We start from the raw sequence: 57671 nt of genomic DNA, 5'->3' as shown, positions 1-57671 counted from the left end.
CCACCGCTACCCACTGCAACGGCGCCCAGCCGTTCGGCGCATCCCACTGCTGCCCGCTGTTGATGGTGGTGGTAGAAATACCGCCCGGTTTCAGCAGGCGTGACGACGCGGCTGCGGCCACTTTATCGGCGCGATCCTGTGATGCGGCCTTCACATACAGCGGGAAGAGGGCTGCGGCCGTCAGCTGATTACGCACCTTCCCGGTTTTCAGATCGTAATCCGCATACCAGCCCTCTTTATCGTTCCACAGGTGGCTTTCCATGGCTTTCTGACGTGCGGAGGCCAGCGCGTCATATTTACTTGCACTGGCGTTATCGCCGTCTTCCTGACTGGCGCGGGCCAGCAGTTTTTCCATCTTAAACATCAGCGCATTCAGATCCACCGGCACGATGCTGGTGGTGCGGATGGTACCCAGCTTCTGTGGATCGTCCATCCAGCGGGAGCTGAAATCCCAGCCCGAGGCCGCGGCAGAGCGCAGATCGCGGTAAATCTCGGTGGCCGGACGGTTAGGGTTATTTTTGGCGGTGGTCACGTCATCCAGCCACGACTCAGGGCGCGGCGTGTCCCGATCGTCCCAGTAGCGGTTGAGGATCGAGCCGTCATCCAGTTTCACCACGCGTTTGTTCGCCTGACCAGCCTGGAGCCCATCAGCCCCCTCCATCCAGTAAGCGTACTCTTTCTCCATCTGCGGACGGTATTTCTTCAACGCGTCGCTGTCATGCGTGGCCAGCAATTCCACCATCAGCGAGAAGAACGGCGGCTGAGAGCGGCTCAGGTAGTAGCTGCGGTTACCGTTAGGGATATGGCCCCAGGTATCAAGCTCGTAAGCGAAGTTGTCCACCATGTCGCCGATCTTATCCCAGTGGCCGCTCTCGGCCAGGCCCAGCATGGTGAAATAGCTGTCCCAGTAATAGACTTCGCGGAAGCGTCCTCCCGGCACGACATAGGGCTTTGGCAGGGGCAGGAGGGAGTCCCATTTGTTCGCTTTGTCAGTGGTGCGGGTCAGTACAGGCCACAGATCGTCTATGTGTTCGCGCAGGCTCTGGCCCTCAGGGGGAACGTATTTCTCACCTTCCTTCGGCAGGATAAAGTTCATCTCCACGAAGTGGCGCAGGTCAAAACCGGACTGGGTATGCTGCATCCGGTAATCCGCCAGGATGGTTAGCGGGTCGCTTTTGGGAACGGCATCCGCGAAGGTTTTCTGATCCGGGAACAGTTTGGCACTCTGTACTTCATTAAAGAGGGGGCCAAGGAGAATATCAGGTGAGCTTTGCTGGCTCGTTGGCTGGTCTTCAGCATAACCAAATGCGGTAACACCGAGTAGGGCGCCTGCCAACGTAAGGTGTAACAAGCCAGGGCGTAGCATTCGAGTTTTTATCATCGGTTCATCTCCATTCGTCGCTGGGCAGCGTCACCGCTGTCGTCAATCACCTGAAAACCTTAGACGAATATTGCCCGCTTCGCGTGTTAGATATCCCATTTTGCGCATTACCAGACAATTTACCGCCGCGCCCGGACGTGAGAAGCGCGCCGAAAACTATTTACTCGGGGAATGTTTTTTGGGGAATGATTTTAATTAAATATCCTGTCAGGGCACGCCATGAATATTGACCAGGCTTATGGGTTGCAACCTTTTTTAATTCTGTGAGCGGGATTGTGTTTCTTTATTACATTCCGCGAATAACTTTCCGTGAAGGTCACACAAAGTAAAAAACATAACCGACATAACAAAAAACATAATAGCCTGCCGAAAAGCATTTAGACGAAATAGAGTGGCCCATCACTTTGGGTATTCACTTTTATTTCAGGATGGATTCTATGCAATTTAAAAAAATGGTTGTCCTCGTGGGGGCACTCTGTTCTGGCTCTCTTTTTGCGGCACAAAGCGCGACGAGCGTAGATGAAAAACTGGCGCAACTGGAGGCGCAAATCGAGGCGTTGAAACAACAGCAGGCGGCCAGTCAGCAGGCTGCTCCCGTGGTCGTCCAGTCAGAAGAGTCCGTCAATAAAGACGCACCACCGAAGCTGACGCTTTCGGGCTTTGGAGATATAAAATTTTATGGCGATGTGGAATTTAATATGGATGCTGCCAGCAAAACCGGCAGTCTGACTTCTGTTAAGCAAAGTGCTAATAGCGACTGGGCACCGGGAGATAAAGAACGGTGGGATATTAATGGTCGTATTTTGCTGGGGTTTGATGGTTATCGAAAAATGGATAACGGCCATTTTTCCGGATTTTCTGTACAACCACTGGGCGATTTGGCAGGGCAAATGTACCTTGATGATGCGGTATTTTTCTTTGGCGCAGAAAACGACTGGGAAATTAAAGTTGGACGTTTTGAAGCCTACGATATGTTCCCGCTCAACCAGGATACCTTTGTTGAATACTCGGGCAATACAGCGGACGATCTTTATAGCGACGGCTATGGTTACATTTATATGCTGAAAGAGGGGCGTGGCCGTACCGACAGCGGCGGTAACTTCCTGATGAGTAAAACGCTGGATAACTGGTATTTCGAGCTGAATACGCTGTTCAAAGACGGCAGCGATCTGTACGTCGACCAGCGCTACCATGGCGCGGAACTGGAAAATGATAAGAACGTCGCCTATGTCCGGCCAGTTATTTCGTGGCAGGACGGCCCGTTCTCAACGGCCGTCGCCATGGAAACCAATCTGGTCAACAATGCTGATGGCTATCGGGATGACGCGGGTCGTTGGGTCGATCAGTCTGACCGCACCGGTTACGGATTCACCATGACCTGGGATGGTCTGAAAGCCGATCCTGAGGATGGCATAGTCGTGAATCTCAACACAGCGTATCTTGACGCCGCAGACGAAACGGACTTCACCTCCGGCGTCAATGCCCTGTGGCGTAACGCTGAGCTGGGCTATATTTATGCGCATAACGAAATCGACGAATTTAACACTTCAACCTTTGACGCAGAGTGTGAGAATGATTGCTGGATCACCGAACCGGGTGAGTATGATATTCACACTGTCCATGCGTCGTACCTTATTCCCAACGTAATGAAGATGAAGAACTTTAACATTTACCTGGGCGCCTACGCTTCGTGGGTGAACGCGTCGCCGAAAAAGGGAAGCGATAAGAACGACGATCGTTATGGCGGTCGTGTGCGGTTTAAATATTATTTCTGAAGAGTGTCATGATGCCCCTCTGTTAGCAGGCAGAGGGGCCATTTTGCAGGCCGGGTATGCGCAAGCGTCACCCGGCAATACGATCGGCTACAACCCTTTCTTATCCATCAGCACCGCCAGATCCACCAGACGGTTCGAGAAGCCCCACTCGTTGTCATACCACGACAGGATCTTCACCATATTCCCGCCAATCACCAGCGTTGAAAGCCCGTCGATGATGGATGAGCGCGGGTCGCCCTGATAATCACGGGAGACCAGCGGTTCATCGCTGTAGCCCAGGATGCCTTTCAGCGGCCCGCTGGCGGCAGCCTGACGGAACGCGTCATTCACCTCTTCGGCGGTCACGTTGCGGCTCAGCGTCACCGTCAGATCGACAATCGACACCACCGGAACCGGCACGCGCAGAGAATACCCGGTGAGTTTACCGTCAAGCTCGGGGATCACTTTCCCGAGCGCTTTTGCCGCGCCGCTGGAGTAAGGCACAATGGATAATGCTGCCGCGCGCGCGCCGCGCAGATCTTTTTCCGGCTGGTCATGCAGCGCCTGGCTGTTGGTGTAGGCATGCGTGGTGTTCATCAGCCCGTGCTCAATGCCAAACTGCTGGTGCAGCACCTGCGCCGCTGGCGCCAGACCATTAGTGGTGCAACTCCCGTTGCTGACCACAAAATGCTGGGCCGGATCGTACAGCGTGTGGTTCACACCCATTACCACCGTCAGATCATCATTTTTAGCCGGGGCGGAAATAATGACGCGTTTTGCGCCGCCGCTCGTGATATGCACCGCCGCTTTTTCACGTTCGGTGAAGAAGCCGGTTGCTTCAATTACCACCTCAACGCCTGCGTCTTTCCACGCAATGTTTGCCGGGTCGCGTTCACTGAATACGGTGATGCGTTGCCCGTCAACCTGTAGCGCGCCGTCCGCCGCTTCCACAGGCACCGGCAGCGTGCCGAGCAGAGAGTCATATTTCAGCAGATGGGCGAGGGTTTTACTGTCCGTCAGATCGTTAATGGCCACAATCTGGAGATCCGGGTTGCCCAGCGCTGCGCGCAGGACATTACGTCCGATACGGCCGAAACCGTTAATACCGACCTTAACCATGATGCACTCCTTATCTGTGTTGTCTGGAGTTACTGTAGGCGTCAGGTCAGATGGCGTAAATGACAAAAAAGGATCATATTACGCCATTCTGCGGCAGTGGAAGCGCTGGCGGTATTCGCCCGGCGTGAGATGAAGCTGCTTTTCAAAAACGCGGCGCAGGTTGATGCTGGTACCAAACCCGCTTTTTTCGGCAATGACCTCAAGCGGATCCTGGGTCTGCTCCAGAAGCTGTCGGGCGGCGGCCAGACGCGCTTCGGTGACATAACGGGCCGGAGGCACGCCCACATCACGCGTGAACACGCGGGTGAAATTGCGCGGGCTCATGGCGACCCGTTCGGCCAGCCTTTCGACGCACAAATCTGCGGTGAGGTTTTGCAGGATCCAGCTTTGCAGTTCGCTGACTGGTCCGGTCGCGCCGGACTGCTCCAGATTATAGCGGCTGAACTGTAGCTGGCCGCCAGGCCGACGCAGGTACATCACCATATCCTGCGCCACATTGCGGGCGAGGGTGAAGCCGTAATCATCCTCCACCAGCGCCAGCGTCAGGTCAAACCCGGAGCTGACGCCGCCGGACGTCCAGACGGGGCCATCCTGAACATAGAGCGGGCCGCCCTCAACGTTGACCGCAGGATAGCGGGTTTTCAGGGTTTCCAGAAGCCGCCAGTGGGTCGTTGCCCGGCGCCCATCGAGCAGTCCGGCCTGTGCCAGCAGCAGGGCCCCGCCGCAGACAGAGGCGACGCGTCGCGCATGCGGCGCGGCCAGGTGCAGCCAGTCCACCACGGCGGTGCTCTCCAGCTCATTCATGCCGCGGCCGGTAATGATGATCGTGTCCAGCGGCTCGCGCGGATCAAGCTCCGGCAGGCGATAGTCCGCCAGCAGGTTCAAGCCGGACTGGCCGTGGATCACCAGATGAGGCTGGGTGGTGGCGATAATGGTGCGGTAGCGGGGCTGCGCAAGGCCGTCCGGGTGCAGCCGGTTGGCCTGCATCAGAATGTCGGCGATACCGGCGGCCTCAAACAACATGCCACCATCGGGAACGATAATCAGGATCTTCTTCATGTCCTGAAAAGTACCTTTATCACAAAATAAGTCAAGCGGCAGGCGAACATTGTAGAAGAGACAAATGAGGCGTGCCGGGTGAAAGAGTAGAACGGCAGATGTTGGGAAGAAGTAAAATAAATATGTAGTAACGGTAAAACTTCTTGCGTGAGGTTCACTGTCAGCGCCGCTGAACCCCCCCAGTTTATGGGCTGCAAGGGAGCGCGCTGAACGATGAGAGAGCAAAAAGATGTAGCCGGGCTTAATTGTTTAGGTGCAAAAAATAACCCCAAAGGGGAATTTTGCTCAGGTTATTTCGGATCGCGAAATTAAATTTCTGCCATTTTCTTAGCCGCCATTTGTTTATGCGGGACGCTCGTGCACAATAAAAGTTATCTTCTGAATGCAACAATGAAAATATCCCAGATATATCCCGCAGCGCACAGAAAAAATGAAATTCTACTAATTATGGTAGTGGAGATAATAAGGGGTTACGTTAATGATAGTGGTTCTCTTTTTCCTGTTTAGCCATTAATTTTCATAGAGTTATGCTCGAAATCTGTCTAAGAAAAAGACGATTTTACCTAAGTGCGCATTTTTTATGAGATTAATCCTATAATGCATTGGGCGTATCATTAAACGCCATTAAGCAGGTGGGAAATATTGAATTGATGACAAGCTCATGTAAACTTGTCTACCGTTTGTCAAAATATGTCAGGAGCATGCTGGGCCAGGGAAAAATCATGAACATGCCCGTGTTTAAAGGGTTTGTGGCATAGTGAGTTCACCGTTTTCTTGCTCTAATGGATAAGAACATCACACAACAAACAATAAATTGATGATCGATTTGACGATCATTTTCAGTGTTTTCTAATACCTCCATAGACAAATTGGAGGTCCAACGATGAGTAACCAGCACCCATTTATGCATTTCGATGCCATCCCAGATTATCGCCAACAAGGTAAAGTCGAGCACAAGTTAACTGATATCATTTTGTTAACAATTTGCGCGGTGCTTTCCGGTCAAGATGACTGGAAAGCTATCCATCTTTACGGCACTAGATGGTTAGATTTTCTCAAACGCTTTGGTGATTTTAGTCATGGTGTTCCCTCTGCCATTACCATTGCAAGAGTGATGGGAATGATTAGCGCGACACGCTTACAAAAGTGTTTTATCGAATGGATGAAATCCTGCTGTGAACTGACGGACGGTGAAGTGATCGCCATAGACGGTAAAACCGTGCGTGGCTCTTATGATGATTCCCGTGGGCTTGGTGCTATCCATATGGTTAATGCGTTTGCGACAGAGAATGGCGTGTGCCTTGGACAACATAAAGTTTACGAGAAGTCCAATGAGATAACCGCTATCCCTGAGTTGCTTCAACTGCTTGATATATCGGGTTGTTTAGTCACAATTGATGCGATGGGATGCCAAAAGAAAATCGCGCAAAAGATCCTTGAAAAAAACGCTGATTACTTGCTGGCCGTGAAAGGAAATCAAGGCCGACTTGAGCAAGCTTTTGATAACTATTTTGATATGAGCATGCTGCAAAAACATGATGGTGATTCTTACAGTACCCAAGAAAAATCGCGAGGCAGGCAGGAAACACGACTGGCTTTAGTGAATGAAGATTTAAGTGTTTTGGGCGATCTTGAGTTTGATTGGCCAGGGCTAAAAACGATGGGAATTGTGGTATCGATTAGACAAGAATCAGCAGTGGCCCAAGAGTCAGAAGTAACGGTGCGATATTATATTAGTTCGAAAGCGCTCAGTGCTAAAGAATTGTTAAATGCTTCACGCTCGCACTGGTTAGTCGAGTCGATGCATTGGATGTTGGATACTGCATTTGGTGAAGATGCTTGCCGTAAACGAGCGGAAGAACGAGCAGAGAATTTCGCAAGGATCAGACAGATGTGTTTAAACATGCTAAAAAGTGAAACGACACTAAAAGCGAGTATTAAACACAAAAGAGCGATGTGCGCGATGGATCCGGAGTACCTTTTGAAGGTTCTGGGAAGCCTTTATTTACGGGAATGTTCATGATTTTTCCGTGCATGCTGGGCCCATTTCTGTCGGGTTCGTGCGGTAGCTATGCCTTAAAATAGTTACCTGCTGAAAACATTCCGACTATTTTAACAATAGCACCTAAGTCAAATTTTATCCCCTCTCTTCATCCTCTAAATATCGCTACGGAAAAGCATATGAAACTGCGCGTATTGTTATCACTTTTGTTTGTTATGGCGGTGGCGGGCTGTAAGGCGCCGCAGAAACCAGCGATCACCGATGATACGATTGTGACCAGCCAGGTGAATGGCATCACGCTGACGCACCGTCACGCTGTTACCCCTCCGGCGGAGTTCACTCAGGTGAATGAACCGTACCGTGCCATGTACCCGGCATCCCTGATGAGCCGTCCTGACTACGGCGGAAAAGTGATCCGTACGCTTGAGACCGGCAAAACTTACGTTGTGCTGGGGCAGGTTGAACATTTCTGGATGGCGCTGGCCGATGAAGGGAGTGAACAGCTGATTGGTTACGTGCCGATGCGTGCCGTGATCAAGGCTGACCAGTACGAAGCCACCGTGCGTAAACAGGCACTGCGCCCGAAAGCGCGTAAGAAAACCACCTGTGTTGATGTCGATGGCAACAGCAAAGCCTGCAAAGACAGCGCGAACGGTACCTGGATCCTGAACTAAACGGGTTTCACGAGCATATTTTTATGAATAATAAAAATTTTCATCGGATGTGGTTCCCTTTTTTTGCGTTGATTCTCGCGCTGATCGGTGGTTGTACGTCGTCTTCACACAGCGACCCCTCCCGCTACAATCTTCAGTTTCAGGCTCATCCTCAAATCAATGATTCTGCACCGCTTAAGGTCAGAGTGTTGCTGCTGAAATCCGATGCGGATTTCATGTCCAGTGACTTCTACTCCTTACAGAACAACGCGTCAGCCACGCTTGGCGCGAATCTGCTGAACAGCGATGTGTTCTTCCTGATGCCGGGCCAGCTTTCGAAAACCCTGAGCGGACAAAGCTCACCGGAAGCGCGCTATATCGGCGTGATGGCGGAATACCAGGCGCTGGACGGCAAAAAATGGCGCGTCTCACTTCCTTTGCCTGTTCCCGGCGAAAACGCGATTTACCAGTTCTGGAAATGGTCCGCAGATGAACTCCAGGCCAGCGTCTTTCTTGACGTAAATGGTATCCGGGTCATCAGCCAGTAACGCCCTTCATAACAGGAAAGAGATCATCATGACGAAAGCAGAAAAGGTCGTCTGGACCGAGGGCATGTTCCTGCGTCCCCACCATTTTCAGCGGACAGAAAGTTACCTCCTCAACCACGTTCGTGAGTGGGGGGCCTTGCAGCGATCGTATCTTTGGGGCTTTCTCGACCTTGAGCTGGATGAAGCGATGCTTCGCCAGGGCTGTATTGCCCTGAGCTACTGTAGCGGTTTGCTGCCTGACGGCACCTTTTTCCAGGTTCGCAGCGACCGCAACGGTCCGGCTCCGCTAAAAATTCCCGATAATCTCACCAATGAAAAGGTGGTGCTTGCGCTGCCGGTTCGTCGCGGTGGCCGTGAAGAGGTGATTTTCAGCGAGGAGCAGTCTTCTCTGGCGCGTTTTATTACCTTTGAACAAGAGGTGGAAGACGACAACGCCATGTCGGTTGGGGAGGCGACGGTCCAGTTTGGCCGCCTGCGTCTGACCCTGATGCTGGAGAAAGATCTGACGGCAGAATGGACCGCCATCGGCGTGGCGTACGTCACCGAAAAGCGCAACGACAACCACGTGCGGCTGGATAACAGCTACATTCCGCCAATGCTGAACGCCAATAACAGCCCGCAGCTGTACGGTATGATCAATGACCTGCACGGCTTGCTGGTGCAGCGTAGCCAGCAGATCGGCGGTCGACTGCGCCAGCCGGGGCGTTTCAATACGTCCGAGATGGTTGAGTTCACGCTTCTCTCGCTGATCAACCGCCACCTTGGCGACGTCTCACATTTAAAAACGCTGCCGTTGCTTCACCCTGAAGCGCTCTGGCGCAGCTGGCTGCCGTTTGCCACGGAGCTCGCCACCTGGACGCCGCAGCGTACCGCAGAGAGCATACTGCCGGTATACGACCATGACGATCTCGCCGTTTGCTTCAGCAAACTGATGCTGATGCTGCGTCAGGGGCTGTCGCTGGTCATGGAAGATCATGCCATCCAGCTGCCGTTGCACGAACGCTCCCACGGGCTGAACATCGCCACCGTGCCGGAGACCAGCATGGTCCGCGAATTTGGCTTCGTGCTGGCGGTAAAAGCCAATGTCCCCGGCGAACACCTGCAAACCCATTTCCCTGCCCAGATGAAGGTTGCGCCAGTGTCGAAAATTCGCGATCTGGTCCAGCTCCAGCTGCCGGGCATCATGCTTCGGGCAATGCCCGTCGCGCCGCCGCAGATCCCGTGGCATGCAGGCTACAGCTATTTCGAGCTCGAGAGGGGCAGCGAACTGTGGCACGAGATGGACAAGTCCGGGGCATTCGCGCTGCATCTCGCAGGGGAATTCCCGGGTCTCGATATGGAGTTCTGGGCCATCCGTAGCCCGACAGAATAATAAAGCGAGCGCTTAATATGCAGGAACGACAGGATACCGGCAGTGATGCCGTGTTTACCGGAGCCAGTGGGAACAATCAGCTGGTGGCGGCCGCCAATCCGCTGCTCAATGCGATTCCGCAAATCCGTCATTCGGTTTCCCACGACGATCAGGTCGGGCTGCGCCAGCGCCTGATTGACGAAATTCGCCGTTTCGAAGTGCGATGCCAGCAGGCGGGCTTACCGTATGAAGTGATTGTCGGCGCGCGCTACTGCCTCTGCACGGCGCTGGACGAAGCCGCCGCGCTGACCCCGTGGGGAAGCAGCGGCGTCTGGTCAAGCAATGGTCTGTTGGTGACGTTTCATAACGAAACCTGGGGCGGTGAGAAGTTTTTCCAGCTGCTGGCGCGTCTGTCGCAGAATCCGCGCGAACACATTCTGCTGCTGGAGATGATCAACTACTGTCTGCTGCTCGGCTTTGAAGGCCGCTACCGCGTGCTGGACAATGGCCGGACCCAGCTTGAAACCATTAACCAGCGCCTGTGGCAGATGATCCGTGGCGTGCGCGGCAGCTACCCGCCGCCGCTCTCGCCGCACCCGGAAGATCGCCCCGTTCTGCGCAAGCTCTGGCGGCCGATGATCCCTCTTTGGGCGTGCGTGGCGCTGGTCGGCTTTATCGCCTGCCTGTTCTATATCGTGCTGAACTGGCGTCTGGGTGATAACACCAGCCCGGTGCTGGCGAAAATTTACCAGTCCCAACTGCCGGAAACCACGATCCAGCAGCCTGCGCGTCAGCTGCCGGCGGTGCTGAACCTGCGCGGCTTCCTGAAACCAGAAATTGATGCCGGTCTGGTGGCCGTTAAGGATGAGGTGGATCGCAGCGTGGTGATCCTGAAAGGGGACGGACTCTTTGCCTCGGCCTCAACGGTGGTGCGCGATCGCTATGAGCCGGTCATCGACCGCATCGCCCAGGCGATGAATAACGTCAGCGGCAAAATTCTGGTGGTGGGGTACAGCGACAACGTGCCGATCCGCAGCGCACGCTTCGCTTCTAACTATGAACTCTCGCTTGAGCGCGCCCGTTCGGTGCAAAAACAGCTCCAGGGTAGCCTCTCACAGCCTGAGCGCGTCAAAGCCGAAGGGCGGGGTGAGATCAACCCGGTAGCGCCTAACACCACGCCTGAAAATCGCGCCCGTAACCGCCGCGTAGAGATTACGCTGCTGGTATCGCCTGACAATACCCAGGCCGAGCTGAACGGATTGCCGCAAGGAAACTAAGGATGCTGACAACTCTACTTTCTATACTGACCAATCGCATTCTGTGGAGCTTCCTGGGCGTAACGGCGCTCGCGGCGGTCATCTGGATGATTGGCCCGCTGTTGTCCATCGTGGATACCCGGCCCCTTGAATCAGAGCAGAACCGCGTCATCAGCATTGCGGTGGTCTACCTGATATGGGCCCAGAGCCACATTCTGCCGCGGCTGTATAACGCCTGGCTGAACCGTAAGCTGATGGACAAGCTCAACGAAAATACCACCAGCCCGGAGGCGGCCGATCCGCAGAAACGGCTGAACAGCGAGGAGCAGATCCTTGCCGGGCGTTTCGATGAAGCCGCCCAGATGCTGAAAAAAGCCCACTTCAGCAAAGCAGGACATGGCGCGCAGTGGACGCAGCGCTTCAGCACGCAGTACCTCTATCAGCTGCCGTGGTACGTCATTATTGGCGCGCCGGGTTCCGGTAAAACCACCGCGCTGGCCAACTCCGGGCTGCAATTCCCGCTGGCGGACCGCTTCGGTAAAACCGCGCTGCGCGGCATTGGCGGCACGCGCAACTGTGACTGGTGGTTCACCAACGAGGCGGTTCTGCTGGATACCGCGGGGCGCTACACCACTCAGGAGAGCGAGCAGGTTCAGGACGCCGGGGAGTGGCTGGAATTTATCAACCTGCTGCGTAAATACCGCCGTCGCCAGCCCATCAACGGCGTGATTATCACCATCAGCATTTCCGACCTGCTTTCGCAGTCCGCTGAGGCCTCGCGCCAGCAGGCGGTCAACCTGCGCCAGCGTCTCTCCGAGCTGCATGAACAGCTGGGTATTCGCTTCCCGGTGTATGTGATGGTGACCAAAGCGGACCTGCTTAAAGGCTTCCGCGCCTGGTTTGCGGATTACGACAAAGCCCAGCGCGACCAGATCTGGGGCTTTACGCTGCCGTGGGAGCAGACCAAACACGCCGATTACGACCTGATGGGCAACTTCCAGCAGGAATTTTCCCTGCTGCAACAGCGTCTGGATGCTGGCCTTCCGGAAACCATGCTCAAAGAGCATGACGCCAAAACCCGTGCGGAAGCCTATCTCTTCCCGCAGGAGTTCGCCGCGCTGCGTCCGCTGCTGGCTGACTACCTGAGCACGGTCTTTGCCCGCTCAAACTTCGAAACCGAATTTTCGCCGCGTGGCATCTACTTTGCCAGCGGCACTCAGGAAGGGATGCCGTTTGACCGCGTGATGGGCGAGCTGAACCGCGCGCTCTCCTTACCTGAAGGGGGGGAAAGCACGCGCTGGGATTCGGTGAGCAAAGAGGCGCCGATCCCGGGCGCGAAGGGCCAAAGCTTCTTCATTAAAAACCTGCTGCAAAACGTGATTTTCCAGGAAGCGGGCATCGCCGGGGAAAACCGCTGGTGGGAACTGCGCAACCGCGCCGTGATGTGGTCCGGCTACGCGGCGCTGCTGGCCCTGCTGGTGATCCTGGGTGGCCTGTGGCTGACCAGCTACGCCAAAAATAAAGCCTATCTGGAAGAAGTGGACGCAAAAGTGCCGATGCTGGAGCAGCAGAGCAAGGCGCTGCAAAACCAGCCCCAGCGCGATCTGTTTGCGCTTCTGCCGCTGCTTAACAGCCTGGTGGATCTGCCGAAAAGCAATGCCTTCGACGTTAACGACCCGCCGGTTTCCCGCCGCATGGGGCTTTATCGCGGGGATGACGTCAGCGATGCCTCGCAGTCTCTGTATCAGAAGGCGCTGGATCAGATGCTGCTGCCCGCCGTGGCGATGCACATTACCACCTGGCTGCGCAACGACAACGGCAGCGACGTGGAGTACAGCTATGAGGCGCTGAAAGCCTATCAGATGCTCTACCAGCCGAAGCACTATGACGGCAAATTCCTGCACTCGTGGGTGATGCTCAACCTGCAACGCAACCTGCCACAGAACGTGACGCAGGCGCAGCTTCAGGAGCTGGAATGGCACCTGACCCAGCTGCTGGAGCCAAAAATTCAGGCTTCACCGTATGCGCAGGATGAGGATCTGGTGGCACGTGAAAGAGCGCTTATCAACCAGCAGCCGCTCTCAACACGCGTATATGGCCGCCTGAAACGTCTGCTGGAGCATGATGAAAACCTGAAGCCGGTTTCGCTTTCAGATCTCGGCGGCCCGCAGAGCGAGCTGGTGTTTTCCCGTAAAAGCGGCAAGCCGGTGAGTGAGGGCGTACCGGGCCTCTATACGCCGGACGGCTACTGGAAGAGCTTCAACGACCAGATCGACAGCGTGACCACCGCCCTGCACAAGGACGATGCCTGGGTACTGGGAGCGACCACCGCCCAGGAAGATAAACAGCAGATCGACAACGCCGTGCGCCAGCTCTACATGCGCGACTTTATCGTCAACTGGGATCGCTTTCTCGCTGACATTCAGCTCAACAACAGCGCCGATCTTTCCCAGCGTATTAACACCGCGCGCCTGCTTTCAGGCACCAACTCGCCGCTGCGCCGTCTGGTGCTTAACCTGAGCAAGGTGCTGACCCTGTCGCGCACTGCGCCTGCGCCGGAAGATGCGCAGAAAGCGGAAGACCAAAGCAACCGCGCCACCCGCACGCTGGAAGCGCTGTTCAGCAACGGTGACAATGCCCCGACGCAGGGCGCGGTTGTGACGCAGGCGCCTGAGCAACTGGTGACTGACCACTATGCGCCGATGATTGAGCTGGCGCAGCCGCTGGAGAAGGGTGGCAAGACCATCGTCTTTGACGATTTTCTTAAGCAGGTTGACGAGCTTTATCGCTACCTGACCGCCGTTCAGGATGCGGCAAACAGCGGTATGCCTGCGCCGGGCGGGGATGCAATCAGCCGCCTGCAAGCCAGCGCGGGCCGTCTGCCGGGCGGGCTGCAAACCATGTTCAGCAATATGGCCGTCGGCGCCAGCAGCGACACCCAGCGTCGCGATCTGGAGAACGTGCGTAAGCGCATCAACGTGGAAGTGGGTGGGTTCTGCCGTCAGGCGATTGCCGGGCGTTATCCGCTGGTGCGCAGCGCCAGCACCGAGGTGACGCCGGACGATCTCGCCCGCATGTTCGCGCCGGGCACCGGTCTGATGGACACCTTTTTCCGCGACAACCTGACCAACAAGGTGGACACCACCCAGGCGAACTGGCGCTTTATGCCGGGCATCGACGGTAAAACGCTGCCGGGCAGCGAAGGGCTGTTGCGTCCGTTCCAGCAGGCGCAGTCTGTCCGCGATGCCTTCTTTGCCAACGGCGCGACCACGCCATCCTTTAAGGTCACGGTGCGCACCGTGCGGATGGACAACACCATTCTGAACCTGACGCTGGACGTGGACGGTCAGCTGCTGCGCTACAGCCACGGTCCGCAGGCGGTGCAGATCATGACCTGGCCGGGGCCGGGCGGGACGAACCAGGTGCGTATGCAGCTCGGTCTGGCCAATGGCAGCACCGCAACGCTGGTGACCAACGGTTCCTGGGCGCTCAACCGCTTTTTCGACAAGGCGCGCACCAGCCCTGGCGCGGGTAGCCTGAGCCGTCAGGCGACCTTCAACGTCGACGGACATCAGGTCACGCTGGAGTTTGCCCCGAACAGCATCCGCAACCCGTTCCAGCTTCCCCGTTTCTCATGCCCATAACCGCAAGGACAGCCGTATGACGAATACCCCTGCGATGAACCGTTATAGCTGGTATGGCAAATTACCCAGCGCCGGAGATTTTTTGCAGCGTCGCTTTCCGGATACCCTGCAACGCCAGTGGTCGCACTGGTTCCAGGTCGGCCTGCTGGCCTGGCAACAGGAAGAGCAGCGCAGCGGCGAGCGCCCGTTTTCAAAAGCCCCGGTGTGGAACTTTGTCGTCCCGCCGATGCTCGGTAGCCAGATGATTCAGATGGGCTGCCTGTTGCCGGGCCGTGACAGCGTAGGCCGCCACTATCCGGTATGCCTGCAACTGAGCTTCACCCCCGCCGAGTGGTCATCCCGCCTGCTCGGGCAGGCTGAAAGCTGGTACCAGCAGCTTGGCCGTCTGGGGCTGCACGCGGTGCGTAACAGCTATTCTGCCTCCCAGCTGGATGAAATGCTGATGACCATCCCGGCGCCCCAGCCGGTTGAGCCGCAAAAGCGTTCCGACATTCTCGACGTGATTGGTTATGACGACGATGGTCAGAGCACGCTGGGCTGGCCGCAGGCGGCGGAGTGTTTTGATCCGCTGCGCCAGACCAGCTACTGGTGGACAAACCGCTGCGACGGCTATCCGCTGTACACCCACGTCCACAGCGGTAACTTCACCGGGCAGCTCTTTACGCTGCTGTTCGATCCGGCAGGCGGCGCCCGTCCGGGCCGCCACGGTCTTTACCCGCCTATGTTTGAATAAGCAGGGATCTTATGAATATCGATGAATTTCTCGCGCCGATAAGCCCCGATACCCCCTGCGGTGAAAACCTGGAGTACGACGCTGATTTCCAGGCCATGGGGCAGGCCAGTCAGGGCAAAGCCGAGCAGCAGTTTGGCGACACCATCATTCCGGCAGAGCCTGCCGACTGGAATACGGTGGAAAAACTCGCCACCAGCCTGCTGGGACGCACCAAAGATCTTCGCGTCATGCTGGCGTTAACCCATGCCTGGACACGTCGTCGCGGGCTGGCAGGTTACGCCGACGGGCTACTGCTGGTGCAGGAAGCCCTGTCCCGTTACTGGGAGCAACTTTACCCGCTGCTGGAAGAGTATGGCGAAACCGATCCGTTCTACCGCATCAACGCCCTCGCCGGGCTGAGCGATAAATCTGACCTGACGGTCGCGGTGCGTAACGCCTCACTGCTCCGCTCAAACGGCGATGAGATTTCGCTCCGTGACGCCCAGGCGCTGCTTGACGGCAGTAAAACCGAGTGTCCGGATTATCCGGGCGGTCGTCCACGACTGATCGATGAGCTGGCCCGGGGCGATCAGCCTGGCACCGAAGCGGTAATCGTGATCAACGAACGCCTGCTGGCCATCCGCGAACTGCTTACCGGCTATCTCGGGGAAAGTGGCGTACCGGAGATGGAACAGCTGCTGAAAACCGTCGGGCTGGTTTCCAGCGCCTGTCAGGTGACCGATATCAGCAAGCTGCTGCCGACCCGTGACGCGCAGGCTGAACAGCATGCCGAGCCGCAGCCGGTGGCCGCGTCGCCCGTTCAGCAGGTGACGGACTGGCGCAGCGTGCAGGTGACCAGCCGCGCCGACGCCCAGCTGATGCTGGAAAAAGCGAAACAGTATTTTGCGCAGTACGAACCGAGTCACCCCGCGCCGCTGATGATTGAACGGGTGCAGCGGCTGTCTGAACTCAACTTTATGGACATTATTCGCGACCTGGCGCCAGACGGCGTTAACCAACTGGAAAACATCTTTGGACGCCGCGAATGACGCGTCCTGGCATTATGACGACAGGCATGGAGTCTGCCGTTTCACCTTCACCGCGCATCTTTGATGGAGAACATCATGGCAATGAGTAACAGTGGACAGAAATTCATCGCACGCAACCGTGCTCCCCGCGTGCAGATCGAGTACGACGTAGAGATCTACGGCGCAGAACGCAAAATTCAGCTGCCGTTTGTGATGGGCGTTATGGCCGATCTGGTTGGCAAGCCGGTGGAAAACCTGCCAGCCGTCGACGAGCGTAAGTTCCTGGAAATCGACATCGACAACTTCGACGAACGCATGAAGGCGCTGAAGCCGCGCGTGGCGTTCCAGGTGGATAACACCCTGACCGGCGAAGGTAAGCTCAACGTCGATCTGACCTTCGACAGCATGGACGACTTCCTGCCGGACGCGGTGGCCCGCAAAGTAGAGCCGCTGAACAAGCTGCTGGAAGCCCGTACCCAGCTCTCCAACCTGCTGACCTACATGGACGGTAAAAACGGTGCGGAAGAGCTGATCGCGAAAATTCTCCAGGATCCGACGCTGCTCAAATCCCTGAGCCAGTTGCCAAAAAATGACGAAAGTGCGAAAGGTAGCGAGGAATAATCGATGAGCAACCAGACTCAACAACACGATCAGCAGGCGGGCCAGGCGTTCAGCCAGGACGAGTTCAGCGCGCTGCTGAATAAAGAGTTCCGCCCGAAAACCGATCAGGCGCGCTCTGCCGTAGAAAGCGCGGTTAAAACCCTGGCGCAGCAGGCGCTGGAAAACACCGTGACCTTCTCAAACGATACCTACCGCACCCATTCAGAACCTGATTGCCGGTATTGACGAGCAGCTTTCGCAGCAGGTGAACCATATCATTCACCACGAGGAGTTCCAGAAACTGGAGAGCGCCTGGCGCGGCCTGAGCTACCTGGTGAACAACACCGAAACCGACGAGATGCTGAAGATCCGCTTTATGAGCATCTCCAAGCAGGAGCTGGGCCGCACCCTGAAACGCTACAAGGGCGTGGGCTGGGACCAGAGCCCGATCTTCAAAAAAATCTACGAGCAGGAGTACGGCCAGTTCGGTGGCGAGCCGTTTGGCTGCATCGTGGGCGACTACTACTTCGACCACAGCCCGCAGGACGTTGAGCTGCTGGGCGAGATGGCGCGCATCGGCTCTGCGGCCCACTGTCCGTTCATCACCGGCACCGCGCCGGGCGTGATGCAGATGGAGTCCTGGCAGGAGCTGGCTAACCCGCGCGACCTGACCAAAATCTTCCAGAACACCGAATACGCTGCCTGGCGTTCACTGCGTGAATCAGAAGATGCCCGCTATCTGGGCCTGGTGATGCCGCGCTTCCTGTCGCGTCTGCCGTACGGCATTCGCACCAACCCGGTCGACAGCTTTGATTTTGAAGAGCAGACCGACGGCGCGAACCACAACAGCTACTCGTGGGCAAACGCTGCCTATGCGATGGCGGCCAACATCAACCGCTCCTTTAAAGAGTACGGCTGGTGCACCTCGATTCGCGGCGTGGAATCCGGCGGGGCGGTGGAAAACCTGCCGTGTCACACCTTCCCGAGCGATGACGGCGGCGTGGACATGAAGTGCCCGACCGAGATCGCCATCAGCGACCGTCGTGAAGCGGAACTGGCGAAAAACGGCTTTATGCCGTTGGTGCACCGCAAAAACTCCGACTTCGCCGCCTTCATCGGCGCGCAGTCCCTGCAAAAACCGGCCGAGTATCATGACCCGGACGCCACCGCGAACGCGCGTCTGGCCTCCCGTCTGCCGTACCTGTTCGCCTGCTGCCGTTTTGCTCACTACCTGAAGTGCATCGTGCGCGACAAAATCGGCTCCTTCCGCGAGCGCGAAGAGATGGAACGCTGGCTGAACGACTGGGTGATGAACTACGTGGACGGCGACCCGGCTAACTCCTCCCAGGAAACCAAGTCCCGCAAACCGCTGGCGGCGGCGGAAGTGCAGGTGCAGGAAATCGAAGACAACCCGGGCTACTACGCCGCGAAGTTCTTCCTGCGTCCGCACTACCAGCTGGAAGGTCTGACCGTTTCCCTGCGTCTGGTATCTAAACTGCCGTCGCTGAAGACGAAGGACGCGTAATGATAATTGCCGCCGGGGGGCCATGCCCGGCGTTAGCTTTATAGTATGGAAATTTGAGAGGAAATATGACCGCGAGACCTTCGTTTGTTGCTGCCTGGGCGGCGGCAACACGTATTTACGATGCAAATGATTCTATCGGCAAAGTTAAGCAAGTTATCGGCGGCAAAGTTAAGCACAATTTCGAAATAGCGCCAGATGAGGGCGGGTGGTCAAATAGTTGTGCCGTACGGATGAGTTATGTTCTTAACTATACCGGGCATCCCGTTCCGCGTATTGCAAATCTCACGGTATCCGGTGCTGATAATAAATGGTACTTCTACCGCGTAAAGGATGTCATTGCCTGGTTGACGCGTCAGTGGGGTAAACCTGACATGATCGTGAGTTATCCTTCCTTACCCGTTGAGCAATTAGCCAACAAAAAGGGCGTAATTCTGTTTGAGGTACAGGGCTGGAGTGACGCCGCAGGTCATGCAACATTCTGGAATGGTTTAACCTGTTCGGATCACTGTTATTTCAATGCGCCGGAGACGAATTACACGACGACCAAAGCTAATTTTTGGGAGTTGCCATGAAAAAAATGATTGCTAGTCTACTGTTGCTCACCAGTTCCGCCTCTGTGTATGCAACTGACGATCCGGTGTCGTTTGTCAAAAAAATGCCTTATAAGCAAGTTGTTAAAGACGTTGTTTTTTCTCGCTGCCTGGCACAAGTTGCAGATGATAAAAGCCACTTTTCTCTGGATGCAGCCCGTAGCAGTAGCGCATTACTGGAATGGGTGCCTTTCGATATTGAAAATGGCAATGACAAAATTAATGCCCTTATTAATAAATATAAAGGCGCAACCAATGCCTTTCATTCTGAGAGCAAACCCGATGTAAAAGGCGTAACCTTAAACTGCCTGCGTCTTTATCATAGTGACGAACTTAATCAACTTGCTCCTCAATTAATCATCGGAAATCCTGACCGCACCTGGATTCAGGATAATCCACAATAGTATAAGACTTCACATTCTTTCCTTTCGTTCAGGGGGAATGTAAGACTGTCAAATGACACGGGTCGTTTGATATGAGGCAGAGGTAAAATATGGACGGTTTTATTCAGCCCCATGCTTTCCTGTTTGCCATATAAGGGCTTTTTCGAAAGCAATATTGTTCATCCACGAAGAGTAGATATTATGGCTATTGATATGTTTCTGAAGGTCGAGGGTGTTACGGGCGAATCTAAAGATTCTAACCACACCGGCTGGACTGATATTACCTCCTTCTCCTGGGGCGCGTCCCAGCCAGGTAATATGAGCGTTGGCGGTGGCGGCGGTGCCGGTAAAGTGAACTTTAACGATCTGCACGTTAACGCTCTGATCGACAAATCCACTACAGCAATCCTGAAACACTGCGCAAGCGGTAAACACCTGACCAAAGTTGAACTGTCCGTCTGCAAAGCGGGTGGTCAGCAGGTTGAATACACCCGCATCACCCTGGAAGACGTTCTCGTGACTTCCGTTCAGTACACGGGTGCAGACAACGGCGATACCGTTGGCGTGACCTATGCATTCCAGGCTGCGAAAGTGAAACAGCAGTACTGGGAGCAGACCACTGCCGGTGGTAAAGGTGCTGAAAGCAGCGCTGGCTGGAACATCAAAGAAAATAAAGAAGCGTAATTGCGCGCGTGACCGGGGAGTTTTCCCCGGTCATTATTTACAGAGACTTAATTTCGTTTGCAAAGGGATGTCAATATGAGCGTAAAATCAACGGTTGCTCCTGGTTATTGTGTTGTTCAGCAGGCTGGTACGTTAGATTTCCAGGCAAGACTACTGTTCAATAAACCAGACAGTGAAGCGGCACGTTATTTTATGCAAGTGAACAGGGACACACGGTGGTTAAAACCCGGGCAAATATTGATCCTTAATGCTCCGGGTGCTGAAAATGCGGTTCAGCTAAAACAATTACAAAATGCAAAGCAAAAGGTTAATGGAGCATTGGCAGAACTGAATACAGATGAAGCTAATTTCTTTAACAAGCATTTTAGTACCATCGCAGCATTAACTAATTTTATGGATAAATCTCTCGGGGTGGTTGCTGATGCAGGTGAAAGGTACTTTAGCGAAATAGAAAAGAAATTAAAAGCTATCGAACTGGCTTATCAAAATCAATACAGAACGCAAGGCACATTGATCGGGCAGCAGTTTTTTGTTGAAAGGCAAAAACTTTTTTCTGAGCTGGACGTTTTATTAAATAAGCTGTCCAGACTAACGCTGAAACTGAAACCTTATGAAGAAATCAAGCACGCTTTAGGTTTATCAAGCAGGTCAATTGTCCACGAATGGAGTACTGCGGGTGTTGCCTCGATACGAGGGTATTCAACATATGTAGACAATGCTTCAAAAGCTGCCCGTTTTCTGAAAATGGGAGGATGGCTTGCTATCGGCTTCGCTGGTGCAAACACAACCAATGAAGTTTACGATGCCTGTACAGTAGGTAGAGAGCAGAGTTGTTCCAAAGTCGCCGTTAAGAAGTACAGTCAATTTGGCGCCAGTCTTGCGGGCGGGATTTATGGCGGAAAATATGGCGCCATGGCTGGGGCTGGCGTATGTGTTGCATTGGGCGTGGCAACAGGTGGTGTAGGGTTGCTCGCGTGTTCTGTGGTAGGAGCCGCTGCGGGTGGATACATTGGTGGCGAAGTTGCCGGTGGAGCAACTGAATATGTCATGGATAAGCTATGGTGAATTTAGAAAATATTCTTTTATTTCTGATTGTTGTTTTATTTTTACTTGTCGTAATTATGGACTTCATCAGTTCCCGTTATTTTAAAAAACACGAGGCCGAATATAATCAGCTTCTTTCAGAATATAGGCAAAAAGGCTACGATCTCGATCTGGTGACAAATTACGCATCATTTTTTGGTTCGCTGGCGAACTATCAAAAAATAATCTGGTTTGTTCGTCTTCGCAAAGGCGTGAAGATGAAATTTACCAAAGACAGAAATGTTCAGGACGATGCCTATAAATTCGTTCAGGCTTTACCGGAAGAGAGAATCGGCTGGATATTAAAACTGCATCGACGCTATAAAGCTCAGGCCTTACTTTTTACGCTATGGCTGCTTATCGGCATTATTTTCCTGAATGTAGTCAAATAGCTTTAATCAGCCCTTAACCCCCAAACCCCGCCGTTCTCACCCCCGAGAGCGGCAGCGTTTGAGCGCTAATCATACCAGCAGGAATACGCCATGCGATTCACGATTATTTCTACGAAACCCGGTCATCAGCCGCCGCAAAGCAGCTGTGATTTTTATGCCCCGGGCGGCACCATTGGGCGCGGTACGGATAACAATCTGGTGCTGCCGGACAATGACCGCACCATCTCGCGTTTGCAGGCCATCGTTCACGTCGACGCCAGTGGCGAATGCCGCGTCACGAACCGCGGCAGCGTTACCCGCGTGGTACTGAATGATATCCCGCTGGAGCGTGGGCGTCAGGTTGAGCTTCAGGATGGGGATATTCTCGGTATTGATGATTATCGCATTGAAGTCAGCGAACTCATTCATGACACCCAGCCCGTAAGCCGCATGGCGGCCAGCATGCAGCAGGCGCGCCCAGTGGCGACACCTGCACCAGCGCCGCAACCGAAACCGGCCAGCGCCGCGCCTCGTGGAAAAGCTGAACCTACGGCCGTGCCGTCGGAAATCTGGGACAGCCTGATGCAGGAGTTTTCCATCTCCGACAGCATCTCCAGCAACCGGGCAAAACCACAGCCCGCCGCATCCCACGATCCGTTCTCTCAGCCTGCGGCCCCGGAGCGGAATGCCGAAGATCCGCTGGCAATGTTTAACGACGCCGAACCGTCGCTTGAACGTAAAAACGTTGACCCGGACACGCTGTTTAGCGATGAAGCGTTGTTTAAAAAAGAGAGCATCTTTGACGATGTCACCCCTTCAACGCTGGTACAGCCGGACGAAAGCAAACCTGCCCAGCCAAAGGAAGAGGCGTCGGACGAACTCGATCCGTTAGCCCTGTTTGGCGGGTCGGCGAGCGCACCTGCCGCGCGTCACGATGACCCTCTCGGCCTGATGGGCGGCGCGCCGTTAACCCATCCGGATGAAATCGTGGCCGATAAGCCGGAGCCAAAGCCTGAACCGCAAGCCGCACAGGAAGAGGATGCGCTGGCCAGCTCACCGCTGTTCGATCCGGAACCGACTGAACCACAGGATGCGCCGCGCGCGGAAGAGGAGCCCGCGCGCCCTGATTACGCTGGCTTCACCATGCCAACACCGCAGGCCGTGGCGCGCAGCAACGCGCAGGCGCCTAAAGGCCGCCTGCGTATCGACCCGGTTAAAAACGCTGCATCGCCTGCTGCCTCCGCGCAGACCGGCGAGCGGGGCGAGGTGCTTCAGGGCGAACTGCTGGAGGCGCTGCTGGAGGGCATGGGCCTGAGCGAAATGCAGCCGGTACCGCAATTCGACCGGGAAAATATGCGTCAGCTGGGGCAGATCCTGGGCATGTTCTCGCAGGGGACCGTGGCGCTGCTCTCCTCGCGCTCCATCCTCAAGCGTGGGGTGAAAGCCGATATGACCATGGTGCTCGACGATGCGAACAACCCGTTCAAACTGTTGCCGACCGGGAAAACGGTGCTTATCCAGATGTTCGGCACGCCGATGCCGGGCTTTATGCCGCCGACCAAATCGGTGCGTGATGCGCTGATCGATCTCCAGGCACACCAGCTAGGGATGATCTCTGGTATCCGCGCCATTATCGCCGCCATGCTGCAATCCTTTAACCCGGAACAGCTGGAGGAGCAGGCTAAGCAGAACGGGATGACGTCACGCCTGGCGCTGCCGGGCAGCCGTAAAGCCGCGCTGTGGGATTATTTCGTTCGCAGCTATGGCGAGACGGCGGGCGAGATCGAGGACGACTTCCATACCCTGTTTGGCGAAGCCTTCCTCCATGCCTATGACATGGAGGTCAATCAGTACAAAGACTCACAAAGCGGATCGGAAGAAAAATGAATATCGCAACGGCTTCTCTCTCCCGCCAGGGGACGCGCGCCAGCAACCAGGATCAGACGGGAGAAACCATCGGGGAACGTTCAGCCTGCTTTGTCGTCTGTGACGGCATCGCGGGCCTGCCGGGCGGCGAGGTGGCCGCTGAGCTGGCCCGCAACAGCATTATTTCCCGCTTTGACGGCGACAAGCACCTGAATGCGCAGCATATTCGTGACTACGTCCAAACGGCGAACCGCACCATTCTCAGCGAACAACAGGCCGTGCAGGACTATCGCCGGATGGGCACCACGCTGGTCAGCCTGTTTATCGACAGGGATTACCGTCTGGCTTACTGGGCGCACGCCGGAGACAGCCGCCTGTACCTGTTTCGCCGCGGCTGGCTGTGGCATGTCACCACCGATCACAGCCTCGTCCAGCAGATGAAAGATGCCGGGCATCAGACCGACGATCTCAACAGCAACCTGCTGTATCTGGCGCTGGGTATTGAGAATGGCGGACCGGAAGCGAGCTACAGCGATGTCGTGCAGGTTGAGGACGGTGATGCCTTCCTGCTCTGCACCGACGGTTTCTGGCACGGCGTCAGCGAAGAGCAGATGAAGCAGTCGCTGCACATGGTCAATACGCCACAGGAGTGGCTGACCTTAATGAACCAAATCATTCAAAAGAATGCCGAACAGGAGGGCAATGCTCAGGATAACTATACCGCCGTGGCGGTGTGGATGGGCAACCCTCAGGACACCACTTTGCTGCATACGCTCTCTGACGCAGCACAATTTCTTCCCTGCGGAACTGATTAGACACACAAGGATTGATATGAAACTTTGGCTATCGGGTTTGGCTCTTCTGACGGTGGCGACCACCGCACAGGCTGAAAACTTCCGCATCGTGCAGTCTCCTGCGCAGAAGCTGGATATCTGGATCGACAACATTAAAGACAATACGCCGCAAAGCTGGTGTAAGGCGGACGTGGCGCTGCGTATCGTGGCGAACGGCAAGAAAGAGGTTTCGGTGCTGGAAAACTTCGTGCCGCGCCTTGGCTCGCTGCTGGAGCACCAGTGCAGCAAGCTGAATACCCTGAACTGGACGCTTAACGATCCGGAAGGCACGACGCTTGCCCGGGGCACAGCGGCTAAAGTGCAGGACTGGGCGCTGGTGGTGAAGCAGCAGGAAACGGCGGCGGCAACGACCCCCACCTCAGGCGCGCTGCTGCCACCTGACCAGAATCCGGAGACGCACACCGTGGCGGCAGATCGTACGCCATGGCAGGAGTTCACCCTTCAGGACGGTTGCCATCTGCGCACCTTCTGGGAGGGCGGTTCCTCCGCGCCAGCGCTGTTTATTCCGGATTCCGACACCACCCGCTGCGGCAACGGCAGCTGGCTCAGCGGCCACACCGTGGTGACGCAGAACCGTAACGGGACGCAGAAAGCGATTCCGGTCACCTACATTCACGGCTTCCCGGTGATGGGGCTGAACAACGCGGTCGATCCTGAAAAGGCGCTGATCACCTCCGTCAACAAAGAGCGCATGGTCTTCAGCACCCAGAACAGCGACCAGAGCTGGATGATCCTGCCGTACGACAGCACCCTGAACGGCTGGAAGAGCAACGGCACGGTGGCGGTGGAAATCACCCGTGAGATCGCCAGCGACGACGCCAGACTCCAGGCGCGTATCGCAGAGGTGAAGAAGATCTGGAGCGCATGGGTTGCACCGGGCGCGGAGCTGAACGTTGTTCTGATTGACACGCTGCGTCCGCAGCTGCGCGATCCGGCAGTGGGCGCCTGGCGCGCGGCGAATTAAGGAGGGGCTATGAATACGCTTTATCAACGTCTGGCGGGGGAGTCGATTAGCGACGCGCTGCTTCGCCTGGAAGCCGATATCAAAGCCCGTCCGGCGGATGCCGATCTGCGCGCCGCGTTTGTGCAGTTTCTGATCCTCAGCGGCAACTGCGCGCGCGCCCTGACCCAGCTGAAAAGCTGGCTGGCGCTGAAGCCGCAGGCAAAACCGACCGTAACGCTGCTGGAGCAGGCCATTCAGGGTGAACAGCAGCGTGCGCGCGTGTTCGCGGGAGAGATACGACCGGCAATGCCCGAGGCGCAGTGGCCGTGGCTGACGACGTTAGCCCAGGCGCTGACCGAAAGCGCAGGGCAAGCGCAAACGCTGCGCCTGGCGGCACTCGAACAGGCCCCGGCAAGCCGCGGGCAGGTCACGCTGGAGAATGAAGAGAGCCACACCTTTGAATGGCTGATGGACGGCGATGCCCGTCTGGGGCCGGTGTGTGAAACCCTGGTCAATGGCCGCTATTTCTGGGTGCCGTTCTGCGCCATCGATGCGATCCGTTTTCAGGCTCCGGCCAGCGTGACCGATCTGGTGTGGCGTCATGCGCTGGTCCGCCTCACGGACGGCACCGAGCAGGTGTGTCAGATCCCGGCGCGTTATCCGTTTGCTGACGGGGCGCCAGACAGCGTTAAGCTGGGGCGCACCACCGAGTGGCTCCCGCTGGACGATGACGGCGCCCTGTATGAAGGCATGGGGCAGAAAGCCTGGCTGAGCGAGCAAAGCGAAAGCCCGCTGCTTACCCTGAGCCTGGTGACATTTACCTCGGATGGTGCGGATGAGTAATCCCGCAGGCGAAGGCGATCTGCTGCGCAGCGGCTGGCAGGCCCGCAGCAGGCAGGAGAAAGTGGGGGCGCGCGACAAAATGCAGCCTTCACTGCTGGATCGTCTGACGGATAACGATCCGGAAAAAAAACGCGAGTCCGCCAACAGCAATCTGATTACCCACGCCGCGCTGCGTCGTAACGTCCTGCGGGATTTACAGTGGTTGTTTAATACCATCAACCACGATGCCTCCAGCGATCTGAGCGGGCTGACGCAGGTGAGCCGTTCCGTCGTTAACTTTGGCGTCGCGCCGCTGGCGGGGAAAAGAATGTCCGATATCGAATGGCACGACATTCAGCGCAAGCTCACCGAAGCGATTATTAACTTTGAACCGCGGATCCTGCCGCAGGGGCTTCAGGTTCGCTGCGTGTCCGATACCTCCTCGTTAGATCTGCACAACGTTCTGTCTATCGAAATCAAAGGTCGCCTGTGGTGCGTGCCGTATCCGCTGGAATTTCTCTTTCGCACTGACGTCGATCTTGAGAACGGCCATTTTGAACTGAAGGATGCGGGGTAATTATGGAAAGCAAACTGCTCGAATATTACAACCGTGAACTGGCCTATCTGCGCGAGATGGGCGCAGAGTTCGCCGAGCGCTACCCAAAAGTGGCGGGGCGGCTCGGCATGCGCGGCATCGAAGTGGCGGACCCCTACATTGAGCGCCTGATGGAAGGTTTCGCCTTCCTGACCTCCCGCGTGCAGATGAAAATGGACGCCGAGTTTCCGCGCTTTTCACAGCGTATGCTGGAGATGATTGCGCCAAATTATCTGGCGCCTACGCCGTCGATGGCGATCGCTGAAATTCAGCCCGACAGCAGCCGGGGCGACCTGAGCAAAGGCTTTACTGTGCCGCGCGGCACCATGATGGACAGCCTGGCGCTGAAAAAGACCGGGGTTACGTGCAGCTATACCACGGCGCATGAGGTCAACCTGCTGCCGTTAAAAATTGAGCGGATCGAACTGGGAGGCGTTCCCGCCGATCTGCCGCTGGCCCAGCTCGGCCTGAGCCAGCGGGGGATCAGCAGCGCCTTGCGGGTCCGCATTGCCTGCGATGGCCCGCAGCATCTCGGGCATCTGGATTTTGACCGCCTGGAGTTCTTCTTAAGCGGCCCGGACATCGAGGCGCTGAAGCTGCTGGAGCTGGTGATGGAGCACCACGCGGGTATTGTCTGCCAGACGGTCAGCAAGCAGCCCCAGCGCCAGCTGCTGTCTTCTGACGCCCTGCGTCAGGAAGGCTTTGATGCGGACCAGGCGCTGCTCCCGGACGATCTGCGCAACTTCGACGGCTATCGCCTGTTGCAGGAGTACTTTGCGTTCCCGGCGCGTTTTCGTTTCATCAGCCTGAGCGGGCTGGGCAAGCTGATCCAGCGCTGCGAAGACGAAAAAGCGTTTGATATCTTCATTCTGCTCGACAAGAGCGACGATCAGCTGGAGCGCGTAGTGGATGCCAGCCACCTGGCGCTGCACTGCACGCCGGTGATCAACCTGTTCCCGAAAGTGGCGGCCCGGCAGAAGCTGAGCGAAAGCCAGCATGAATACCACCTGGTGGTGGATAACATCCGCCCGCTGGATTATGAAATTTATGCCGTGAAAAAAATCTATGCCAGCGCCGATGGTCAGCGGGACGACCAGACGTTTCGTCCGTTCTGGAGTACCTGGAGTGGCGACGCGGGCAACTACGGCGCCTATTTTTCCCTGCGCCGTGAGCAGCGGGTTCTCTCGGAACACGCGCTGCGCTATGGCACCCGCACGGGCTATATCGGCTCGGAGGTCTTCGTCTCGCTGGTGGATGCGCAGCACGCGCCGTGGCAGGAGAATTTGCGCTACATTTCCGCCGAGGTGCTGTGCACCAGCCGCGACCTGCCGCTGATGCTCCAGCAGGAGCTTGGGCAGTTTATTATGGCCGACTCCATGCCGGTGAAGGCGTTAACCCTGCGTAAAGGCCCGACGCGGCCGCGTCCGGCGCTGGCCGAAGGGTTCAGCACCTGGCGGCTCATTAGCCAGCTGCAAATGAACTACCTCAGCCTGATGGACAGCGAAAACGAAGAGGGCGCTGCCGCGCTGCGTCAGCTGTTAGGGCTGTACGCCAACCTGGCCGAGACGCCGGTTGCTCGTCAGGTGGATGGCGTTCGTCACTGCGTGCTGGAGCCGGTGCACCGTCGCGTGCCTGAACCCGGCCCGGTGGTGTTCGCCCGCGGGATCGGCATCACCCTGACGGTGGACGAACGCGCCTTTTCCGGCGCCAGCCCATGGCTTTTCGGCAGCGTGCTGGAACGCCTTTTTGCCCGCCTGGTCTCCATCAACAGTTTTACGGAGTTCACGCTCAAGAGCCAGCAGCGTGGTGAAATCGGCTACTGGGCGCCGCGCATGGGTAAAAGGGCGCTGGTATGAGTGAAGTTGCCCCTGCAACGCTGCGCGTGCATCGCCTGACGCCGCTGCCCGATGCGTTCTGGCGCGGGGTACGCGAGACGCCGTGGCGCTATGATCTGTTCCAGCTGTTAAGACGCATTGATGCCCAGGGCGGTGAACGTTACCCGCTGGGGCGCGCGCCGCTGCCTAAATTTGAGCCGCTGCGTATTGGTCAGCAGCCTTCAATGGGCTTTGCGCCGTCAACGGTTGCTGAGGTCCGGCAGCGGGAAGAGAACGGACTGCATGACGTTTCCATACTGAGCTTCGGCCTGTTTGGTCCTAACGGCCCGCTGCCGGTGCACATGACTGAGTATGCCCGCGAGCGTATTCATCATCATCAGGATCACAGCCTCAGCGCGTTTGCCGACCTCTTTCACCACCGCCTGACGCTGCTGTTCTACCGCGCATGGGCGGACGCGCAGCCTGCCGTTTCACAGGATCGCGACGACAACAGGCGCTTCGAAGGGTATCTGGCATCGCTGATTGGCATGGGGCAGCCTGCCCAGATGTCGAAAGGCAGCCTAAGCGCGCACGCCCGCTTTACTCACGCCGGGCACCTGACCCGACACGGGCGGGACCCGGAAGGGCTGGAGAAAATCCTGCGCAACTATTTCAACGTGCCGGTCAGGCTGGTGGCCAACGTCCCGCAGTGGATGCCGCTCTCAACGCGGGAGCAGGCACAGCTGGGCGAGGGGCGGCGTATGCCGCGCATGGGAGAGTCCGCTTTTCTCGGCATTGCGGTACGCGACGTGCAGCATAAATTTCGGCTTGAGATTGGCCCGTTGAGCGCAGACGACTACAACCGTTTTCTGCCGGGCGAAGGGTGGGTGACCGAGCTGCGCGACTGGGTGCGACAGTACGCCGGGGTGGAGTTTGAATGGGAAACACGGGTGATCCTGCGCGCCGATGCGGTGCAGGGCGCTACGCTCGGTAGCGCCGGGCGATTAGGGTACAACACCTGGCTCGGCCTTCAGCCTCAGCCTGTTCCGCGTGGCGATCTGGTGTATCGCGCAGAGCGATAATCCTTCCGTATACCGAATCATTGTTAATGGAAACTAACATGTCAGAAATTAGCCGTGCCGTGCTTTTCGGCAAACTGGATACGCTGTTATTTACCTCTCTGGAAAGCGCGACTGCCTTCTGTAAGCTGCGCGGCAACCCGTACGTTGAGCTGGTGCACTGGCTGCATCAGCTGATGCAGCAGCAGGATGGCGATCTGCAACAGGTCATCCGTCACTTCGCCCTTGATGAACAGCAGCTGACACGCGATATCGTGGCGGCGCTGGATGCCCTGCCGCGTGGCGCGAGTTCCGTGTCTGATCTTTCCGAGCATATCGACAGCGCCGTCGAGCGCGCCTGGGTCTACGGCTCGCTGAAGTTTGGCGTCAGCCGCATCCGCGGCGGCCATTTGCTGATCGGCATACTGAAAACGTGGAATCTGGCTAATGTGCTGAAAAGCATTTCGGCGCAGTTCACCCGTCTTAACGTCGAGGTGCTGATCGAGCAGTTCGACGCCATTTGCGCCAGCAGCAAAGAGAGCCAGCAGGCCGCCGCCGCTGCGGACGCGCCTGCCGGGGCAGTACCGGCTGCGCAGGGCACGCTGGCGCAGTATGGTCAGGATCTGACGGCGCGCGCCCGGGAAGGGAAAATCGACCCGGTTGTGGGGCGCGATGAAGAGATCCGCCAGATGGTCGATATTCTGATGCGTCGTCGCCAGAACAACCCCCTGCTGACCGGGGAAGCCGGCGTCGGGAAAACGGCGGTGGTGGAAGGGCTTGCGCTGCGTATCGCTGACGGCGACGTGCCGGAGCCGCTGCAAAACGTTCAGCTGTGGCTGCTGGATATCGGCATGCTTCAGGCCGGCGCGGGCATGAAAGGGGAATTTGAGGCGCGCCTCCAGGCGCTGATTAACGAGGTGCAGTCCAGCGCCACGCCAATTATTCTGTTTATCGATGAGATCCACACCCTGATTGGCGCTGGTGGTCAGCAGGGCACCGGCGATGCCGCTAACCTGCTCAAACCTGCCCTGGCGCGCGGGCAACTGCGCACCATTGGCGCGACCACCTGGGCGGAATACAAAAAATACATTGAGAAAGATCCGGCGCTGACCCGCCGTTTCCAGACCGTACAGGTTCACGAGCCGGACGAAGCCAAAGCCGTGCTGATGCTGCGCAGCACCGTGTCGCCGCTGGAAACTCATCATCAGGTTTTACTTCTCGACGAAGCGGTCAGCGCGGCGGTGAAACTGTCGCATCGCTATATTCCTGCGCGTCAGCTGCCGGATAAAGCGGTGGCGCTGCTGGACACCGCCTGCGCGCGCGTGGCCGTCAGCCAGAGTGCGCCGCCTGCCCAGCTGGAAGACTGTCTGCGTCACCTGGCGGCCCTGGACGTGGAGCTGGAGATTGCTGAACGCGAAGCGCGCGTGGGGGCGGGCGATCCGGCGCGTGTGGCGGCCTTAACCGCCGAACGTGACGCGTTCGAAACCCAGCGCGAAGCTCTGGCCCGTCGCTGGGAAGAAGAGCGCACGCGGGTGCAGGAGATTATCCGTCTGCGTGCCGCGCTGTTTGCGGCGGGTGATGAGGATACGGCTGAACTGCGCGGCCAGCTGGCAGAACAGCAGCAGGCGCTGAAGACCTTACAGGGTGACGAACCGCTGCTGTTTGCCGCGGTGGATGAGAACGTGGTGGCTGCGGTGGTCTCAGACTGGACCGGGATCCCGCTGGGCCGGATGGTGAAAAATGAGATCGACGCGGTGCTGAATCTGGCCGACACGCTGAACCAGCGGGTTATTGGTCAGCGTCACGGTCTGGATCTGATTGCCCGTCGGGTAAAAACCTCGCGGGCGAAGCTTGACGATCCGAACAAACCGGTCGGCGTATTCATGCTCTGCGGGCCATCCGGCGTGGGTAAAACCGAAACCGCGCTGGCGCTGGCGGAGTCGCTTTACGGCGGCGAGCAGAACGTTATTACCATCAACATGAGTGAATTCCAGGAAGCGCACACCGTTTCGACGTTAAAAGGTGCGCCTCCGGGCTATGTGGGCTATGGTGAAGGCGGCGTCTTAACCGAGGCCGTGCGCCGCCGTCCCTACAGCGTGGTGCTGCTGGACGAAATTGAAAAAGCGCACCCGGACGTGCACGAGATCTTCTTCCAGGTCTTCGACAAGGGCTGGATGGAGGACGGCGAAGGGCGCCACATTGATTTCCGTAACACCATTATTATTCTGACCTCTAACGTCGGCACCGACCTGATCGCAGCCATGTGCGCCGACCCGGAACTGATGCCGGAGCCTGACGCGTTAAGCGGCGCCCTGCGCCAGCCGCTGCTGGAGGTGTTCCCGCCAGCGCTGCTGGGCCGCCTGCTGGTGGTGCCGTATTACCCGCTGAGCGACGAGATGCTGGGGCAGATTGTGCGTCTTCAGCTCAGGCGCATTCAGCGTCGTCTGGAAGAGAATCACAACATTATTTCTGAATTTGACGACAGCGTGGTCGAACAGATTGTTCAGCGCTGTACCGAGGTTGAGTCGGGCGGGCGTATGGTGGATGCGATTCTGACCAATACGTTGCTGCCTCAGATGAGCCAGATTTTACTTACCGCCAGCCGCAGCGACGAGCAGTACCGACGTCTGCATGTCACCTGCGAGCAGGGCGAGTTCCACTGTCAGTTTGCCGCGTAATAATCATCAAGAGAACTGTAAAAGATGACGGATAATGATAACAATCGGACTGTCCCAAACGCGCTCCCGGTCGGGTACCGTTTCAATGAGTTTGAGATAAAAGAGGTGATTGGCGGCGGCGGATTCGGCATCGTCTATCGCGCCTGGGATCACCAGCTCGAACGCACTATCGCTATCAAAGAATTTATGCCTTCCTCCCTCGCCGTGCGCGGCGAGGATATGACGCTGGTGCTGCGCAGCGAGCGCTTCGGCAAAGCGTTTTCTGCCGGTTTGAACAGCTTCATCCAGGAAGCCCGCCTGCTGGCGCGCTTTAACCACCCGAACCTGCTGCACGTACTGCGTTTCTGGGTGCAAAACGACACGGCCTATATGGGGACGCTGTTTTACAGCGGTACCACGCTGTCGCGTCTGCGCGAAGAGAAACCGGAGCTGATTAACGAGGCGTGGATCCGCCGCATGCTGCCAATGCTCTTCGGCGCCATCAAAACGATCCACGACGAGGGTTATCTACACCGCGACATCTCGCTGGATAACATTCAGATTCAGGATAACGGCCTGCCGGTGCTGCTCGATTTCGGATCGGCGCGCCGCACCATCGGTAATCTCTCGGATGAGACGGAAACCATGCTGCGTCCGGGCTTCGCGCCTATCGAGCAGTATACCGACGACAATGAAAGCGAGCAGGGGCCGTGGACGGATATCTACGCGCTCGGCGCCGTATTGCGCACCCTCATCGTGGGCTCTCCGCCACCGGTCAGCGTGGTGCGCTCGATTCAGGACACCTGCAAACCGCTGGTGGAGCTGATGCCGCAGGGGTATTCCATCCCGTTGCTACAGGCCATCGACAAGGCGCTGGCGCTGCATATGGAAGACCGTCCGCAATCCATTGAGGAGTTCGCGGCCCTGATCGAGATGCCCGTCGCCGGTATCGACGAGGTGCTGACCGCGAAGAAGACCGGCACGATGCTGGTGCCGGTGGAAGAGGAGACATCTGCTTCCGCGCTGGACTGGCGACGTTACAAGCTTCCGGGGCTGGTGGCCGCGGGCGTGCTGGTTGGGGTGGTTGCCGGTGCGATGCTGTTCGGCGGCGACAGTCAGGAAACGCCAGCGCAGACAGCGCAAACGCCTGCCGTGAACCCTCCGGCTGAGACCTCCGCCCAGGCGGAAACCAGACCGGCAACGGCAGACGTGAGCGAGCCGGTTGCGCCACCTGCTACGGCGCAGCAGAGTGCGCCGCCTGTCGACGCCAGCCCGGTCGCGCTGGTCTACATCCGCATGCTTGATGGCGAGACGCTGAAGGTGAATGGCGAGTCTAAAGCGCTGCGTCCGGGCAATAACGGTTACGCGTCGCTGAAATTGCCTGCGGGCGAGACCCGCATTGAACTGGAAGGCAATGGAAGAACGCGTACCCAGACGCTGGATATTGCGAAGCCAGGCACCTGGCTGGTGAATCCGTAAGCCTGCGGGTAACAGGACGGAGCGAATGTATAACATCAAGTTTGTCTATCTGTTCCACGAGAACGTCTCGCCAGCGTTGTTTGCGAAAATAATCCGTCCGTCCGTTGCCGGACAGTGGATTATGTCGGTTCCCGACCATTCGCTGCGCTCGCTCTTCACGCGCTACGATCTGCTGCGCACGATCACCGGTGCGAATCCTTATCAGTCCGGGCGCGATACCCGCACGCTGATCGCGCAGGATTTAGAGATGGGCAGAGTGGTTGCCATTGACGAAAGTTTTCGTGACTGGTCATCAGTAACGGAAATTTTTTACATCAATGCCAAAGGGCAACTCCAGGCTGCCTCGCTGGTCGGCCTGGGCTGGTATCCGGTGAGTACGATTGTCGACCGCTACGAAACCATGGTGAGAACGTACGGATCTCGCCCTGCGCCAACGGTACTGCCAAAACAGGTGGTGAAATCTAAAACGGCACAGATGCCGGATGAACCTACTCCGGGCAAGGACGGTAAAACCTATGCCGGGCAGCTTCAGAAGATGACCAAAGCAGAGCGCTGGCAGGCGCGTAAAGATCTGATTGCGAAGGGGAGCAATAGCCTTTATCCGGATGCCCAGATCGCCGCGAAGCGTCTGGCGGCGAATAATATCGCGGTGGAAAAAGCGAAGCTTGCGGAAAATATTTATAAGACTGTGAACCCGCTGGAAACCACACCGGGCGTGCCGGAGGGGTGGACGGATATCAGTAATGACGATGCGCTGTTAGGAAAGTTCGGGCTGAACAAATCAATGCTCTTTGACGATGATACGTCCCCCAATTTTCTGGCGCGCGTCTATCAACCGAAGCCGGAAGTGTTTGGTACAGATATGAACCCCACGCTGGTATTCAGGGGATCGCGCGAGCCTGGTTTCGCCTCTCTGTCTGATAATGTCTCCTCTTTACTGACCAAAGGGGAGCTGGCGCCGGTGGTAAACGGGGCTGACTGGTCGAATAACTTCTCACAGGGCATGGGTATGGCTTCAGATTATTATAAAAAGGCCGTGAGTATCGGTAAGGAGCTGGCAAGGTCAGGCCAGAATATTGATATTGCCGGTCATTCCCTTGGCGGTGGCCTCGCCTCTGCAACCTCTATGGGCAGCGGAAAAGCGGGGTGGACGTTCAACGCCGCCGGCCTGAATGCCGGAACCGTAGAAAAATACGGCGGCAAGATATTAGGCAGTACGGATAATATCCAGGCTTATCGGGTTGAAGGTGAGCTGCTGACGAAGATTCAGGAAGTTAACCCCTGGGAGGATCTGAAAACGATGAAAGGGCATGTCCCTTCGTGGATCCTCAAAGAGGAAATCTCTGCGCTGAGCCCTAATGCTGCCGGAATACCCCACGATCTTCCCGGTGGAACCGGAAGCGCGCTGGACCGCCACGGGATTAATCAGGCGATTGATTGCATAGAGCAACAGAAGGACGAGGATATTTCGATAATCGGGAGTCGATTGTGAAAAAACGGTTGATGGCTTTTGTCGCGTTATGTTTTTTATTCATGATTCAGGGGTGTAAGCAGGATATGGACCTTAATCCACAGGACTACTTCAGCGGTCAGCAGCTTGAACTGGCGAAAGCGATTGAAGAAGGTGATGTCGACGCGGTGAAGACGCTTGCACCAGACAGCGATCTTAATAAACCGGGAAAGCAGGATATGACCCTGCTTTTTTGGGCCATCGGCAACGCGATTAATGATAAAAAAACATCGCCCCATTTAAAGGTGATTACGTTGCTTGTTAAGGCCGGCGCAGATCCGCTCCAGCCTCGACCGCAGGGAAAAAGCAGCCCTGCCGAATTTGCCCTGAAGGGGGACAGCGCAGACTGGATCAACGCTATGCTGGACGGTGGCCTTTCGCCCAATGTGAAAGATAAGGTCTTCCACGAACCCATCATCTTCCAGTCGCTAAAAGCGAAAAATACAGAGACGCTGGAAGCCATGCTCGATAGCGGAGCTGACGTCAATGCAACCAATTCACTGGGTAAAACGCTGGTGTTTGATGCGCTGGATAACCAGGCTTACGATCATGTCTTGTTACTGCTCGATCGTGGAGCGGACCCGTCAGTTAAGGCTAAAAATGGCTGGTCAATGAACAATGCGCTTGCGGACGCGCTGAGTGGACTTGATCGAGGCAGTGAGCAATACGAGAAGTTAAACGAAATAAAAGAGAAACTTATTCAGAAAGGGGGCGTGTGGCCACCTGCGCCGGTTAAGTGATTGCTCAACTTTCATGAAAGCCAGAGATAAGGTTTTTTCCGGAGTTTCCATTAGCCTGCACTCTTTGGATTTATAAAAACGAAAGTTCGTACCTCCAGACAAATCAACCCAGCATTGCATCAATCCAAAACCACCTCGTCGAAATTAGCTTTACGTTCATAAACGTTCCCAGCATAAACCATTACGGAATAAAGATTATGCTCAACCGAATTACCGTCCAGCTCCCGGTTGAGGGGCTGCTTTTCTGGAAACTCTCCGGCCGCGAGGCGATGTCCGAGTCGTTCGCGCTGACGCTGACCCTGCTTGGTACGGACGCGCGCATTGACCGCAGCAAGCTGCTGGGCCAGCCGGTCACGGTGACCATCCCCACGCAGAACCTGCTCACCCCCCGCTATATCAACGGCAAGGTGACGCGCGTGGCGGTGAGCGCCGTGGAGCTGACGGGCACCCGCTACGCGGTGTACCAGCTGACGGTGGAGCCGGACCTGTGGCCGATGAAGCGCGACCGTAACCTGCGTATCTTCCAGGGCCAGACGGTACCGCAGATTGTCAAAACTCTGCTGGGTGAGCATCAGGTTAACCTCGAAGACAAACTTACCGGCAGCTACCGGGTGTGGGACTACTGCGTGCAGTATCAGGAATCGAGCCTGGACTTCATCAGCCGCCTGATGGAGCTGGAGGGGATTGCGTACTACTTCAGCCACGAGGCCGACAAGCATACCCTGGTACTGACCGACGCCGCGACACAGCACCAGCCGTTCAGCGGCTATGAGGTCATTCCTTACCATCAGACGCCGTCCGGCGGCAGTACGGATGAAGAGGGCATCAGCCAGTGGGCGCTGGAGGACAGCGTCACGCCGGGAATTTACAGCCTCGACGACTATGACTTCCGCAAGCCGAACGCGTGGCTGTTCCAGGCGCAGCAGAACCCGGCGTCCCCGAAACCGGGCAGCATCGACGTGTACGACTGGCCGGGCCGCTTTGTGGAGACAGGCCATGCGGAGTTCTACGCCCGAATCCGTCAGGAGCGCTGGCAGGTGGAGCATCAGCAGATTCAGGCGACGGCCACGGCGGCGGGCATTGCGCCGGGCCACATCTTTACCCTGACCAACGCGCCGTTCTTCAGTGACAACGGCGAGTATCTGGTGACGGCGGCGGGTTACCACTTCGAGGAGAACCGCTACGCGAGCGGTGAGGGGGAAACCATTCACCGCACCGATTTCACCGTTATCCCGGCGTCGGTGTCCTACCGTCCGGCGCAGAGCACGGCGTGGCCGCGCACCTACGGCCCGCAGACGGCGAAAGTCGTGGGACCGCAGGGGGAGAGTATCTGGACGGACAAATATGGCCGCGTGAAGGTGAAGTTCCACTGGGACCGTCTGGCGAAGGGCGATGACACCAGCTCCTGCTGGGTGCGCGTGTCGAGCGCCTGGGCGGGCCAGGGCTACGGCGGGGTGCAGATCCCGCGCGTCGGTGATGAGGTGGTGGTGGACTTTATCAACGGCGACCCGGACCGTCCGATTATCACTGGTCGTGTCTATAACGAAGCAAGCATGCCGCCGTGGGCGCTGCCGGCTGCCGCGACGCAGATGGGCTTTATGAGCCGCACGAAAGACGGTTCAGTGGACAACGCCAACGCCCTGCGCTTTGAGGACAAGGCGGGCGCAGAGCAGGTGTGGATCCAGGCCGAGCGTAATCTGGACACCAGCGTCAAGAATGATGAAACGCACAGCGTTGGCGGCGCACGCAGCCATTACGTGAAGAAAAATGAGCTGCATCGCGTGGAGGCTAATCAGATCCAGGCCGTGAAAGGCGGAACCGAGATCCTGACGGGTAAAGGCAAGCTGGATGCGGCGGTAGAGCAGTATGTTATTGCTTCCGGGACGAAGCTGCGGCTGGTCTCGGGCGAGAGTGCTATTGAGCTTAACGCTAACGGCAAAATTAACCTGATCGGCAAAGAGTTCAACTTCTTCGTTGAAGGGGACGGCTATATCACCACGGGCGGCAAGCTGCACCTGAATACGTCGGGCACCCAACCGGGCACAACGGCGCCGGGGTCAGGGCATAAAGGGGATATTGATGCGGCGGTGCAGGAGAAATTTACGCCCCCGGAAGAGTAACCGCTTTCTGTCTGCCGCCGGGTTGTCCGTGGCGGCACGTAAAACCCTTTAGCAATTTTAGACGCGAGTTCACCGATGAAATACACCCTCCAGGAAGGTTCCTTTACCCTTTTTCCTGCCGCCTGGCAGGACAACAGCATGAACATCATTCGCGATGACGAAAGCGGGCTGTCCGTGGTGGTCAGCCGCGGCGTTATCCCGGATGGCAGCGACTACGAACAAGAGTTTCACCGCCAATGGGACGTGCTGCGTCCTCAGATGGGTGAGATCGCCCAGAGCGAATTTCAGCACGTAAAAGCCGGGTCTGCCGGCAACATTGATGGGGTAGAAGTTGAGACCACCTTTGACCGTAACGGCCAGCGCCTGTGGCAAAAACAGCTGGCCGTGCAGACGCCAGGCAAACCGGTACTGATGATTTTTACCCTCTCGGCCTTAAAAGCCTTTACGGAAGAGGACGAGGCGCACTGGAGCGCACTGAAGCAGAGTCTGACGCTAAACGACAACCGGAATGTGTAAGGCATGAGCGATAACAACGCGGCCCGTAAGGGCGACGAGATTATTCACTCCAGCATTTTTGCTGATATTACCAGCATTGTGGCGGAAGGCGCTGCCTATGCGGTGATTGGCGCGGCGGTGGGCGCGGCAGCGACCGTTGCGGCCCCACTGCTGGGAGCCGGGGCAGCAGCAGCAGGCGTGGCGGCAATTGGCTCCAGCTGTCTGTTGAGCGGCATTATTGGTGGGGTTCTGGCGAACGTCGCCGGGATCACCGACGATATCAGCAACGCCGCTGAAGGGCTGGGTAACGCGCTTTTCCCGCCGTCGCCCGCGGGCAAAATCACCACCGGTTCGAGCAATGTTCTGACAAATAAACTTCCCGCTGCGCGCGCCGCCGGGACGTTAACCCCTGCCGATACCCCGTCCCCTGAGCCGCAGTCGCCGGGCAGCTTTGCCGACTACGCGGGTATGCTGCTCTCCGCCGCCGGACAGTTCGGCAGCGAGATGTGGCAGCCGAGCGTCGCCTCTGCCGCCGCAGGGACCTCGCCACTGGAAGAAGACAAGGTGGCGTGTGATAAGCACTCCGGGCCGCAGTATCTGGCGGAAGGCTCGAAAAGCGTCTTCATCAACGGACAGCCTGCGGTGCGCGCAAAAGATCGCACCACCTGCGAGGGCACCGTTTCCGACGACGTATCCCCGAACGTGATCATCGGCGGCGACACGCTCACGGTCCGCGACATCAAAAGCGGCAAAACGCCGGGACTGGCGCTGGGGATGATTGCGCTCTCCCTGCTGCGCGGGCGTCCGGGCAAGATCCTGAAAAACATGCCCTGCGCGCTGGCTGCTGCCGGTGGCGGGATGCTGGCTGATATGGCCGTCAACGCCGTGTTCGGCTCCTCGCACCCGGTTCATGCCGCTACCGGCGTGAAGGTGCTGAATGACGACGACGAACTCGATTTCTCGCTGCCGGGGCGCTTTCCACTGCGCTGGCAGCGCAGCTACAACAGCCTGACCACCCGCGAAGGGCTGTTTGGTCTGGGCTGGGCTACCACCTTTGACAGCTATCTGACGCTGGAAGAAAACAACGCCACCTGGTTCGATGAAACCGGGCGCGAGCTGAGCTTCGAGCTGCCGCCGGTCGACCGCGCGTTTTACAGCATCAGCGAAGGCATTATCATCCGCCGCAATGAGAGCGGCGACGTGGCGATAGCCGACGATGACGGCGCGGTGTGGCGTCTGTATAAACCGACCCGCGCTAACCCCTCCATCCTGCGCCTGGTCTCCCTCAGCGACGAATACGGCAACGCGCTGCTGACTGAATGGGATGAGCACGGGCGGCTGGTCGGTCTGCACGATGAGCCGCGAGCGATCGATGTCACCCTGCGCTATGACGATGAACGTTTCCCGCAGCGCGTTACCTCGGCGAGCCATTTTGACGGCAACCAGACATGGCCGCTGATGCAGTGGAGGTATGACGCGCGCGGCCAGCTGGCCAGCGCAACGGATGCCTCCGGCGTGGTTACCCGTGAATACCGTTATAACGATGATGGCCTGATGGTCTGGCACCGTCTGCCGGGCGGGCTGGAGAGCGAATACCGCTGGCAAAAATTCGACCACTGGCGCGTGGTGGAAAACCGCACCAGCACCGGCGACGGCTGTCGCTTTAGCTACGATTTAGCCGCCGGGCTGACGACCGTCGATCACTACGACGGTCAGACGCGAAAGCACTACTGGAACGCGCAAAACCTGATTGTTCGCTACGTTGACGAGCGCGGTGAGAACTGGCGCTACGAGTGGGATGACAACGAACTCCTCACGCGTCGCATCGATCCGCTGGGTAATGCCGTTACCTTCGTCTATGACGAGATGGGCAACCGGGTGCAGGAGATCGACGCCGACGGCAATACCCGCACCACCACCTGGCTGGAGCACCGTGCGCTTCCGGCGTCCATCATCGAAGCCGACGGTAGCGCCACCCGGTTCCTGTATGACGAACATCACGGGCTGAAACGCGTGGTGGATCCGATGGGGCAGACCTCGCTGCTGCGTCGGGACGAGTTTGGTCAGGTTGTGGAAGAAGTCGATGCCGCCGGGAACAGCCGTTACCAGGAGTACAACGAGGCCGGGCAGAGGGTGCGTGCGACGGACTGTTCGGGCCGTGTGACACAATACCGTTATCATCCGCTGGGCTGGCTGGTGGCTGAGATAAGCGCCGACGGCGAAGAGACGCGTTACCGCTACGACGCCGCGGGGCGTCCGGTGCAGCTCGACCGACCAGAAGGCTGGACCGAGTCGCTCAAATGGAACGAACGTGGTCTGCCGGTGAAGCATGCGGGCGCCGACGGGAAAGAGAGCGAGTTCAGATACGACGAGGCAGGGCGCTTAACCGCCACCCGTAATACGCAGGGTGAAGAGGTGCGTCGCCGCTGGGACAGCCGCGGGCGTCTGATTGCCCTGGAAAACGAAAACGGCGAAGCGTATCAGTTCCGCTGGGGAGCAGACTCGCTGCTGCTGGAAGAGGTGGGGCTGGATGGCGTGGCCTCGCAGTATCGCTACGATGCCTGCGGGCGTACGATAGCGCGCACCTTTGCCGCCGGACATCCGGAGGCCATTACCCATGCCTTCGCCTGGAGCGCGAGCGGCCAGCTGGTCGCCCGCACCACGCCGGAAGGGCAGACCCGCTACCACTACACCCCGTCCGGCTTTCTGAGTCGGATTGGGCTGCATCCCGCGCTTTCAGCCGATGCCTGGAGCGCCGAGGCCGAGCAGGAGCTTGTGTTTGAGTATGACGCGCTCGGGCGCGTCACGCGCGAAACGGGCGAACACGGGGAGCTGGCGTGGGAGTATGACGCGCTGGGTAACCGCACCTCCGTCACGCTGCCCGATGGCCGGGAGCTGAAACAGTTCTACTACGGCAGCGGGCATCTGCTCAGCATCGCGCTTGATAAGCTCTCGGTCTCCGACTTTACCCGCGACGAACTCCACCGTGAAACCAGCCGCACCCAGGGGCTGCTGACCACCCGCAGTGAATACGATCGTCTTGGACGACTGCATCGCCGGGACGTCTTTACCGGCAATGCCCAGCGCCCGTCGCCGCGCCGATGGTCCCGCCGCTGGGATTACGACTATCGCAATAATCTGGTCCGCGAAGAGCGGGACGATAACCCGTTCAGCTGGTACCGCTGGCAGTACGACAGCGCCGGGCGCCTGCTGGTTCAGGACGGCACGCTGCCTGGCCAGGAGCAGTGGCGCTGGGATGCTGCCGGTAACCCGCTCGAAGGCTCGGCTGAGAAGGTCACGCACAACCGTCTGACGCACCTCAACGGCATTCGCTGGCGCTATGACATCCACGGTCGTACCGTGGAGAAGGACAACGGCCAGACCCGCTGGCACTACCGCTATGACGGCGAGCACCGCCTGACGGAGGTCATCAGCCAGCCGCGGGACCGCAACAGGCCGCAGACGCAGGTCAGCTTCCGCTACGATCCGCTCGGGCGACGCATCAGCAAAACGCGACGCCAGATGCTGTTTGGGCAGCCAACCGGTAAGCCAGTCACCACCCGGTTTGTCTGGGAAGGGTTCCGGCTGTTGCAGGAAGTGCACGGGGATGTGCCGCTGACCTACGTCTACAGCGATCAGGACAGCTACGATCCGCTGGCGCGTATTGACGGCGTTGATGCCCCGGAAATCTTCTGGTTCCACTGCCAGCCCAACGGCACGCCGGAGCGGATGACGGATAGCGAAGGGCAGGTGCGCTGGGAAGGGGTGAACAGCGCCTGGGGCAAGCTGCTACGGGAAAGCGAGACGAAGGTATCAGGATATTCCCAGAACCTGCGCATGCAGGGGCAATACCTGGACCGTGAGACAGGGCTGCACTACAATCTGTTCCGGTATTATGACCCGGACTGCGGAAGGTTTACGCAGCAGGACCCGATAGGGCTGGCGGGAGGGATTAACCTTTACCAGTATGCGCCGAATGCGCTGGGGTGGGTGGATCCGTGGGGGTTGAGCCGAAAATGTAAGGATCCTTCTAAAGAAGCGACTCAATGGCAAGGCCCTCATAATAAAGACTATAAAGGAATCGATAGTTACTCGAACAGAACGCTTAAAAAAGGAACAGTCCTTTATGCATTACATCCAAATGGTGATCAGTTACCTTCATATACCGTAACTCATCCTACAGTTAGGCAATATAAAGGTGATTCATTAGGATATCATGAAGCGTTACAGGTGAAACTTAATCCAGATTTCCCATTGCGAACAAAGGTTAGGGCATATTATGTTTCTGAGGATATATTTGTTGCTAGTGGTCGTGCTAATGCGAATCCGCAATACGGAAAAGGTGGAGGGATGCAATTCTATATACCTGAAGAAGCACGTAGTAAATTAATTCCTGGCAAGGTGATAGATATATGAAAAAAATGACATTAAATTTTAAAGATGGAAGCATTAAAATTGATGGCTACTCGATTGAACTTAGTTCTTTTGAAAATTTTACTTCTTCTGAATTTTACAAAGCCCATTCTGAATTCACTAGGATAGGTAAATTTTATTTTGCGAAAGATGATATTGAATGGGAAGGGCAGAACTTTATTGTGGAGTTTAGACCAGCTGTTTTTTCATTTAATTCATCTCTTTTTCTTACAAGTAAAGATGGGGATTTCTATCAAACACTTAAAGATTGGGAACTTAGAGCATCGTTAAAAAACCTTAAAGATGAAGAAAGAAGACTGACAGACTGGATTCAAAATAAACTTTCCAAAGAGAAAATGGTAAAGATAAGTACCCCCCCTTATGGAGTTACATGGAACTTTGAATGGGGTGAGCTAACAGTGCAATCAAATGAAAGATCCTTTGATTGCGGTATATACATAGAATGGAAAGATTAAAATTTAGTATAAATGGAGAATTATAGGGTAGCGCAGCAGACTCCAACAAGGCTTGCGTATGAACAATGCCAGAATTCCCAATCAAGAAACATTGTTCCATGAAAGGCCTTGCAAACCCTAAAATTGAATCTGAAATTATCTCCTTTGTTGAAGTTTCACGATGATAAAAAATATGCCGTGACTTTAGAGCAATACCAAAAAAACTGGCAAGTTCTCCCTGAGCGAAAGTTCGAATGGGAGCCCAACCGGTTTTCTGCCTGCATGTATAGTGTTTATTTTGTTCTACTACTATGCTGAGGCAAAGAAATGGGGGAAGACGACAATGCGGACCAGTGGATCGGGTATAGTAACGGCATCCTTAATCGATCACGGCATGGTCTTTTAGGAGTACAATCAATTCGAGGAAGCGTATAAATATTTTAACGATGCTTATAACTACGGCAAAGAGCGTGCGTTTCAGGATAGACCTAAAAAATATCTAGAGTTCTATCTGCGCAAAAGGGATAAGTTCGTTACTCTATAAAAAAATCAAACATTACGCGTGGATCCGACTACGCCAGGTAGGTCGTATGAATTACCATCAATATGGGCAGAATGGCTTGAAGAAGTAGCGATTCCAGGCTCCGGGAATGTAAGATAGGTTACTATATGAATATCAATAAAGATGACGAACTCCTTGTGATAGTTAAGTATGAAGGAAGATTTTATTGGTTCGTTGCGTTCAAGGAAATGTGGGTCTTAGACAGAGTAAAATGGGTAGAGGATTTTGTGAAAAGTGGGGTGGAAATAAACCTACAGAATACCCATAAGGAAAGATATGACATACCAGTTGTAAATGAAGAAAACGCGCAGATATTCATTGATGATTTAATTAAAGATGGCTATTCATACGATAAGGATGACATTGCTGAGGAGTTTTATAAAAGGCTTTCGCAAAAAACAATTTGGTGGGATATATATGAACTTATGCCGGATTTATTTATAGACTTTGATAATAAAAGATTATATTCGGAATATGTTGAGACTATGCATTATCAAGAATATGTTCCTGATGGTTGGCAAGGTGAACTTGTTGATTTTTGCAGTAATGGATCGTTACCTCAAGATGAAATTTTCTGGATAAAAAATGAAACTGATCATAGAAGCGTTTTGATCGCTAAAGGATAAAATATATTTTCGGCAAACCATTTTTAGACAATGCAATGGTCGATTCAATACGCCAATTTGTGTTTGTGTTAAGCGAGACAAAGCCGTTACCAACCGTTTTGACCATCTTCAACGCTCAGGGTGAAAAACTATTTTGGTCTGCATCTCCTGAAGGTGCTATTTTCTATTACTTAACATTAAACCAGTCAAAGGAAGTGGTTGATGTATGTAATTTTACAGTAATACTAAATGGCTGGCATAATTGGTTTTATTCTTGGGATATGAAGCGTAACGCGTTGTCTAGATCAGGACCTTCGTACTAAATTCACATTTAACATTAAAATTACAGCGACAAGAGTGCCTGAAACTGGCGTACGCAAAGGGGGTATACCTGCTAAAGGTGAGAGACTTGCCTGACCAGCAGAGCGTTTACACCAGCACCCTTTTCAGACGTTAAAATTTGCGACTGCCGACATCATTCTCTTTACCATGTAAAAAAATCCACGCCCAAGCGGGGTTTTTTCCCATTAAAAACAACTCAAAGGTCAAACAAGAAGTTCATCACGTCGCCATCTTTAACGATGTAATCTTTCCCTTCCGCACGCATTTTGCCTGCTTCTTTCGCGCCTTGCTCACCCTTGTAGGTTATGAAGTCTTCAAACGCGATAGTCTGTGCACGAATAAAGCCTTTCTCGAAGTCGGTGTGGATTTTACCGGCCGCCTGAGGCGCAGTCGCACCCACAGGGATGGTCCACGCACTTCTTTTACGCCCGCGGTGAAGTAGGTTTGCAGGCTGAGCATCTCATGGCCCGCGCGGATCACGCGGTTCAGACCCTGCTCGGCCATGAAATCTTCACGATCGGCGTCGTTCATTTCAGCGATATCGGATTCAACCGCGTTCCAAAACGCTACCACTACAGAACCTTTATCGCTTGAAGAGTCTGCTGAGAAGGTCACGCACAACCGCCTGACGCAGCTGAATGGCATTCGCTGGCGCTATGACATCCACGGCCGCACCGTGGAGAAGGATAACGGCCAGACCCGCTGGCACGTATTGACGGCGTTGATGCCCCGGAAATCTTCTGGTTCCACTGCCAGCCCAACGGCACGCCGGAGCGGATGACGGATAGCGAAGGGCAGGTGCGCTGGGAAGGGGTGAACAGCGCCTGGGGCAAACTGCTGCGGGAAAGCGAGACGCAGGTATCAGGATATTCCCAGAACCTGCGTATGCAGGGGCAATACCTGGATCGTGAGACAGGGCTGCACTACAATCTGTTCCGGTATTATGACCCGGACTGCGGAAGGTTTACGCAGCAGGACCCGATAGGGCTGGCGGGGGGATAAACCTTTACCAGTATGCGCCGAATGCGCTGGGTTGGGTGGATCCATTAGGTTTACGATGTGGGCGAACTAATACTTGGAATGATTTTCAGCGGCAGCATAAAGGTCGTTTCAAATCATCAACTGAAGCGGCTTCTGCTTATAACAAATTAGTGAATGAACAATCGCCTTGGCCATTAAATGAGCCTCCTTTAGATGCAACATTAGTCCCAGGGACTCGAGTAAAAATGGCCGTATCTCCAGGCCAGCCAGCGACGAGACCTGGAGGGTTTGCTACATTTGACGATATTCCTAATGCTTCATATGTTAGAAATGAGCTCGCTGTGAAGATGGAATGGAAACCGGATATTGATAGAGTAATAACTTATGAAGTTAAGAAACCATTACCAGTTAAAATTGGTGCAGTTGGACCTCAAGTTGATAAAGGTGCGAATGTATATCTGCCTGGCGGCGGTTCACAAGTCGAAATGGCTGTGCCACCTGCAGAACGCATGAATTATTTGGAAGTTATTGACGAGTCGTTGCTCAAGCCCTAAGTTATAAAATGAGATTAAAATGATTAATAATTTTACCTGTGATAAAGAAAAGAATGAATTGCATTGGATATATAATACACACCAAGTAGCTATCGTTATAGATGATTTAGATCTGGCAATGATAGATGAAAAGAGAAAATTAATTTTTGTATTGAGTAAACCATTACCCTTACCCGTGTTATTAACTGTTTTAAATATTGATGGGACTTTGCTTTCAACATTTGCGCCTCCAGAAGGTGCGTCTTTTTCTTATTTGACATTAAACGATAAAAAAGAGGTTTTGATTGTCTGCTCCTTTTCGGAAAAAATAAATGGTTGGTATGATTGGCATTATTCTTTAGACTTGGATAAAAAAGTGATAACAAGAATGGCGCCATCTTATTAGAATCTGATAAAGCCATTTTAAAGTAAAGTTTTTGTGGATTAATACAATCATAACACTAAACACGAGGCTCATCATATTCTTAGCCATAGCTATCCAGATAATAAACTTTGCTGGCCCGTATTGTCAGCCTTGAAGCGACGGAGAACTTCTGATTCCACGGTTTGCCCAGCGGTACGCTGGAGCTGATAACTTATGTAGAAAGGCAGTAACTCTGGTGCGGCTTCAAGTATTATATTGGTAATGTTTTATCAGAATTGCCAGATGTTACAAGAATAAAAGTCAAGGTAAAATAATGAATAATAAAAACATACAAACAGTTGATCTACTTATCACACATAGTCAAATATTGCTACGATCACGAGACTATGATGAAAAACTGAGCCAGTGGGGCAAAGGTAATGTATCTCAAGGCGCTGTGATTCATAAAGATTATGTTATTTTTGATCCTTTACCTGAGGACGCATTTGGAGCAAACGTAAATATTAAAATAGAAAATACTTTTAATTTAGATGAAAATGCTCAACGCTGCATTGTAGTGCCATTTTTTATTACAGATAAAAATAAGCTTCAGGTGGCTTCTGCGACAGAGAAATTTGACATAAACATAAATGTAACCAACAAAACGTATTCGCTCTATTATGAGATTTGTGAAGGGGATGAAATTTATTACAATTTCACTCTTGTGCCGGAAAAAGACACTGTCACAGCTAAGTTTTTATTAGACGACCCTTGGGGCGGAAAAAAAGATAATCCACTCAAAGAAGGTGTTTTTTAACGTTAATAATAACTAAATAAGAACGAAAAAAAATCCACGCCAAAGCGTGGATTTTTTTCATTCAAAACAAATCAAACATTAAACAAGAAGTTCATCACGTCGCCATCTTTAACGATGTAATCTTTCCCTTCCGCACGCATCTTGCCTGCTTCTTTCGCGCCTTGCTCACCCTTGTAGGTTATGAAGTCTTCAAACGCGATAGTCTGCGCACGAATGAAGCCTTTCTCGAAGTCGGTGTGGATCTTACCGGCCGCCTGAGGCGCGGTCGCACCGACAGGGATGGTCCACGCACGCACTTCTTTTACACCAGCGGTGAAGTAGGTTTGCAGGTTCAGCAGCTCATAGCCCGCGCGGATCACGCGGTTCAGGCCCGGCTCTTCCAGACCCAGCTCGGCCATGAACTCTTCGCGGTCGGCGTCGTCCAGCTCTGCAATATCAGATTCAACGGCAGCGCAAACCGCTACCACTACAGAGCCTTCAGCCGCAGCGATTTCACGCACTTTGTCCAGATACGGGTTGTTCTCGAAACCGTCTTCGTTAACGTTGGCGATGTACATGGTAGGCTTCAGGGTCAGGAAGCTCAGGTATTTGATCGCCGCTTTGTCTTCGTCAGTCAGGTTTTTCAGCGCGCGCAGCATGCCCGCGTTTTCCAGCTGTGGCAGACATTTTTCCAGCGCAGCCAGTTCCGCTTTCGCGTCTTTGTCGCCGCCTTTGGCTTTCTTCTGCACGCGGTGAATGGCGCGCTCGCAGGTGTCGAGGTCAGAGAGGGCCAGCTCGGTGTTGATGACGTCGATGTCGTCAGCTGGATCCACTTTGTTGTTAACGTGGATAATGTTGTCGTTCTCGAAGCAGCGCACAACGTGGCCGATCGCTTCGGTTTCACGGATGTTGGTCAGGAACTGGTTGCCCAGGCCTTCACCTTTGGATGCGCCTTTTACCAGGCCCGCGATGTCCACGAACTCCATGGTGGTTGGCAGAATGCGCTGCGGCTTCACGATTTCCGCGAGCTGGTCCAGACGCGGATCGGGCATAGGAACAACACCGGTGTTCGGCTCGATGGTACAGAACGGGAAGTTCGCCGCTTCAATACCTGCTTTGGTGAGCGCGTTGAACAGGGTGGATTTGCCCACGTTTGGCAGACCGACGATACCGCATTTGAATCCCATTTCTAAATCACCTTAATATCTTGATAATCAATCCGTTAACGATAACCGATTGAAGAAAAGTAAATAACTACGCCTATTATACACGTAACCCGCGCGACGCGCGGTAAAAAAGCCCCAGGGCGCCGATTATTGCGCTTTGAAAGCGTGCAGTCGATTGGTGGCTTTCGTCAGGCCATCCTGAAGCCAAATCTCGGTGCAGCGGGCCGCTTCGTCCACCGCTTCGTCAATCAACTTCTGCTCAGAAACCGGGGGTTTACCCAGTACGAAACCAACAACTTTGTTTTTATCGCCCGGATGGCCGATTCCCACGCGCAAACGGTGGAAATTAGGGTTATTACCCAGTTTGCTGATGATGTCTTTCAGACCATTATGGCCGCCATGACCGCCGCCCAGTTTGAACTTCGCCACGCCTGGCGGCAGGTCCAGTTCGTCGTGGGCCACCAGGATCTCATCCGGATTGATGCGATAAAACGTTGCCATGGCCGCCACGGCTTTGCCGCTCAGGTTCATAAAGGTGGTTGGCACCAGCAACCGCACGTCAGCACCCGCAAGATTGATGCGTGAGGTATACCCGTAAAACTTGGGTTCTTCACGCAGGGGAGCGCGCAAACGCTCCGCCAGCAGATCAACATACCAGGCGCCGGCGTTATGGCGGGTAGCGGCATACTCTGCGCCCGGATTGGCGAGGCCGACAATCAGTTTAATCGTCACGATTTACTTCCTAATGGGTTCCAGATCTGGCGCGTAGTTTACTGTCTGGCGCGCCGCTTGACAAAGTTCTGCCTGCTGTACACCGAAATGCGAATAATTTCCTCTTTGAACAATTAGAATTTCAAGCTGTTCAATGTCTTATTTGTAAATTTTTGTCCGGGAGTTATCAGTAAATGTGATCATTCACGCAACTCATATAAGAGGCGTTGTCTATACTTTACACACAAGGAGAAGGGGCTTTTCCCCTGACAACCCAAAGTTCCGGAGGTGACATATGAAACGCAAAAACGCTTCAATGCTCGGTAACGTGCTAATGGGGTTGGGACTGTTCGTGATGGTCGCCGGTGTCGGTTATTCAATCTTAAACCAATTACCGCAGCTTGACCTCCCACAATACTTTGCGCATGGCGCGGTGCTGAGTATCTTCCTTGGTGCGGTATTGTGGCTCGCCGGGGCGCGCGTGAGCGGACATGAGGAAGTCTGCGATAAATACTGGTGGGTGCGCCATTACGATAAACGATGCCGCCGCGACCAGCGCAAGCATAGCTAGTGCCCCATAAAGAACACCGAAACGACTTCATCTGAAGTCGTTTTTTTTGCATGACGCATTGACCCTCACGTAACGTAAGGCTTCAGAGTAACGACACTGGCAGAACAAAAGGAGCCGTTATGTTGATACAGGTGGGTGAACTGGCGAAACGTGCCGGGATCACCGTGCGGACTTTGCATCACTACGAGCAAACAGGGCTGTTGTTACCTTCTGCCAGAAGCGCGGCAGGCTACCGGCTTTATAACCTGGCGGATGTGCAGCGTCTGCATATGATCCAGGCGCTGGCAAAAGCCGGACTGGAGCTTGCCGAAATCAGGGATTTTCTGGAACAGCGTTCGCTGTCATTAGCCGAATTACTCGACGGGCAAATCACTCTGCTGGACAAGCAACTGCGTAGCATCCATACGCTGCGCAACCGGCTGGTGGAATTGCGTACCGGGCTGACCGACGATGCGACGCCGGATCTGGAATCCTGGCTACAGACTCTGGAGTTAATGAATATGTACGATCGCTGGTTTAGCAAAGAAGAGTTGCAGCAACTACCGTTTGCGGTAGAGAAAGAGGCGCTGGCGGATATCTGGTCGGGTCTGGTGACGGAGGTTAAACACTTGCTGGAACAGAACGTCAGCGTCACGGACGCGCGGGCGACCGATTTGGCTTCACGGTGGATGGAACGCCTGGAGCAGGATACCGCAGGCAAACCGGAATTTTTGACCCGTCTGAACGAGATGCACAGCGTGGAGCCGCAGATGCAGGAGCAAACCGGCATTACGCCGGAGATAACTGATTACATCACGCGGGCGTTTGCCGAATCAAAGCTCAGCATCTGGGAGAAATATCTCACTGCCGAAGAGATGGCCTTTACCCGGGCGCACTACTTTGACCGGATGATGGAGTGGCCGCCGCTGGTGGCGAAGCTGCATCAGGCGCAGCAGGATAATCTCAGTCCCGCTTCTGACGATGCGCAAAAGCTGGCAGAAAAGTGGCTGGTTTTATTCCAGTCCTATGCAGGAACAAACCCGCAGACCCAGCAAAAATTTCGCCTCGCCATGCAGCAGGAGCCGCATCTGATGAAAGGCACGTGGATGACGCCTGCCGTGCTTGAATGGCTCCAGCAGGCGATCGGGGTGATGATGCAAAGACGAGTCTCTGCATCAGATGACTCACAGATCCGCTAACGCAGCTTCACGGTTAGGGTAGAAGGACAATCGGCCAGGGATCGGCTGCACGCCCGCGCGCGCCATGGTGCGCAGGGGCTGGAATTCAAGGTTACTTATCCGCAGCTCGCAGCCTTCCGGCAGGCGGGCAACAAAGCGCTGGAAGGCATCCAGACCGCCGGCATCCAGCACCGGGACGGCATCCCACTTCAGCACCACAATCCGTTTGCCCGCGATGCGGGATTCCAAATCGCTGAACAAACCTTCCGCTGCGGCGAAGAACAGCGGACCAATCACGCGCAGCACCAGCACATCGTCAGGCACCTCAACGTTAACCGGGGAGAGACGCGTCATCTGCGCGATGCGGCGCATAAACAGCAGCGAGGCCAGCACAATGCCGACGCTGATGGCGATAACCATATCGAACAGCACGGTCAGCGACATGCAGATCAGCATCACGATAATGTCGTCTTTCGGCGCACGGCGCAGCAGGTTAACCACCTTATGCGCCTCACTCATGTTCCAGGCCACCATCAGCAGCAACGCAGCCATGGCAGAGAGTGGAAGCCATGAAAGCAGCGGGGCAAGGATAAGCAGCGCCATGATCACCAGCAGGGAGTGAATGACCGCCGAAACCGGTGATGTCGCGCCCGCACGTACGTTCGCGGCGGAACGGGCAATCGCAGCCGTAGCGGTAATACCGCCGAAGAACGGTGCAACGATGTTCCCTATGCCCTGGCCGACCAGCTCGCTGTTGGCTTTGTGCTTAGTTCCGGTCATGCCGTCGAGCACGACGGCGCAGAGCAGGGATTCAATCGCGCCCAGCATAGCCATGGAGAACGCGGCAGGCAGCAGAGCGCGAAGGGAATCCCAGCTTAGGGTGAAGCTTGAGCCCGGCATGTCCCACGGCAGAACCAGCTGCGGCAGCAGCTGCGGAATGCCGCTGCCCTGTGAGCCGTCCGCCAGAATATAGTGGAACTGGGAGCCAATGGTGGCGACCTGTCCACCGAGCAGGTTGACAACGCCCATCACCGCGCAGCCCAGCAGCAGAGCGGGCAGATGCCCCGGGAGACGAATGCCTAAGCGAGGCCAGACGATAAGTGTGCCGAGGGTAACGATGCCAATGGCTGCATCGCCCAGGTTGGCCGTCGGCAACGCCATAAACAGCGCGCCCACTTTCTGTAAATAGTGCTCCGGAACATGGGCCATTTGCAGGCCGAGGAAATCCTTAATCTGCATGGTCCCGATGGTAATCCCAATCCCCGAGGTGAACCCCAGCGTTACGGAAAGGGGAATATATTCAATCAGGCGACCAAAGCGGGCCAGACCAAACAGAATTAAAAAGATGCCGGACATTAGGGTGGCAACCAGCAGGCCTGCCAGACCAAACTGTTGGGAAACCGGGTAGAGGATCACCACAAAGGCGGCAGTCGGGCCGGAGACGCTGAAGCGGGACCCGCCCGTCAGCGCAATCACAATCCCCGCAACGGCCGAGGTGTACAGCCCGTACTGCGGCGCGACGCCGCTACCAATCGCCAGCGCCATCGCCAGCGGGATGGCAATAATCCCGACGGTGATCCCGGCTATCAGGTCACGAACAAAGCGTGACGATGTGTATTTCTCTTTCCAGCAGGCGTCGATGAGGGCGCGAAAGGGCAGAACATGTGAGGAGGTTACGTTTTTCACAATTATCTATCATCCGTGTGCGCATCATCTGTCATGTGAATGGCAGGTGAAGGAGGCATAAGTCATACAAATAAATACTATAAACAAAAAAACCCGCCGTAGCGGGTTTTTTGGCCGTGTTCGATCAGTGTTCGAACATTGCAGAGATCGATTCTTCGTTGCTGATACGACGAATCGCTTCGGCCAGCATCCCGGACAGAGTCAACGTACGCACGTTTGGCAGCGCTTTGATCTCGTCGCTCAGTGGAATGGTATCGCACACCACAACTTCGTCAATGACGGAGTTACGGAGGTTGTTTACCGCATTGCCGGAGAAGATCGGGTGAGTGGCGTAAGCGAATACGCGTTTCGCACCACGCTCTTTCAGCGCTTCAGCGGCTTTACACAGCGTACCGCCGGTATCGATCATGTCGTCCACCAACACGCAGTCGCGGCCAGCCACGTCACCGATGATGTGCATCACCTGAGAAACGTTAGCGCGCGGACGGCGTTTGTCGATGATCGCCATGTCGGTATCGTTCAGCAGCTTCGCGATAGCACGAGCACGTACCACGCCGCCGATGTCCGGAGAAACCACAATCGGGTTGTCCAGATTCAGTTGCAGCATGTCTTCCAGCAGGATTGGGCTGCCGAATACGTTATCAACCGGCACGTCGAAGAAGCCCTGGATCTGCTCTGCGTGCAGGTCAACCGTCAGTACGCGGTCAACGCCGACGCTGGACAGGAAGTCAGCGACAACTTTAGCGGTGATTGGCACACGCGCGGAACGGACGCGACGGTCCTGACGTGCATAGCCAAAGTAAGGAATAACAGCAGTGATACGGCCAGCAGAAGCACGACGCAGCGCGTCGACCATAACAACCAATTCCATCAGGTTGTCATTCGTTGGAGCACAGGTGGACTGGATGATGAAAATATCACCACCGCGTACATTTTCGTTAATTTGTACGCTGACTTCGCCGTCGCTAAAGCGACCTACAGCGGCGTCGCCGAGGGAAGTGTACAGGCGGTTGGCAATACGTTGTGCTAGTTCCGGGGTGGCGTTACCAGCAAAAAGCTTCATATCAGGCACGAGAAGAACCTCAGGCATGCGTCCAGTGGTGGATAGCGTTCGCCGCAAACTGCGGGGCCTAAGCAAACGCTATCCAGGCGGTGTATTAAAGAGCGCGATGCAACGTCTGGAACAGGGTGACGTTGTCACCGAAACTCAGTCTGCGCCAGAATGGCCTGCTGTAGGGGGGAGGTGTTCATCCCGCGTGCTACAAAACCATGCAGCCAAACCGGCGCTTGCTCAAGCACCTGACGGGCGGCGGTTTCGGTGTCAAATTCAGCAAAGACACAGGCCCCTGTACCGGTCAGGCGCGACGGCGCGTATTCTAACAGCCAGGAAAGCACCGCATCAACCTCGCGAAAACGTTTTCTTGCGATATCCTCGCAATCGTTGCTGAATTCACAATTTAATAACGTTTTTATTGACCGTGCCGGGGTATTTCTTTTCAGGTCAGGATCTTTAAAGATGACCGGGGTAGGAATGCTCACGCCGGGGTGAACGATCAGATACCATTTTTCCGGCGGATCGACCGGCGTGAGGATTTCACCGACACCTTCAGCGAACGCCGCGTGGCCGCGCACAAACACCGGTACATCGGCGCCCAGCGTCAACCCTAACGCTGCCAGTTCGTCCGTCGTCAGACCGCAGCCCCAGAGGTGGTTAAGCGCCACCAGTACGGTCGCGGCGTTTGATGAGCCGCCGCCAAGACCGCCGCCCATCGGCAGGCGTTTGTCGATACGGATATCCGCACCGCTTCCCGCCGGCAGACGACCCGACGTCGACGCCGTTTTCATTAGCAGGCGGGCAGCGCGCACGATCAGGTTATCGTCATGCGCCACGCCGTCGACCGGCGTCAGCAGGCAAATCTGCCCGTCCTGACGCGGTTCGATGGAGATGGTGTCGCCGTAATCGACAAACTGAAACAGCGTTTGCAGGGTGTGATAGCCGTCAGCGCGCTGCCCGGTAATGTAGAGAAACAGGTTCAGTTTTGCGGGAGAGGGCCAGTGGGTCATCATTTAACGATCCAGTTGTCCATTTTCAGCTTGATACGCTGGCTACCCTGCGTCAGCTCCATATTGGACGGCAGCGACGGTTGCGTCTTGCTGTCATACGCGCTGTACACCACTTTCCAGGTTTTACCGCCCTGGGTGTAGTTCACCTGGCTCAGACGGTATTGATCGTCGAGCGTATAGTCGGTTGCGTCACCCGGCAGGCCGAGGATCCACTGGCGCAGACTATTGAGCGGAATCGGCATTCCGGTCAGCTTGCCAATCATCTCTTCGGCGTCGGTTGCCGTGTAATGCTGGCCTTTGTTATCGGTGATCTGCGCTTCGCCAGGCTTCGCGTTAAGCTCCAGCTCGGTGCTGCCCAGCGGGTTCAGCAGCAGCAGGCGATAGTTGTCCTGACCCGTTTGCTGCCAGAAGAAGCGAGCGTAAACTTTTTGTTCGTCAGAGAGATAAGCAAATGCACCGCGGGTCTGGTACTGGCTTAATTTCAGCACGTCCTGCTGGTGCTGACGCCACTGCGGTGAGTCAGGGCTTTTGCCCGGGCCTTTCGGCTGATGAACGGAACAGGCGGTCAGAACCAGGGCCGCCAGAGGCAGCAGGCGAATCATTCGGGTCATAATGATGACAAATCCTTGAGATACGTTGCAGTTATAACTGTTAATGCTAGCGTTGAAGGGTGCCACCGTCTACGTTCAAATTATCTCAAAGCGTGGCGTAAGCTATTACTCCGAAAGGGGGCAGTCTCTTTTATTGATCTCGCGCATCCTGTATGATGCGTCCTGCTAACCTTATTAACGCTGGTACTACTCCCGCTCAACATGACCCTATTAGCACTCGGTATTAACCACAAAACGGCCCCGGTTTCACTGCGAGAACGCGTTACGTTTTCGCCGGATACGCTCGACCTGGCGCTGGACAGCCTGCTTGCACAGCCGATGGTGCAGGGTGGCGTGGTGCTGTCGACGTGCAACCGTACCGAGCTGTATTTGAGCGTAGAAGAGCAGGACAACCTGCACGAGGCGCTGATCCGCTGGCTGTGTGACTACCACAACCTCAACGAAGAAGAGCTGCGCAACAGCCTGTACTGGCATCAGGATAACGATGCGGTCAGCCATCTGATGCGCGTGGCCAGCGGTCTGGATTCGCTGGTGCTGGGCGAGCCGCAGATCCTTGGCCAGGTGAAAAAAGCCTTCGCGGATTCCCAGAAAGGGCATCTGAAAGCCAGCGAACTGGAACGAATGTTCCAGAAGTCATTCTCCGTGGCGAAGCGTGTGCGAACCGAAACCGACATTGGCGCCAGTGCGGTTTCGGTTGCTTTCGCGGCCTGTACCCTTGCCCGTCAAATTTTTGAATCCCTGTCGACCGTCACCGTACTGCTGGTGGGAGCGGGCGAAACCATCGAGCTGGTGGCGCGCCATCTTCGCGAACACAAGGTGAAGAAGATGATCATTGCCAACCGCACCCGCGAACGTGCGCAGGTGCTGGCGGACGAAGTGGGCGCTGAGGTGATTGCGCTGAGCGACATCGATGAACGTCTGAAAGAGGCGGACATTATTATCAGTTCTACCGCCAGCCCGCTGCCGATTATCGGGAAAGGGATGGTCGAGCGTGCGCTGAAATCCCGCCGCAATCAGCCGATGCTGCTGGTGGATATCGCCGTTCCGCGTGATGTCGAACCGGAAGTGGGCAAACTGGCGAACGCCTACCTGTACAGCGTGGATGACCTGCAAAGCATCATTTCGCACAACCTTGCCCAGCGTAAGGCGGCGGCTGTGCAGGCGGAAACCATCGTTGAACAGGAAACCAGCGAATTTATGGCCTGGCTGCGCGCGCAAAGCGTCAGCGAGACCATCCGCGAATACCGCGGTCAGGCGGAGCAGGTGCGTGATGACCTGACGGCCAAAGCGTTAGCGGCCCTTGAACAGGGCGGCGACGCGCAGGCGATTATGCAGGATTTAGCCTGGAAACTGACCAACCGCCTGATCCATGCCCCAACCAAATCTCTTCAGCAGGCTGCCCGTGACGGGGACGATGAACGCCTGACTATTCTGCGCAACAGCCTCGGGCTGGAATAGCGCCCTATACCCATTTTCTAAGACAAGGTGCATTTACGCCTATGAAGCCTTCTATCGTCGCTAAACTGGAAGCTCTGCACGAGCGCCATGAAGAAGTCCAGGCGCTGCTCGGTGATGCCGGGACCATTGCCGACCAGGAACGTTTTCGCGCGCTGTCGCGTGAATACGCGCAGTTAAGTGATGTTTCAAAATGCTTTACCGACTGGCGACAGGTCCAGGAAGATATCGAAACCGCGCAGATGATGCTCGACGATCCTGAGATGCGCGAGATGGCGCAGGAAGAGTTACAGGATGCGAAAGCGCGTTCAGAAGAGATGGAGCAGCAGCTTCAGGTGCTTCTGCTGCCGAAAGATCCGGATGATGAGCGTAACGCCTTTGTGGAAGTCCGCGCCGGTACCGGTGGCGACGAAGCGGCGCTGTTCGCCGGAGATCTGTTCCGTATGTACAGCCGGTATGCCGAATCCCGTCGCTGGCGCGTGGAGATCATGAGCGCCAACGAA

46 protein-coding genes and 3 pseudogenes (2 of these 49 running past the window's edge) are annotated in these 57671 nt (G+C 55.7%); 39 read left to right on the top strand and 10 right to left on the bottom strand.

The genetic code is table 11. The features are described 5' to 3' along the window. Positions 1-1381 carry the 5' portion of an alpha,alpha-trehalase gene (locus AC4OVU_RS12695; protein ID WP_023303876.1) on the bottom strand. 302 nt of this gene lie to the left of the window's left edge, so only the first 1381 of its 1683 coding nucleotides appear in the window; it begins with the start codon at positions 1379-1381; the stop codon falls past the left edge of the window. Positions 1382-1818: 437 nt separating this feature from the next. On the opposite strand from AC4OVU_RS12695, the gene AC4OVU_RS12690 reads away from it, so the two are divergent. Then, positions 1819-3156: a carbohydrate porin gene (locus tag AC4OVU_RS12690; RefSeq protein WP_491928696.1), complete on the top strand. Its 1338-nt coding sequence runs from the start codon at positions 1819-1821 to the stop codon at positions 3154-3156. Positions 3157-3243: 87 nt separating this feature from the next. Here AC4OVU_RS12690 and gap read toward each other — a convergent pair whose 3' ends face one another. Together gap and AC4OVU_RS12680 are read right to left on the bottom strand one after the other, a co-directional pair. After that, positions 3244-4254: a type I glyceraldehyde-3-phosphate dehydrogenase gene (gene gap, locus AC4OVU_RS12685; RefSeq protein WP_015570325.1), complete on the bottom strand. Its 1011-nt coding sequence runs from the start codon at positions 4252-4254 to the stop codon at positions 3244-3246. Positions 4255-4332: 78 nt separating this feature from the next. Then, on the bottom strand, positions 4333-5313 hold the full coding sequence (locus AC4OVU_RS12680; RefSeq protein WP_023303874.1) for a GlxA family transcriptional regulator: 981 nt from the start codon (positions 5311-5313) through the stop codon (positions 4333-4335). Between the two features lie 883 nt (positions 5314-6196). On the opposite strand from AC4OVU_RS12680, the gene AC4OVU_RS12675 reads away from it, so the two are divergent. The 31 genes and pseudogenes from AC4OVU_RS12675 (at position 6197) to AC4OVU_RS12525 (ending at position 44752) form a co-directional block, all read left to right on the top strand. Continuing rightward, the gene (locus AC4OVU_RS12675) at positions 6197-7336 is read left to right on the top strand and encodes an ISAs1 family transposase (protein WP_024250307.1); all 1140 of its coding nucleotides are present in this window, start codon (positions 6197-6199) and stop codon (positions 7334-7336) included. A 158-nt stretch (positions 7337-7494) separates the two neighbouring features. Next, a complete protein-coding gene (locus AC4OVU_RS12670; RefSeq protein WP_006810964.1) occupies positions 7495-7989 on the top strand; it encodes a hypothetical protein in 495 nt (164 codons plus the stop codon). A gap of 23 nt (positions 7990-8012) precedes the next feature. Then, positions 8013-8516, top strand: coding sequence for a type VI secretion system lipoprotein TssJ (tssJ, locus tag AC4OVU_RS12665; protein WP_022648418.1), 504 nt, complete (start codon positions 8013-8015; stop codon positions 8514-8516). Positions 8517-8544: 28 nt separating this feature from the next. Continuing rightward, complete coding sequence (tssK, locus tag AC4OVU_RS12660; RefSeq protein ID WP_015570328.1) at positions 8545-9888, top strand: type VI secretion system baseplate subunit TssK; 1344 nt, start codon at positions 8545-8547, stop codon at positions 9886-9888. Between the two features lie 17 nt (positions 9889-9905). Beyond that, positions 9906-11144 carry a DotU family type VI secretion system protein gene (locus AC4OVU_RS12655; RefSeq protein WP_491928695.1) on the top strand — a complete coding sequence of 413 codons (1239 nt, stop codon included), beginning with the start codon at positions 9906-9908 and terminating at the stop codon, positions 11142-11144. 2 nt (positions 11145-11146) lie between these two features. After that, positions 11147-14767: a type VI secretion system membrane subunit TssM gene (gene tssM, locus AC4OVU_RS12650; protein WP_110292844.1), complete on the top strand. Its 3621-nt coding sequence runs from the start codon at positions 11147-11149 to the stop codon at positions 14765-14767. Between the two features lie 16 nt (positions 14768-14783). After that, positions 14784-15500 carry a type VI secretion system-associated protein TagF gene (gene tagF, locus AC4OVU_RS12645; RefSeq protein WP_015570330.1) on the top strand — a complete coding sequence of 239 codons (717 nt, stop codon included), beginning with the start codon at positions 14784-14786 and terminating at the stop codon, positions 15498-15500. An 11-nt stretch (positions 15501-15511) separates the two neighbouring features. Then, entirely contained in the window at positions 15512-16528 is a 1017-nt protein-coding gene (gene tssA, locus AC4OVU_RS12640; RefSeq protein WP_032653920.1) for a type VI secretion system protein TssA, read from the top strand. A gap of 75 nt (positions 16529-16603) precedes the next feature. Next, entirely contained in the window at positions 16604-17128 is a 525-nt protein-coding gene (gene tssB / locus AC4OVU_RS12635; protein ID WP_008502644.1) for a type VI secretion system contractile sheath small subunit, read from the top strand. Positions 17129-17131: 3 nt separating this feature from the next. Next, positions 17132-18632, top strand: a pseudogene (gene tssC / locus AC4OVU_RS12630) (type VI secretion system contractile sheath large subunit). 65 nt (positions 18633-18697) lie between these two features. Beyond that, positions 18698-19204, top strand: a complete 507-nt coding sequence (locus AC4OVU_RS12625; protein ID WP_017384301.1) for a type VI secretion system amidase effector protein Tae4 — start codon at positions 18698-18700, stop codon at positions 19202-19204. Continuing rightward, positions 19201-19626 carry a T6SS amidase immunity protein Tai4 family protein gene (locus tag AC4OVU_RS12620; RefSeq protein WP_491928694.1) on the top strand — a complete coding sequence of 142 codons (426 nt, stop codon included), beginning with the start codon at positions 19201-19203 and terminating at the stop codon, positions 19624-19626. Before AC4OVU_RS12625 ends, AC4OVU_RS12620 begins: the two co-directional genes overlap by 4 nt. A 180-nt stretch (positions 19627-19806) precedes the next feature. Further along, positions 19807-20289: an Hcp family type VI secretion system effector gene (locus AC4OVU_RS12615; protein WP_014884229.1), complete on the top strand. Its 483-nt coding sequence runs from the start codon at positions 19807-19809 to the stop codon at positions 20287-20289. A 75-nt stretch (positions 20290-20364) separates the two neighbouring features. After that, the gene (locus AC4OVU_RS12610; protein WP_015570333.1) at positions 20365-21354 is read left to right on the top strand and encodes a hypothetical protein; all 990 of its coding nucleotides are present in this window, start codon (positions 20365-20367) and stop codon (positions 21352-21354) included. Then, complete coding sequence (locus AC4OVU_RS12605) at positions 21348-21764, top strand: hypothetical protein (protein ID WP_015570334.1); 417 nt, start codon at positions 21348-21350, stop codon at positions 21762-21764. Before AC4OVU_RS12610 ends, AC4OVU_RS12605 begins: the two co-directional genes overlap by 7 nt. A 90-nt stretch (positions 21765-21854) precedes the next feature. Further along, positions 21855-23630: a type VI secretion system-associated FHA domain protein TagH gene (gene tagH, locus AC4OVU_RS12600; protein ID WP_015570335.1), complete on the top strand. Its 1776-nt coding sequence runs from the start codon at positions 21855-21857 to the stop codon at positions 23628-23630. Further along, positions 23627-24424, top strand: coding sequence for a PP2C family protein-serine/threonine phosphatase (locus tag AC4OVU_RS12595; RefSeq protein ID WP_003859969.1), 798 nt, complete (start codon positions 23627-23629; stop codon positions 24422-24424). Before tagH ends, AC4OVU_RS12595 begins: the two co-directional genes overlap by 4 nt. A 16-nt stretch (positions 24425-24440) precedes the next feature. Beyond that, complete coding sequence (locus AC4OVU_RS12590) at positions 24441-25427, top strand: hypothetical protein (protein ID WP_110292847.1); 987 nt, start codon at positions 24441-24443, stop codon at positions 25425-25427. A gap of 9 nt (positions 25428-25436) precedes the next feature. Beyond that, positions 25437-26249 carry a type VI secretion system accessory protein TagJ gene (locus tag AC4OVU_RS12585; protein WP_110292848.1) on the top strand — a complete coding sequence of 271 codons (813 nt, stop codon included), beginning with the start codon at positions 25437-25439 and terminating at the stop codon, positions 26247-26249. Then, a complete protein-coding gene (gene tssE / locus AC4OVU_RS12580) occupies positions 26242-26805 on the top strand; it encodes a type VI secretion system baseplate subunit TssE (protein WP_015570336.1) in 564 nt (187 codons plus the stop codon). Before AC4OVU_RS12585 ends, tssE begins: the two co-directional genes overlap by 8 nt. Positions 26806-26807: 2 nt before the next feature. After that, positions 26808-28679 (top strand): type VI secretion system baseplate subunit TssF, encoded by a 1872-nt coding sequence (gene tssF, locus AC4OVU_RS12575; RefSeq protein WP_110292849.1) that lies wholly within the window; start codon positions 26808-26810, stop codon positions 28677-28679. Next, positions 28676-29719, top strand: a complete 1044-nt coding sequence (tssG, locus tag AC4OVU_RS12570) for a type VI secretion system baseplate subunit TssG (protein ID WP_032648553.1) — start codon at positions 28676-28678, stop codon at positions 29717-29719. Before tssF ends, tssG begins: the two co-directional genes overlap by 4 nt. Before the next feature lie 38 nt (positions 29720-29757). Further along, positions 29758-32373 carry a type VI secretion system ATPase TssH gene (gene tssH, locus AC4OVU_RS12565; protein ID WP_032648551.1) on the top strand — a complete coding sequence of 872 codons (2616 nt, stop codon included), beginning with the start codon at positions 29758-29760 and terminating at the stop codon, positions 32371-32373. 24 nt (positions 32374-32397) lie between these two features. Beyond that, positions 32398-33831, top strand: a complete 1434-nt coding sequence (locus tag AC4OVU_RS12560; RefSeq protein WP_033486833.1) for a serine/threonine protein kinase — start codon at positions 32398-32400, stop codon at positions 33829-33831. Positions 33832-33856: 25 nt separating this feature from the next. Beyond that, entirely contained in the window at positions 33857-35323 is a 1467-nt protein-coding gene (locus tag AC4OVU_RS12555; protein ID WP_033486834.1) for a Tle-like phospholipase domain-containing protein, read from the top strand. 11 nt (positions 35324-35334) lie between these two features. Then, positions 35335-36081, top strand: coding sequence for an ankyrin repeat domain-containing protein (locus AC4OVU_RS12550; RefSeq protein WP_491928802.1), 747 nt, complete (start codon positions 35335-35337; stop codon positions 36079-36081). Positions 36082-36278: 197 nt separating this feature from the next. Then, on the top strand, positions 36279-38201 hold the full coding sequence (locus AC4OVU_RS12545) for a type VI secretion system Vgr family protein (RefSeq protein WP_045338153.1): 1923 nt from the start codon (positions 36279-36281) through the stop codon (positions 38199-38201). Between the two features lie 75 nt (positions 38202-38276). Then, entirely contained in the window at positions 38277-38717 is a 441-nt protein-coding gene (locus AC4OVU_RS12540) for a DcrB-related protein (protein ID WP_491928693.1), read from the top strand. Between the two features lie 3 nt (positions 38718-38720). Beyond that, entirely contained in the window at positions 38721-43112 is a 4392-nt protein-coding gene (locus tag AC4OVU_RS12535; RefSeq protein WP_110292850.1) for an RHS repeat-associated core domain-containing protein, read from the top strand. Next, the gene (locus tag AC4OVU_RS12530) at positions 43109-43585 is read left to right on the top strand and encodes a hypothetical protein (protein WP_015570344.1); all 477 of its coding nucleotides are present in this window, start codon (positions 43109-43111) and stop codon (positions 43583-43585) included. Before AC4OVU_RS12535 ends, AC4OVU_RS12530 begins: the two co-directional genes overlap by 4 nt. A 648-nt stretch (positions 43586-44233) precedes the next feature. After that, positions 44234-44752, top strand: coding sequence for a hypothetical protein (locus tag AC4OVU_RS12525; protein WP_045340626.1), 519 nt, complete (start codon positions 44234-44236; stop codon positions 44750-44752). A gap of 517 nt (positions 44753-45269) precedes the next feature. Here AC4OVU_RS12525 and AC4OVU_RS12520 read toward each other — a convergent pair. Continuing rightward, positions 45270-45667 (bottom strand): annotated as a pseudogene (locus tag AC4OVU_RS12520) (DUF933 domain-containing protein); the annotation flags it as partial. Here AC4OVU_RS12520 and AC4OVU_RS12515 point away from each other — a divergent pair. The 3 genes and pseudogenes from AC4OVU_RS12515 to comJ form a co-directional block, all read left to right on the top strand. Then, positions 45663-46608 (top strand): annotated as a pseudogene (locus AC4OVU_RS12515) (RHS repeat domain-containing protein); the annotation flags it as partial. The pseudogenes AC4OVU_RS12520 and AC4OVU_RS12515 overlap by 5 nt on opposite strands. A gap of 19 nt (positions 46609-46627) precedes the next feature. Continuing rightward, the gene (locus tag AC4OVU_RS12510) at positions 46628-46993 is read left to right on the top strand and encodes a hypothetical protein (RefSeq protein WP_032634362.1); all 366 of its coding nucleotides are present in this window, start codon (positions 46628-46630) and stop codon (positions 46991-46993) included. 292 nt (positions 46994-47285) lie between these two features. Beyond that, positions 47286-47768, top strand: a complete 483-nt coding sequence (comJ, locus tag AC4OVU_RS12505; RefSeq protein WP_023303862.1) for a competence protein ComJ — start codon at positions 47286-47288, stop codon at positions 47766-47768. A gap of 71 nt (positions 47769-47839) precedes the next feature. Here the strand turns inward: comJ and ychF are convergent, their stop codons facing one another. Further along, a complete protein-coding gene (gene ychF, locus AC4OVU_RS12500) occupies positions 47840-48934 on the bottom strand; it encodes a redox-regulated ATPase YchF (protein WP_003856650.1) in 1095 nt (364 codons plus the stop codon). Between the two features lie 126 nt (positions 48935-49060). Continuing rightward, positions 49061-49645 carry an aminoacyl-tRNA hydrolase gene (gene pth, locus AC4OVU_RS12495; protein WP_006810922.1) on the bottom strand — a complete coding sequence of 195 codons (585 nt, stop codon included), beginning with the start codon at positions 49643-49645 and terminating at the stop codon, positions 49061-49063. 274 nt (positions 49646-49919) lie between these two features. On the opposite strand from pth, the gene ychH reads away from it, so the two are divergent. After that, positions 49920-50195, top strand: a complete 276-nt coding sequence (gene ychH, locus AC4OVU_RS12490) for a stress-induced protein YchH (protein ID WP_003856655.1) — start codon at positions 49920-49922, stop codon at positions 50193-50195. Between the two features lie 119 nt (positions 50196-50314). After that, positions 50315-51373 (top strand): MerR family transcriptional regulator, encoded by a 1059-nt coding sequence (locus tag AC4OVU_RS12485; RefSeq protein WP_023296767.1) that lies wholly within the window; start codon positions 50315-50317, stop codon positions 51371-51373. On the opposite strand, the gene dauA is transcribed toward AC4OVU_RS12485, so the two are convergent. From dauA to lolB, 4 genes are all read right to left on the bottom strand, one after another. Further along, positions 51359-53038 (bottom strand): C4-dicarboxylic acid transporter DauA, encoded by a 1680-nt coding sequence (dauA, locus tag AC4OVU_RS12480; protein WP_023303860.1) that lies wholly within the window; start codon positions 53036-53038, stop codon positions 51359-51361. The genes AC4OVU_RS12485 and dauA overlap by 15 nt on opposite strands. Positions 53039-53162: 124 nt before the next feature. Next, a complete protein-coding gene (prs, locus tag AC4OVU_RS12475) occupies positions 53163-54110 on the bottom strand; it encodes a ribose-phosphate diphosphokinase (RefSeq protein ID WP_003856663.1) in 948 nt (315 codons plus the stop codon). 125 nt (positions 54111-54235) lie between these two features. Then, positions 54236-55105 carry a 4-(cytidine 5'-diphospho)-2-C-methyl-D-erythritol kinase gene (ispE, locus tag AC4OVU_RS12470; protein WP_017693293.1) on the bottom strand — a complete coding sequence of 290 codons (870 nt, stop codon included), beginning with the start codon at positions 55103-55105 and terminating at the stop codon, positions 54236-54238. Further along, positions 55102-55713: a lipoprotein insertase outer membrane protein LolB gene (gene lolB / locus AC4OVU_RS12465; protein WP_003856665.1), complete on the bottom strand. Its 612-nt coding sequence runs from the start codon at positions 55711-55713 to the stop codon at positions 55102-55104. Before lolB ends, ispE begins: the two co-directional genes overlap by 4 nt. A 201-nt stretch (positions 55714-55914) precedes the next feature. On the opposite strand from lolB, the gene hemA reads away from it, so the two are divergent. After that, the gene (gene hemA, locus AC4OVU_RS12460; RefSeq protein WP_003856666.1) at positions 55915-57171 is read left to right on the top strand and encodes a glutamyl-tRNA reductase; all 1257 of its coding nucleotides are present in this window, start codon (positions 55915-55917) and stop codon (positions 57169-57171) included. 41 nt (positions 57172-57212) lie between these two features. After that, positions 57213-57671, top strand: the 5' portion of a protein-coding gene (gene prfA, locus AC4OVU_RS12455) for a peptide chain release factor 1 (protein WP_003856667.1). Its footprint extends 624 nt past the window's final position; the window shows 459 of its 1083 coding nt (coding positions 1-459); it begins with the start codon at positions 57213-57215; its stop codon lies beyond the right edge, outside the window.

The organism is Enterobacter sp. 6722112, from assembly GCF_058661685.1.
This window is presented reverse-complemented; position numbering and strand designations above follow the sequence as displayed.

Coding starts and splice junctions, on each gene's coding strand:
- AC4OVU_RS12690 (WP_491928696.1), top strand. CDS start 1,819: ATGCAATTTAAAAAAATGGTTGTCCTCGTGGGGGCACTCTGTTCTGGC.
- gap (WP_015570325.1), bottom strand. CDS start 4,254: ATGGTTAAGGTCGGTATTAACGGTTTCGGCCGTATCGGACGTAATGTC.
- AC4OVU_RS12680 (WP_023303874.1), bottom strand. CDS start 5,313: ATGAAGAAGATCCTGATTATCGTTCCCGATGGTGGCATGTTGTTTGAG.
- AC4OVU_RS12675 (WP_024250307.1), top strand. CDS start 6,197: ATGAGTAACCAGCACCCATTTATGCATTTCGATGCCATCCCAGATTAT.
- AC4OVU_RS12670 (WP_006810964.1), top strand. CDS start 7,495: ATGAAACTGCGCGTATTGTTATCACTTTTGTTTGTTATGGCGGTGGCG.
- tssJ (WP_022648418.1), top strand. CDS start 8,013: ATGAATAATAAAAATTTTCATCGGATGTGGTTCCCTTTTTTTGCGTTG.
- tssK (WP_015570328.1), top strand. CDS start 8,545: ATGACGAAAGCAGAAAAGGTCGTCTGGACCGAGGGCATGTTCCTGCGT.
- AC4OVU_RS12655 (WP_491928695.1), top strand. CDS start 9,906: ATGCAGGAACGACAGGATACCGGCAGTGATGCCGTGTTTACCGGAGCC.
- tssM (WP_110292844.1), top strand. CDS start 11,147: ATGCTGACAACTCTACTTTCTATACTGACCAATCGCATTCTGTGGAGC.
- tagF (WP_015570330.1), top strand. CDS start 14,784: ATGACGAATACCCCTGCGATGAACCGTTATAGCTGGTATGGCAAATTA.
- tssA (WP_032653920.1), top strand. CDS start 15,512: ATGAATATCGATGAATTTCTCGCGCCGATAAGCCCCGATACCCCCTGC.
- tssB (WP_008502644.1), top strand. CDS start 16,604: ATGGCAATGAGTAACAGTGGACAGAAATTCATCGCACGCAACCGTGCT.
- AC4OVU_RS12625 (WP_017384301.1), top strand. CDS start 18,698: ATGACCGCGAGACCTTCGTTTGTTGCTGCCTGGGCGGCGGCAACACGT.
- AC4OVU_RS12620 (WP_491928694.1), top strand. CDS start 19,201: ATGAAAAAAATGATTGCTAGTCTACTGTTGCTCACCAGTTCCGCCTCT.
- AC4OVU_RS12615 (WP_014884229.1), top strand. CDS start 19,807: ATGGCTATTGATATGTTTCTGAAGGTCGAGGGTGTTACGGGCGAATCT.
- AC4OVU_RS12610 (WP_015570333.1), top strand. CDS start 20,365: ATGAGCGTAAAATCAACGGTTGCTCCTGGTTATTGTGTTGTTCAGCAG.
- AC4OVU_RS12605 (WP_015570334.1), top strand. CDS start 21,348: ATGGTGAATTTAGAAAATATTCTTTTATTTCTGATTGTTGTTTTATTT.
- tagH (WP_015570335.1), top strand. CDS start 21,855: ATGCGATTCACGATTATTTCTACGAAACCCGGTCATCAGCCGCCGCAA.
- AC4OVU_RS12595 (WP_003859969.1), top strand. CDS start 23,627: ATGAATATCGCAACGGCTTCTCTCTCCCGCCAGGGGACGCGCGCCAGC.
- AC4OVU_RS12590 (WP_110292847.1), top strand. CDS start 24,441: ATGAAACTTTGGCTATCGGGTTTGGCTCTTCTGACGGTGGCGACCACC.
- AC4OVU_RS12585 (WP_110292848.1), top strand. CDS start 25,437: ATGAATACGCTTTATCAACGTCTGGCGGGGGAGTCGATTAGCGACGCG.
- tssE (WP_015570336.1), top strand. CDS start 26,242: ATGAGTAATCCCGCAGGCGAAGGCGATCTGCTGCGCAGCGGCTGGCAG.
- tssF (WP_110292849.1), top strand. CDS start 26,808: ATGGAAAGCAAACTGCTCGAATATTACAACCGTGAACTGGCCTATCTG.
- tssG (WP_032648553.1), top strand. CDS start 28,676: ATGAGTGAAGTTGCCCCTGCAACGCTGCGCGTGCATCGCCTGACGCCG.
- tssH (WP_032648551.1), top strand. CDS start 29,758: ATGTCAGAAATTAGCCGTGCCGTGCTTTTCGGCAAACTGGATACGCTG.
- AC4OVU_RS12560 (WP_033486833.1), top strand. CDS start 32,398: ATGACGGATAATGATAACAATCGGACTGTCCCAAACGCGCTCCCGGTC.
- AC4OVU_RS12555 (WP_033486834.1), top strand. CDS start 33,857: ATGTATAACATCAAGTTTGTCTATCTGTTCCACGAGAACGTCTCGCCA.
- AC4OVU_RS12550 (WP_491928802.1), top strand. CDS start 35,335: ATGGCTTTTGTCGCGTTATGTTTTTTATTCATGATTCAGGGGTGTAAG.
- AC4OVU_RS12545 (WP_045338153.1), top strand. CDS start 36,279: ATGCTCAACCGAATTACCGTCCAGCTCCCGGTTGAGGGGCTGCTTTTC.
- AC4OVU_RS12540 (WP_491928693.1), top strand. CDS start 38,277: ATGAAATACACCCTCCAGGAAGGTTCCTTTACCCTTTTTCCTGCCGCC.
- AC4OVU_RS12535 (WP_110292850.1), top strand. CDS start 38,721: ATGAGCGATAACAACGCGGCCCGTAAGGGCGACGAGATTATTCACTCC.
- AC4OVU_RS12530 (WP_015570344.1), top strand. CDS start 43,109: ATGAAAAAAATGACATTAAATTTTAAAGATGGAAGCATTAAAATTGAT.
- AC4OVU_RS12525 (WP_045340626.1), top strand. CDS start 44,234: ATGAATATCAATAAAGATGACGAACTCCTTGTGATAGTTAAGTATGAA.
- AC4OVU_RS12510 (WP_032634362.1), top strand. CDS start 46,628: ATGATTAATAATTTTACCTGTGATAAAGAAAAGAATGAATTGCATTGG.
- comJ (WP_023303862.1), top strand. CDS start 47,286: ATGAATAATAAAAACATACAAACAGTTGATCTACTTATCACACATAGT.
- ychF (WP_003856650.1), bottom strand. CDS start 48,934: ATGGGATTCAAATGCGGTATCGTCGGTCTGCCAAACGTGGGCAAATCC.
- ychH (WP_003856655.1), top strand. CDS start 49,920: ATGAAACGCAAAAACGCTTCAATGCTCGGTAACGTGCTAATGGGGTTG.
- AC4OVU_RS12485 (WP_023296767.1), top strand. CDS start 50,315: ATGTTGATACAGGTGGGTGAACTGGCGAAACGTGCCGGGATCACCGTG.
- ispE (WP_017693293.1), bottom strand. CDS start 55,105: ATGATGACCCACTGGCCCTCTCCCGCAAAACTGAACCTGTTTCTCTAC.
- lolB (WP_003856665.1), bottom strand. CDS start 55,713: ATGACCCGAATGATTCGCCTGCTGCCTCTGGCGGCCCTGGTTCTGACC.
- hemA (WP_003856666.1), top strand. CDS start 55,915: ATGACCCTATTAGCACTCGGTATTAACCACAAAACGGCCCCGGTTTCA.